The organism is Mesorhizobium sp. M4B.F.Ca.ET.214.01.1.1, assembly GCF_004791545.1.
GTDB classification, from domain to species: Bacteria; Pseudomonadota; Alphaproteobacteria; order Rhizobiales; family Rhizobiaceae; genus Mesorhizobium; species Mesorhizobium abyssinicae.
In genome coordinates this window covers 225,171-279,891 of the sequence record NZ_SRUX01000008.1, presented here as the reverse complement: position 1 = coordinate 279,891, position 54,721 = coordinate 225,171, and the positions used below count along the sequence as shown (strand labels likewise).

Sequence of the window (54,721 nt, the reverse complement as noted above, 5' to 3'; positions counted from 1 at the left end):
GTCGTCGATCTTCCTGGTCTATACGAGCGCCAGCATCTCGCAGACCTTCTTCGCCACCGCGGCCGCCTTCGGCGCGCTGTCGCTCTACGGCTATACGACCAAGCGCGACCTGACAGCGTTCGGCTCGTTCCTGGTCATGGGCGTGTTCGGCCTGATCATCGCCATGGTGATCAACATCTTCCTGGCCTCGTCGGCGCTGTCCTTCGCCATCTCGGCGATCGGCGTGCTGATCTTTTCCGGCCTCACCGCCTACGACACGCAGAAGATCAAGGAGATGTATTTCGACGGCGACGCCAGCGATGTCGCCGGCCGCAAGGCGACTATGGGCGCCTTGAGGCTCTATCTCGACTTCATCAACCTGTTCATGTTCCTGCTGCAGTTCATGGGCGACCGCCGCTGAACGGCACTGGACTACTGAGTTCACGAGGGGCGGCCCAATGGCCGCCCTTTTCTTTTGCGCCTGCCTTTGCTGTTATGGAGGGCAGGTGAAAGATTTGCATAAATTATGAGCAGCATCACGATCAGAGCCGCCGGCGCCGCGGACCTCGACCGAATCACGGAAATCTACGCCGATGCGGTGACGCACGGCACCGCCAGCTACGAGCTGGAGCCGCCGAGCCGCGCCGAGATGGGCAGCCGATTCGACGGTCTGACGGCGGGCGGCTTCCCCTATCTGGTGGCGGAAAAGGATGGCGCGGTGCTCGGCTATGCCTATGCCGGTCCGTTCCGGCCACGCCCGGCCTATCGCTTCGTCGTCGAGGATTCCGTCTATGTCGCGCCCGAGGCGAAGGGCCAGGGTGTCGGGTGGCTGCTGATGCAAGGGCTGATCGACGCGGCCGAGGCGGCCGGCTTCCGCCAGATCATCGCCGTCATCGGCGACGGCCATGCCGACAGCGCGTCGGTGCGGCTGCACGAGAAGCTCGGCTTCCGCCATTCCGGGCGCCTGGAAGGGTCCGGCTACAAGCACGGACGCTGGCTGGACACGGTCTTCATGCAGCTGTCGCTGAATGGCGGGGCAGGACGTGCGCCGGATTCGGATTCGTGGCCGGAGCGGCGGTTCCGTGATGGACTAAGGGGGAACTGAGGAACTGGAGAATTGGAGAACAAAAGGAAGGCGGCGGTTACACCAGGCGCTGAGTGCCTTCTTCCCTAATTCTTCAATTCGTCAGTTCCCCAGTTCCTCAGTTCCTCTTCGACTCCCAGCTCAAGCCTCGATAACCTTCAGCTTTGGATCGAAGACGCCGAGCACGCGGCCGAGCTCCTGGCCGCGCTTCAGGATGCGGCCGCCGGCGGCGATGACGGAGAAGGCGCCCTGGCGGCGCGCCAGCTTCGGATCCTTGACGATCTGGAACAGCGGAACCTCGCTGGCGCGGCGGAAGACGGAGAAGACGGCGCGGTCGGAGAGATGGTCGATGGCGTAGTCGCGCCATTCATTGGCGGCGACCATGCGTCCGTAGAGCCTGAGGATCTGATCGAGTTCGCGCCGGTCGAAGCGCACCGGCTGGTCGAGGCGCTCGCGTCGGGCCTCATGCAGCGGGATCAATATTGCGGATGCGTCCCCATCCTCCGTCCCACTGCCACCGCGATCGGTCATGCCTAGATCCTTCGAATGAATCTTCGCCTTCAGAAGTTGGCCCGTTCGCCATGGAATTGCAAGAGCCGGCGAAGCATGCCAGCGCAGCGCTGTTTCCGTCACGTCCAGTCACGTTTGTGAACCTCCTGTTGGAATTGGTGATGCTCTGCCACATTTCTGCCATTTTCTAACCGCGCTCATGCCCCAATGTCCGACGAGTTTACCGGCGTTGCCTGAGACGGTTCGGTCCGGCACCGGCTCGTAAACCCCAAGCCCCCCGCCCACGGGTCTGCGTCGGATCGAACCAACCTCGGTTTTCCCTCGGAAAATCGGGTGCGACGATCCCAAAACCTAAATGACCGGCGTCAGAAGCAAGCTGACGCCGGTTTTTTACTGCTTGGCTTTCGTGATCCTTGGGTCTGCGCTGCGTCGCTTCGCTCCTAGTGATGAAGAAGCTGACGCTTGGCACACGACGCGAAGGACCAATTCCAACCATCCTCGGATATTCCTTCGACGAGGCCTTGCAGTCCAAAATCTTCGGGATCCGGTTCCATCATTTCAGCTATAAAGCGGGAAACGTCGGCCCCGGAGGATCTGCGGCCCATGCCCGAGGAGAATGACAACCGCTCGCCTGTTGCTCTTGAACAGCGCGGCATGAGCCCCGACCAGCGCATGTTCTCGCCTTCAGCTGCGCGAAATTTGGCACCGATCCTCGCGGTCCTAAAGCGTGTTCTTCCGACACATGGCGTGGTGCTGGAGATTGGCTGCGGGACCGGGGAGCACGCCGTGTGTTTTGCGGAAGCGATGCCCAACCTCACCTGGCAGCCAAGCGATCCTGATGCCGACGCACGCGCCAGCACCTCTAGCTGGATCAAATTTTCTGGGCTGAATAATGTGCTCGCGCCGCTTGAAATAGATGTGTGCTCGAGATTATGGGGCGTCGAGCAAACGGCGCCGTTTGACGCCATCGTGTCGATCAATATGGTTCATATCGCGCCGTGGGCGGCAAGTTTAGGATTGTTTGCAGGCGCTGGCCGTTTGCTCCGCACTGGTGGGCTTCTTGTTCTCTACGGGCCATTCATGCGCGACGGCACACACAACGCACCATCCAACGCCGCTTTCGACGCATCTCTAAAGGAGCGCAACCCATCTTGGGGTGTGCGTGATATTGCTGATCTTGAACGCGTGGGTGAGGCCTCTCGACTTAGTCTCCGCGAGGCGATCGAGATGCCTGCTAACAATTTGTCGGTTGTCTTCTCCTGCGATAGTGCCTGAACGACAATCGTCCCATTCTATTGGCTATTCATCGTTTCAGTGGAAACGCTGAACCGCTCTATCTCTTTGTTTTGACGCAATTCCGGACGCAAACCGATACGCACTTCCTGGAATGCTCTAGGACGAGGAAGCTCTAAAGCCGGTCGGGCTTGCGGATGAAGGCGGCGCCGAGGATCGGGCCTGGCATGCCGTCCTTGCCGACGGATTGCAGCAGCACCGCGCAGCCGGCCTTCTTGGCGATTTCGGTCATCGGCAATTCGTAGCGCTGCGGCTTGCCGTGCCACATGCCGGCGATCTGGATGTCGGAGACGGCGTTCCAATAGGTCAGGCTGCGGCCGCTGTTCTCGCCCTGGCCGATCTTCACCATCTGCGGCGGATCGAAATAGACGATCACCACATGGGCGTCGTTGGGGCCGTTGCCGGCGTCGCCGGCATCGATCATGACGCGGTCGCTGGTGCGGCTGACCTTGATGCCGACGCGCATGCCTTCGCCGGTCCGGTTGAGGCGCGCCAGCGTGCCGTCGACTTCCTTGCGGCTGGCGCCGTTGACGTGGCTGCGGCCGTTGATGACGGCTTGCGGCGTGTAGACAGAGCGGCTGCCGAAGGCGCGCATGTAGTCGTACTGCCGGTCGGTGTTTTCCTTGCTGCTCAGCGTGTCCTGCCAGCCGAGATAGTCCCAGTAGTTGACGTGATAGGCGAGCGCGACGAGGTCCTCCTTGCTGGCAAGCTCGGCAAAGAACTCGTCGGCCGGCGGACAGGAGCTGCAGCCCTGGCTGGTGAAAAGCTCGACCACGCCGAGCGGCTTGTCGGTTTGCTGTTTATCGGCCCGGGCGCTCTCTGGCTCGCTTGCAAGCACCGTGCCGGCGCTTGCCGACAGGGCCAGCGCAAGAACCGCGAGCCGCAAGGGTTTTGCAAATGCCATGGCCGTTCCGATTCCCGCCGGTGACGCCGGCCTTGTTCTGATTGCTAAAATATGTGGCAGAACCGCCAGTCAACGGGAAGTCACGTTGCGGTGAAATTTTCGGCGTTGCAAGCACGCCCAGGGCCGCAATAGGAAAGACCCCTCCACTTCATGCCGCGGTTCGATTAGGAGGGCGCATCATCGTCATGTGGCAAACTCTCCCGACGCCCGTCGATCTTTATTGCGAGCGGACCGGGCCGGAACTTTGGGCAGAGCCGGCTAATGCTTTGACCAACCTTGCCTTTATTGCCGCTGGATTGTGGGGCGTGCGGGAAGTGCGGAGGGGAATAGGGGAATAGGGGAATAGGGGAATAGGGGAATAGGGGAATAGGGGAATAGGGGAATAGGGGAATAGGGGAATAGGGGAATAGGGGAATAGGGGTGTCTCTTCCCTACTTCCTACTGCCCTACTAACCTACTCCCTTATCAAGCTGCCAGATCGCGCAGCACGTACTGCAAAATGCCGCCGTTCTTGAAGTAGTCGAGCTCGTCCAGCGTATCGATGCGGCAGATGATCGGGATGTTCTTCACCGTGCCGTCGCCGTAGGTGACCTTGGCGGTCATCTTCTGGCGCGGCTTGATGGCGTCCAGGCCGTCGATCTCGACCAGCTCGTCGCCCTTGAGGTTGAGCGAGGCCCATGAGGTGCCGTCCTCGAAGACGAAGGGGATGACGCCCATGCCGACCAGGTTCGAGCGATGGATGCGCTCGAAGGACTGGGCGATGACAGCGCGGACACCCAGGAGATTTGTTCCCTTGGCCGCCCAGTCGCGCGAGGAGCCGTTGCCGTATTCGACGCCGGCGAAGATGACCAGCGGCACGCCTTCCTTCTTGTACTCCATCGCGGCGTCGTAGATCGACATCTCCTCCTTCGAGGGATAGTGGATCGTGTAGCCGCCCTCGCGGCCGTTCTCACCCAGCATGTGGTTGCGGATGCGGATGTTGGCGAAGGTGCCGCGCATCATCACCTCATGGTTGCCGCGCCGCGTGCCGTACTGGTTGAAGTCGGCGACGCCGACGCCATGCTCGGTGAGGTACTTGCCGGCCGGCGAGGCGGCCTTGATCGAGCCCGCCGGCGAGATGTGGTCGGTGGTGATCTTGTCGCCGAAGAGGCCGAGCACGCGCGCGCCCTTGATGTCGCCGATCTTGCCGAAGCCCGATGTCATGCCGGCGAAATAGGGCGGGTTCTGCACATAGGTCGAGCTGTCGTCCCAGGCATAGGTCTGGCCCTCTGGCGCCTTGACCTTCTGCCAGTACTCGTCGCCCTTGAAGACGTCTGCATATTTGCGGGCGAACAACTCGCGCGTGACGTTCTTCTCGATGAACTCCTGGATCTCGGCCGCGCTCGGCCAGATGTCCTTGAGGTAGACGGGGTTGCCGTTCCTGTCCTCGCCAAGCGGCTCGGTGGTCAGGTCCTTGGTCACCGTTCCGGCCAGCGCATGGGCGACGACCAGCGGCGGCGAGGCGAGATAGTTCGCCTGCACGTCCGGCGAGACGCGGCCCTCGAAGTTGCGGTTGCCGGACAAGACCGCGGCGGCGATCAGGCCCTTATCGTTGATGGTCTTGGAGATCGGCGCCGGCAGCGGGCCGGAATTGCCGATGCAGGTGGTGCAGCCGAAGCCGACCAGGTTGAAGCCGATCTGGTCGAGCTCCTTCTGCAGGCCGGATTTTTCCAGGTATTCGGCGACCACCTGGCTGCCTGGCGCCAGCGAGGTCTTCACCCACGGCTTCTGCTTCAGGCCCACGCGGTTGGCGTTGCGGGCGAGCAGCCCGGCGCCGATCAGCACGCTCGGGTTCGAGGTGTTGGTGCACGAGGTGATGGCGGCGATGACGACGTCGCCATGGCCGAGATCGTGGTCGGTGCCTTCGACGGCGTAGCGCTTGGAGATATCGGCGGCCTTCTTATACTCGGTCTCCATCGCCTTGGCGAAGCCGGCCGGAATGCCTTCCAGCGCGACGCGGCCCTCAGGGCGCTTCGGGCCTGCCATCGACGGCACGACGTCGCCGAGGTCGAGCTCGAGCAGGTCGGTGAAGACCGGGTCGGCGGAGCCGGCGTCGCGCCACATGCCCTGCGCCTTCGAATAGGCCTCGACCAGCGCGATGCGGTTCTCGTCGCGGCCGGACATCGTCAGGTAGCGGATGGTCTCGCTGTCGACCGGGAAGAAGCCGCAGGTGGCGCCGTATTCGGGCGCCATGTTGCCGATGGTGGCGCGGTCGGCCAGCGTCATGTTGGAGAGGCCGGGGCCGAAGAACTCGACGAACTTGCCGACGACGCCCTTCTTGCGCAGCATCTGGGTTACGGTGAGCACGAGGTCGGTGGCGGTGACACCTTCCTTGAGCTTGCCGGTGAGGCGGAAGCCGATGACCTCCGGCAAGAGCATGGAGACGGGCTGGCCGAGCATGGCCGCCTCGGCCTCGATGCCGCCGACGCCCCAGCCGAGCACGCCGAGGCCATTGATCATGGTGGTGTGCGAATCGGTGCCGACGCAGGTGTCGGGATAGGCGGTGGTTTCGCCGTCCTCGCTGTTCGTCCACACGACCTGGCCGAGATATTCGAGGTTGACCTGGTGGCAGATGCCGGTGCCGGGCGGCACGACGCGGAAGTTGCGGAACGCCTGCTGGCCCCATTTCAGGAACTTGTAGCGCTCCTCGTTGCGCTCATATTCGAGCTCGACATTGCGGGCGAAGGCCATCGGCGTGCCGAACTCGTCGACGATGACGGAGTGGTCGATGACGAGATCGACCGGCACCAGCGGGTTGATCTTTTCCGGATCGCCGCCGAGCGCCTTGATGCCGTCGCGCATGGCCGCCAGGTCGACCACCGCCGGAACGCCGGTGAAATCCTGCATCAGAACGCGGGCCGGACGGTAGGCGATCTCGACGCCGGCGGTGCCCTTGTCGGTCAGCCAGCCGGCCACCGCCTGGATGCTTTCCTTGGTGACCGAGCGGCCGTCCTCGTTGCGCAGCAGGTTCTCCAGCAGCACCTTCATCGAATAGGGCAGCCGGGCGATGCCGGCGAGGCCGTTCTTCTCGGCCTCGGTGAGGTCGAAATAGACATAGTCAGCGCCACCCGCGGTCAGGGTGCGGCGGCATTTGAAACTGTCCAGGGATTTTGACACGTGCGATCCGTCCTTGTCTGTTCAGCCTGAAAGGGAACGGACGCCGATGGCATGCGATCACGCGCAAAGGTGCGGGTACGGCCATTTCCGCTGTCCGCTCCCAAGCAACCCGAGCCGTTCAAGGCGGCGCGTGCGCTGGTTCGGCGCTAATTCTGTTCCCGAGCCGACCGCTGGCACGGATGAACCGCATATAGAGAATTTCCTGGAATAGTTCTAGACAGTCGAAAGGCAAATTTGTGCGATGCGGCGACGGCCGCGAAACGGCGCTTTCGGAACGGGCAATGATGCGGCTGATCGCCGAAAATCTGGGCGGCGAGCGCGGCGGCGAGACGGTCTTTTCCGGCATCGGCTTTGCGCTCGAGAAGGGCGAGGCGCTGGTCGTCACCGGGCCGAACGGCGCCGGCAAATCGACGCTGCTGAGGGTCATCGCCGGTCTGCTGCGCGCCGCCGAAGGGCGGGTCCAGGTCGAGGCCGGCGGCGAGGCTTTTCCCACGGTCGCTGCGGCGTCACACTATCTCGGCCATCTCAACGCGATGAAGACGGCCTTGAGCGTGGCGGAGAATCTGCGCTTCTGGCGCGACTTCTGCGGCGAGCCGGCGCTCGGCGTCGACGAGGCGCTGGAGACCGTCGGGCTCGGCGGCATCGGCCATCTGCCGTTCGGCTATCTCTCGACCGGCCAGCGGCGGCGGGCATCCATTGCAAAACTCCTGGTCAGCCACCGGCCCATCTGGCTGCTCGACGAGCCGACGGCGGGGCTGGACAAGGCGTCCGAGGAACGGTTCGCGGGGTTGATGCGCGGGCATCTGGAGGAAGGCGGGATCATCGTGGCGGCGACGCATCTGCCGCTGGGGTTGGAGGGGGCGAAGGCGTTGAGGATGGGGGAAGCCAGTTGAGGTTGTCGCTCTGTCACCCCCCTCTCTGCCCTGCCGGGCATCTCCCCCTCAAGGGGGGAGATCGGCAGTTCGCGCGCCCCGCCAGCTTCCTTATGTTGAAAATTGGCGAAAGCCGAAGTGACATCCAATCTCCCCCCTTGAGGGGGAGATGGCCGGCAGGCCAGAGAGGGGGGCCTGGGCGCAGGCATCTCAACCCATGCTAGCCCTCTTCCTGCGCGACATCCGCCTCTCGATCCGCGCCGGCGGCGGGGCGCTGACGGGCGTCATCTTCTTCCTCGCCGTCATCGCCACCATCCCGTTCGGCGTCGGCCCCGATCTCAACCTGCTTGCCCGCATCGGCCCGGCGATCCTGTGGATCGCCGCCCTGCTTGCCTGCCTGCTCGGCCTCGACCGGCTGTTCCAGGCCGACCGCGAGGACGGCTCGCTCGATCTTCTGGTGCTGGGCCACGATCGCCACATGCTGGCGCTGACGGTGCTGGTGAAATGCCTGGCGCATTGGGCGGGAAGCGTGCTGCCGCTGGTGGTCGCCGCACCCTTGCTGGGGCTGTTCATGAACATGGAGGCGGCCGGCATCGGCGCCACGGCGCTCACGCTTCTCGTCGGCACGCCGGCCATCACCTTCATCGGCGCCGCCGGCGCCGCGGTCGCGGTGGCGCTGCCGCGCGGCGGGCTGCTGATCTCTGTGCTGGTGCTGCCGCTCACCATTCCGGTGCTGATCTTCGGCGTTTCGGCCAGCTATGGCGCGGTGGCCGACCCGGCGCCGTTCCTGCAGCCTTTCCTCATTCTTGCCGCGCTGACGCTGTTTCTTGCCGTGCTCGGACCGCTGGCGGCGGCTTTGGCACTGCGCCACGGGACGGACTGAGGCTGCGGCGCGGCGGCCGATTGCGAAGCTGGAACGGCAAGGCTAAGGGAAAGCATGATCGAACAGGGCAACATGGCCGGACCGGAAAGCCGCATCCACGTGGAGCGGCTGCCATGAGCGCGCATGCGCTCTATGTCACGGCCGCCTATGCCATCACGGCGCTGGTGCTGGCCGGGCTGGTCGCATGGATCCTCATCGACCAGCGCGGCCGCAAGCGCGATCTTGCCGAGCTGGAAGCCGCCGGCGTGCGCCGGCGCTCCGACAAGGGCGCCGAGGCCGTCAAGGACAAGGGCGCGAAATCATGAGCGGCGAGAGCACGGAGACCGCAACGCCGGCGCGGTGGCGGCGCCTGTTCGTGCTTTTGCCGCTGCTGGTGTTCCTCGGGCTGGCGGGGCTGTTCCTGTCGCAGCTTCTGTCCGGCCGCGACGTGTCGGAAGTGCCGTCGGCGCTGATCGGCCTGCCGGCGCCGCAGACCAACCTGCCGCCGCTGGAAGGCAGCGCCTTGCCGGGGCTCGATTCGAAGGCCTTCGCCGGCAAGGTCACGCTGGTCAACGTCTTTGCCTCGTGGTGCGCGCCGTGCCGCGACGAGCATCCGGTGCTGCTCGCTCTGTCGAAGGACAAGCGTTTCGTGCTGGCGGCGCTGAACTACAAGGACGAGCCCGCGAACGCCCGCCGATTCCTCGGCGAGGTCGGCAATCCCTACCAGGCGATCGGTGTCGACGAGGCGGGCCGGGCGGCGATCGACTGGGGCGTCTACGGCGTGCCGGAGACCTTCGTCGTCGGCAAGGACGGCAAGATCGCCTACAAGCATGTCGGGCCGATCACGGCCGAATCTGCGGAAACTCTGCTCTTGCCGCAGATCGAGAAGGCGCTGGCGGCGCATTGATATCAGGTGATGGCGGCCTGCGAATCGCGGCTTCCTGCGCGCTTCCGGTGCTCACGTACCTAAGTACGCTCCGCTCCGGTTCTCGGAATCCACCATTCTCGACTCGGCCTGACCTGAATCTCAACGCGCCTGACGGCGCGGAGCTGGTTGGGGCGAAAAACTCAGCCGTAGATCTGCTTGTGGATCTGGTAGAGCATCTCGGAGCGGTCGGCGCGCATGTCGGCCAGATCGCGGCTGGAGAAGCTGTCGATTTCGGCGACGAGGCGGTTGTACTGCTTGCGCTTGGCGATGCTGGTGCGAGCGCGGGAAACAAAGTTGTCGAAGATCATGACGAGGGTCCTTTCGTGCCGCGTTCTGGCGGCGAATTGTTCCTCCCTTGATCGATACGGAGCATGACATAGGAATAGTGCGTTGCAAAAAGAAGATGTTGCAATGCACCATTGCGCTGAACGCATAGCCGGTTAACCGGCCGTTACCGCCGAGCAAACCTGATTGAAGGCTGCCAAGGCCTCAAGAGACGGTGAAGCCGTTATCACCGATCTTGCCATATCGCTCGCCGGCTGGCTTGATCGCGACCGACTGAATGCCGGGAGGAGATGCATGGCGGCCGCCGACTACTACGAAATTCTCGATCCGCGTTTCGCGCGGTTGTTCAACTCCAACGCGCAAGTGGAGAAGCTGTTCACCGGATGCCGCTGGGCGGAAGGCCCGGCCTGGTTCGCCGCCGGCCGTTATCTCGTCTGGTCGGATATCCCGAACAACCGCATGCTGCGCTTTGACGAGACCGACAGCGGCGTCAGCGTGTTCCGCCAGCCGTCGGGAAATTCCAACGGCAACACGGTCGACCGGCAGGGCCGGCTGGTCACCTGCGAGCATTCGGGCCGCCGTGTCAGCCGCACCGAGCATGACGGCTCGATCATCACCATCGCCGACAAATGGCGCGGCAAGCGGCTGAATTCGCCCAACGACGCGGTGGTGAAGTCCGACGGTTCGATCTGGTTCACCGATCCGAGCTACGGCATCGACACCGACTATGAAGGCGACAAGGCCGAGAGCGAGATCGGCGCCTGCAACGTCTACCGGGTCGATCCGGACAGCGGCGAGATCGATGCCGTCATCACCGACATGGTGAGGCCCAACGGGCTTGCCTTCTCGCTCGACGAAAGCAAACTCTATGTCGCCGACACCGGGCGCACCCACGGCGCCAAGAACCCTGCGCATATCCGCGTCTTCAACGTCGGCAAGGGCGGCAAGAAGGTCTCCGGCGAAAAGGTCTTCGCCGACTGCACGGCCGGCCTGTTCGACGGCTTCCGGGTCGACGAGGACGGGCGCATCTGGACGAGCGCCGCCGACGGCGTCCATTGCTACGATCCGGACGGCACATTGATCGGCAAGATCAAGGTGCCGGAGGTCGTCGCCAACTGCGTGTTCGGCGGCAACAAGCGGAACTGCCTTTACATCGCGGGCACGACGTCGCTCTACATGGTGCGGCTGATGGTGAATGGCGCCAAAACGTATTGACGGCTCGCCGGAGAGCGCCCCTCCATGCCGTGACCTTCGACGTCGGTGCAACGGCGCAGAATTCTGTAACCGTTGTAATGCCTTAGCGTAACGGCACGGGTCCTAGGGTCTGCGCTGCGTCGCTTCGCTCCAGGATGACGACCTCATATTCGACCGCGTATAGACGCCGCGAAGCCCTGCACCGCCGCGCGCATCGCCAGCCGGTTCTCGGCCGTCGTCAAGATCGCCTCCATCTCCGGCGGCTTCTTGCCGATCAGGACGATCTCCAGCGCCGTCTCCTCAAAGAGGACGAAAGACATGGTGCGCATGATCTCGCTGAGCGCGGCGCGGGCGTAGAGCGAGCGCGGCGAGGCGTGCACCAGCATGGCCGGCTTGGCGACGGCGGCGTCGCGCGACACCAGCCAGTCGAGCGCGTTCTTCATACCGCCCGGCACGCCATGGGCATATTCCGGACAGGAGACGATGACGCCGTCGGCCGCGGTGACGGCCTCGATCAGCGCTGCCGCTTCCGGTGGCGTGCGCTCGCCCTCGTCGTCCGGGTTGAAGATCGGCAGCCGGCCAAGTCCGTCATAGAGGGTCACGCGGGAGCCGGCCGGCGCGTTTTGAGCCAGCGCCGCGAGCAGCGCCGAATTCGTCGAGGCGGCGCGCAGGCTGCCGGAAATGGCAAAGATGTTGAGCAAGCGGGAACTGTCCGGGCGAATCGTGCCCGAGGCTACCACATGGTCTGCCGGTAATCCTGGTCCAGCTCGCGGTCGATGTCGCCGGCCGCCTCGGCGAGCGCCAGCTGGTCGCGGATGATCTGGCCGAGCGTCGGCAGCGTCGCGCGGTCGTACCAGGTCTCCGGCTTCCACAGATCCGAGCGCATGAAGGCCTTGGCGCAATGCATGTAGGCGGCCTTGACCGACACCACGACGACGCTCTGCGGCTCCTTGCCGTCGACGGCCAGCCGCCCGCGCAGGCCGGCATCGACGGTGATGCGGGCGTCGCCGTTGACGCGCAGCGTCTCGTTCATGCCGGGAATGAGGAACAACAGCCCGACCGAGGGATTGCGGACGATGTTCTCCAGCGTGTCCAGCCGGTTGTTGCCGGGCCGGTCGGGGATGGCGATGGTGTTGTCGTCGAGGATGGCGGCGAAGCCGGGCTTGTCGCCTTTCGGCGTCACGTCGGCATTGCCGGCGCCGTCGGAGGAGCCGATCAGCACGAAGGGGCTCTTGCCGATGAAGGAGCGGCAGTGGCCGTCGAGCGCCTTCAGCTCCTTGCGGATGGGGCCGTCGGTCGGTCGGGGCGTCTTGTAGATCGTCCTCAGCTCGTCGCGCGTGGTGAGGAATTCCATGCCCGTCCCCCTCTCAGTTCTATTTGCCGGCGTTCTCTTCCTTGGCCTTTTCCTCCAGCGAATGGCGCATGATCAGCGGCATCTGGCTGAAGGTGAAGAGAAGCGTGATGGGCATGATGCCCCAGACCTTGAACGTAACCCAGGCATCGGTCGAGAAATTGCGCCAGACGACTTCGTTGACGATGGCCAGGAAGAGGAAGAACAGCCCCCAGCGGAAGGTAAGCTTCCTCCAGCCCTCGGTGTCGAGGCTGAAGGCGGAATCGAAGACGTAGCCAAGCAGCGACTTGCCGAAGAACAGGCCGCCGAGCAGCACGCCGCCGAACAGCGTGTTGACGATAGTCGGCTTCATCTTGATGAAGATGTCGTCCTGCAGATAGAGCGTCAGTGCGCCGAAGACGAAGACCACGACACCCGACACGAGCGGCATGATCGGCAAGGTGCGGGTCAGCAGCCAGGACGCCATCAGCGCGATGGCGGTGGCGGCCATGAACAGGCCCGTGGCGACGAAAATCGGTCCGCCGAGCTCGCCCAGCGCCGGAAATTTCTGCACCAGCCATTCGCCGCGCGCATTGGCGAAGAAGAACACCAGCAGCGGGCCGAGCTCAAGCAGCAGCTTGAGCGCCGGGTTGACGCCTTCCTTCTTCTGTTTCTGCGGGTCGGACGGGTCGCGTTCGAGGATGTTCATGGAAGTCCTTGTTGTCCCGAAAGTCGGCGCTTTTGGGATCGTTCAAGCCACGCCGGCGATCGCCCTGGCGAATTCGCTGGCTGAAAAAGGTTCGAGGTCGTCGACCTGTTCGCCGACGCCGATGAAATAGACCGGCAGCCTGTGCTTGGCCGCGATCGCCACCAGAATACCGCCGCGCGCCGTGCCGTCCAGCTTGGTCATCACCAGGCCGTTGACGCCGGCGACGTTGCGGAAGATCTCGACCTGGTTGAGCGCATTCTGGCCGGTGGTGGCGTCGACCGTCTGCAGCACGGTGTGCGGCGCTTCCGGGTCGAGCTTGCCGAGCACGCGCACGATCTTCTCCAGCTCCGCCATCAGCTCGGCCTTGTTCTGCAGCCGGCCGGCGGTGTCGATGATCAGCACGTCGGAGCCGGCCTCCTTGGCCTTCTCGAAGGCGTCATAGGCGAGGCCGGCGGCATCGGCGCCGAGCTTGGAGGCGATGACCGGCGATTTCGTCCGCTCACCCCAGATCTTGAGCTGCTCGATCGCGGCGGCGCGGAAGGTGTCGCCGGCGGCGAGCATTACCGACAGGCCGCCATCGGTCAGCTTGGCGGCCAGCTTGCCGATGGTCGTGGTCTTGCCGGTGCCGTTGACGCCGACCACCAGGATGACATGCGGCTTGTGGCTGAGGTCGAGCTCCAGCGGCAGCGCGACGGGGGTCAGCACCTTCTCCACCTCGGCCGCCATGACCGAGCGCACCTCCGTGTCGGAGACGTCCTTGCCGTAGCGGCTGGAGGCCAGCGCATCGGTGACGCGGAGCGCGGTTTCCAGGCCGAGATCGGCGCGGATCAGCACGTCCTCCAGGTCCTGCAGCGTGTCCTCGTCCAGCTTGCGCTTGGTGAAGACGCCGGCGATGTTGCCCGAGAGCTCGCGCGAGGAGCGGGCAAGCCCGTCGCGCATGCGCTGGAACCAGGAACGTCTTGCCACCGGCTCCGGCGCCTTCTGCGCCTCGGCCTTCTGCTCGACCTTTTTCGCGACGGTTACCTTGCCGGCGGACGGCGCGGGCCTTGGCTGCGGCGCGGGGACGGCTTCTGGCTCGGGTGCAATCTCGGCAAGGATCCGCTCCGGTTCGACCGGCGCAGGCTGGCGAATAGGAGGAGAGATTTCCGCCGGCGGAGCAGGCTCCAGTGACGCCAAATCCTGTGGAGGTCGGCGCTGCCCCTCACCCTTACCCTCTGCCCGTGAAGGACGGGGAGAGGGGGGCGTCGGCGTTGGCACTTCTTCCTTCTCCCCGTCACTATGCGGGGAGAAGGTGCCGGCAGGCGGATGAGGGGCGGCGCCGACCTCTGAAGATGGCTCGATAGAAGGTGCCTCGGCCGGTGGAATCTCGATCGGCGACGGCGTATCGGCAGGGACTTCGCTGGGCAGGGTCGGCACCTCGATCGGCGACGGCTCAGGCTGCGGTTCCGGACGCGACGGGACAATTTCCGGCTCGGCCGGCGCGGGTGCAGGCACCTCTTGGGGCTGCGGCTCGGGCGCTGGTGCCGGTACCGTCGGCTGTGTTGGGATTTCTTCGGGTACCGGCGGCTCGGGCTGAGGCTCCTCTATGGGTTCAGGCTCCGGCAGCGGTTCCGGCTCAGCCGGAACGGTTGGCTCCGGCACGGGCGGAATGATCGGAGCCGGCTCGGGCTTCGGCTCTTCCGGCGCCGGTTGCGGCGTGGGTGCGGCCTCCACTGCGGGAGGCGGAGCCGGCATCGTGACTTCCGCCTCAGGCTGCGGCTCGTCGCGCTTCAGCAATTCCGGAACAGCCTGCTCGGCCGCCGGTTTCAGCGCGTCCAGCGCATCCCATTTGATCGGCGGCAGCGGGGCGGTCTCGTCGACGCGCTCCTCGACGACTTCCTTCTTGCCGAACGAAAATATCTTCTTGAAGAAACCGGCCATGCTTTGCGTTTTCTCAGGCAGCGCGGGCGGTCAGCGGCGCCGCGATCAGGCGGGTGCCGTCATGGCCGGTGATGATGGCCTCGACGATCTCGCCCGGCATCCCGGCGTCGATGGCGGCCAGCGTGAACCCCTCGGTGCGGCCGAGGCCGTCGCGCTCGACCAGGATCGACTGGCGCGTGCCGGCAAGGGCAGCGAGATGGCGGCGATAGGCGGCCTCGCCGGCGGCGCGCAGCCTGGCGGCGCGCTGCTTGACCACCTCGCGGCGGACCTGCGGCATGCGCGCGGCGGGCGTGCCTTCGCGTGGGCTGAACGGGAAGACGTGGAGATGCGTCAATCCGCATTCCTCGACTATTCTTTCCGAATTCTCGAACATCGCCTCGGTCTCGGTCGGGAAGCCGGCGATGATGTCGGCGCCAAAGACGATGCCGGGGCGCAGCTTGCGCACGTCCTCGCAGAAGCGGATCGACTGGTCGCGCAGATGGCGGCGCTTCATGCGCTTCAGGATCATGTCGTCGCCCGACTGCAGCGACAGATGCAGATGCGGCATCAGCCGGGGCTCGGTGGCGATGGCATCCAGCAGGTCGTCGTCGGCCTCGATGGAATCGATCGAGGACAGCCTGAGCCGCGTCACCTCTGGCACCTGGCGCAGGATCGTCTTCACCAGCTTCCCAAGCTTCGGGGCGCCCGGCAGGTCGGCGCCAAAGCTGGTCATGTCGACGCCGGTCAGCACGACCTCGGCATAGCCATTGCCGGCCAGCCGCTTGACCTGCTCGACCACGGCGCCCATCGGCACCGAGCGCGAATTGCCGCGGCCGTAAGGGATGATGCAGAAGGTGCAGCGGTGGTCGCAGCCGTTCTGCACCTGGACGAAGGCGCGCGCCCGGCCCTCGATCGCATCGACCATGTGGCCGGCCGTCTCGCGCACCGAGAAGATGTCGTTGACGCGCGCCTTCTCAGTGTCGTTGACGCCGAAATCGGGCAGCGCGCGATAGGAGTTCGCCTTCAGCTTCTCCTCATTGCCGAGCACGAGGTCGACCTCGCCCATGGCGGCGAAGTTCTGCGGCTCGGTCTGCGCCGCGCAACCGGTGACGATGATGCGGGCGTGCGGGTTCTCGCGGCGGGCCTTGCGGATCGATTGCTTGGCCTGGCGCACCGCTTCCGCGGTGACGGCGCAGGTGTTGAAGATGACGGCGCCGCCCTTCAGCGCGCCGAGGCCGGCGCTTTCCGCCTCCTTGCGCATCACCTCGGATTCATAGGTGTTCAAGCGACAGCCGAAGGTGACGACGTCTATTGCCATCAGGCCGCGCTTTCGGTGTCGCGGGCCCAGGTGCCGGTCGAGGGGTCGAAGCTGCCGGAGAATTCCCATTCGGCGGCACCGGTCAGGATGACGTGGTCGTCGTCGCGCCATTCGACATGCAGCGAGCCGCCGCCGGGCGTCATCAGCGAGACGCTGCGGCCGGTGCGCTTGGTGCGGGCGGCCGCCACCACGGCGGCGCAGGCCGCCGAGCCGCAGGCCTTGGTCAGGCCGGCGCCGCGTTCCCAGGTACGGATGACCATGGTTTCGGGCGAGGTGACCTGAGCGATGGTGATGTTGGCGCGCTCGGGGAAGATCGGATGGTTTTCCAAAAGCGGGCCGAAGCGGTCGAGCTCATAGGACCAGACGTCGCGGTCGACCCAGAAGATGGCGTGCGGGTTGCCCATCGAGACTGCCGAGGGCGAATGCAGCACCGGCGCGTCGATCGGGCCGATCTGCAGCTCGATCATGCGGGTGTCGCGGAACTCCTCGGCAAGCGGGATCTCCTGCCAGCCGAAGCGCGGCGTGCCCATGTCGACCGAGATCGTGCCGTCGGCATGTTCCACGGCGTTGAGGATGCCGGCGCGGGTCTCGAAGGTGAAAGCCTTCAGGCCGGTCTCGGCGGCCAGCGCCTGCACCACGCAGCGTGTGCCGTTGCCGCAGGCCTGCGCGCCGGAACCGTCGGAATTGAGGATGTCGATATAGTAGGCGGTGCCGGGCGTCCTGGCGTCATGGATCGCCATGATCTGGTCGAACTTGGTCGCGGCGTCGCCATTGAGCGCGATCGCCGCCGCCGCCGTCACCCGATCGGCACGGCCGCGCATATCGGCAACGATGATCTCGTTGCCGATGCCGTTCATCTTGGCGAAGGGGGCGGTGCCTGCCATCTAGCCGGTCATTCCATGTCCGTTTGGCGCTATATGGCGGAAACGGGCGGGAATTACCAGTGCGGCGCGGTTGAAGCGGCGGCGAAGACGTCGCGCCTTGGCGACGACGAAGACGCCGCCGCTGATTACGGCAAAGATGCCGAACCGGCCACGACGAAGAGGTCGGGCCTAGCCCACGACGAAGACGACGCGGCTGGTTACGGCAAAGATGCCGAACCTAAGTAACCGCGAAGACGCCGAGCACGATCAGCAGGAAGATGACGAGGACGATGCCGATCAGGACGCGCGCGCCGGTGGCGGCCGCACCTGCCAATGCCGGCATGCCGAGCAGGCTCGCTGCGGCGGCGACAATAAGAAGGATGATGATCCACTTGATCATGGGAAGGCTCCCAGCCGAATTGCGTTGTGGGATCAACGCCTCTTGTCGGCTTGGGTTCCTGTGGTCGGCTCAGGTTCCGGGCTAGGCGGCCGGCACATCCCACACCTCGCCCGGCCGCAAGGCGCGGAAACGCTCGCGCGGCAGGCGCTCGGCGTCGAGCGCCTCGGCCAATTTGCGGGCAGGCTCGTCGATCGGTTCATTGGTGAGTTGAAAAGTGCCCCAGTGGCAGCCGGCGGCGTGGGCTGCGTTGCAGAGCTTCATGCCTTGCACCGCCTCCTCCGGATTCTGGTGCTGCGGCTCCATGAACCAGCGCGGCTCATAGGCGCCGATCGGCAGGATGGCGAGGCGGAAACCGCCATGCTTCTCCGCCATCAGCCGGTAGTTGGCGCCGCCATGGAAGCCGGTATCGCCGGCGAAATAGATTTTTGCGCTTGGCGTCTCGACCACGAACCCCGCCCAGAGGGCCATGCGCCGGTCGCGGGTGCCGCGGGCCGACCAGTGGTGCACCGGTTCGACATGGACGGCGGCATCCTTGCCGAGGTCGATCCTGTCGCCCCAGTCATGCGCGCTGAGCCGCATGCCGGGCACGGCGGCGTCGATAATGGCGTCGTTGCCGAGCGGCGTGATCACCAGCGGGTCGTGCGTTGCCTTCAGCCGCTTCAGCGTGGCGAGATCGAGATGGTCGTAATGGTTATGGCTGACCAGAACGAGGTCGATCGGCGGCAGCTGCGAAAAGGCGATGCCCGGCGCGTTGACCCGTTTCGGCCCGGCGAAGGAAAGCGGCGAGACGCGCTGCGACCAGACCGGATCAGTAAGGATGTTCAGCCCCGCCGTCTGGATGAGCAGCGAGGAATGGCCGACCATGGTGAGCCGCAGCGCGCCGCTGTCGACGCGCTCGTCCGGCCTCGCCTGATGGAACGGGCTCGGATTGGCCGCCGGCCATTTCGCGCGCTCGCCGCCCAACTGCCATTTCAGGAGATCAGCGAAGCGGCCGGGCGGCTTGCCGTCGGGGTTGAAGAACAGGGTGCCGTCGAAATGGTCGCTTGGCGGGCCGCTGTAATAGCGGTTGGCGGCTCTCTTTCTTGCGGCCAAGGTTGCGGCTCCGGCATGTTTCTTCCTCTTGCAAGATAGGATCGATGCCATCTGGCGCAAGCATTTGGGGACGGGTGCATGCCCTGGCCAAAGGCCGCGCGCTGGCGCCGGCGATGATTTCCGGTATACGATCGCTCGGCGGAATGGAGGGGGCCACCATGCGTCGGCAGGCAGTTCTTGCAGTCGTGGCGGCGATCATGGGGATCGCGCCGATAGCGCCGGCTGCCGGCGCACAGGCGCAGCCCGGCGCTTGCGCTCACACGCCAGCCATCCTGGACGCGGGCGATTTCCTGCTCGCCGAACCGGCAACGTTCCCGAATTTCTGGCGCGATCGTTTTGGCGATGACGCGGCCTATCTGAAGATACGCTATGGCGGCCTTGCCTACGCCGAGGGCTCGGCGCTTCTGGCGGGTTTGGAAAAACGCAGTCACCCGCCGCTGCGCATTGTCGAACTCAGGCTTGCCTATGCAACAACGCCGGATCGGGCGGCGATGATTGCCGGTATGCAACCGCTGCCCAAGGCACAGTCCATTGTGCCACAGCTTGGCCAATCTGCCTGGCGCGCGCTGGTCACCGAAGATGGCGGCGACTGGCTGCTGGGCGAACTGGCGCGCTGGCAGGCATCCGATGCCAACAACGCATCGGTCGGCGCGGCGGGGATTGCGCAGGCACTGGCCGACCTTGATGACGAGGCGAAGTCGCGTTTTGCCAAGAGAGCGGAAGATGCAGGAATTTGGCGGCTGGCCCTCGATGTGCGGGCGTTCGAGGACAATCTTGCTGACTTCGTGCCCTCGATCGCCTTCCGGCCACGGTGCTTCCCAAAAAGGACGACCGCGCGCAGTTCATACGCAATGCGCTCCACGCGGCCGATCTTCGTCCTTCCTTCGATATTTCCAAACAGCCGGCGGAAGTCCAGGCGATCGACCGCAAGAATGATTTGGGCGCCGTTCTGCGGACGGTCGGGCGGCTTGTTGCCTATGCTCCGCAAACGGCGATTCTGCTGCAGGTGATAAATTACAGCGGCGACCTGCGCGTCGGCACAATGGTGGCCGAAGGCCTTAACGCGCGGATCGCGGCAAAACAGCTCGACCCGATCAACAATCCCGATGCCGTCACGGCGGCCATGCTCGATGGGCTCGACTATGTTCTCGGTCGCAAAGACCGGGAGAGTATCCTCGCTGGCTTTGGCATCTCCGATGTGCAGGGCGAAATGGCCGAGTCTTTCGTCGAAAGGCATTGGCGCGGTTTGCTTTGGCGCCTTTCATGCAAGGCGATGAGACCGAAGCGCCCCCTCGCCCGAAACAGCTGGCGGCGGCCTTCCCCTGGGAGCAGTGGGTCGGATTGGCCGGCAAGCTGAAGGCCGGCGAAACCATTTCACCAGACGATCGCATCGTCGCCGCAGATCTGATGATCGCGGCCGATCGCCCCGCAGACGCGGTGGGGTTTCTGAAGACAGCCGGCGACTGGAAGACGGCAGTGCGGAGAGCTCATCAGCTGGCGCTCGACCTGGACCGCCGCTGCGCCGACTTGCTGCGGCCCCCGGTGGCGCTCGCGCAACCGCTCTACCGGTTCGAGCCGCGCTGAGACCGTTCCAGCGACATCCCTGTAATTTCCGAGGGCAGCACGATGGCAATGAAGCGGACCAAGACACCGTGGATGAAGGCCGAGGATTTCGGCCGCTCGCTGCCGCGCGGGCTGGGCGTCAATCTTCTGGTCACCGACATGGCGGCGATGGAGGCCTTCTGCCGCGACGTGCTTGGCGCCCGCATCATCTATGCCGACGAGGATTTCGCCGCGATCGAGCTCTTGGGCTCGATATTCATGCTGCATGCCGACCATTCCTATCTCGACAATGAGATGAGCGGCGTCATCGCCGGCGCCGAGACGCGCGGGGCGGGCATCGAGCTGCGCCTCTATGGCGCCGATCCGGATGCGATCGAGGCGCGGGCGCGCGATCTCGGCCACATCGTGCTCGCCGGCACGATCGACAAGCCGCATGGCCTGCGCGAATGCTATGTCGTCGGTCCGGACGGCTATCTCTTCGTGCCGAGCGCGGCGCTTTCCGCATAGGGATGCGTCGGGCTTTGCCGAGCACGATGGGCTTCTTCGGGGCGCGCCACAACTAGGCCTTCGAGGGTCACACGCCTGTTGCGGTAAAATTGCAACAATTGCTCCGAAAACCCTATTTTAACCATATCGGGTTGAAATTCTGCCACCTTCTCCATCTTGGTGGAGGGAGAGATTGCGCGGACGGCGTCCCCCCAGCCGGATCCGACGGAGGTAGGAATGACTTTTTCGAAGACCGGTCTGGTGGCCGTATCGCTGGCCGCGCTGATTGCAAGCGGCTGCTCGACATCGCGATTCTCGTCGATGGATGACCAGCAGCCGGCGCCGCTGACTCCCGCGCCCGCCGGCACGGTGACCGGAAACCAGCTGCCGCCGCCGGCGGCTCCCGGCACCGCCGACGGCTCGCAGTTCCCAACCGCGCCGGCGAACAGCCAGGTCGCCTCGCTGCCGCCGGATGGAAGCGCGCCCGCAGGGGCGCCGGACCTGACCGCGGCCAGTGTCGCCGGTGTCTGGAACGCCAGCGTTTCCGGCCAGAGCTGCAAGGTGGCGACGCCGCAGACCAAGTTCGGCGCCGGCTACCGTGCCGGCCCGTTGCATTGCCCGGCGCCGATCGACGGCATCAAGTCCTGGAATGTCGCCGGCAAGCAGCTGACCCTCTATGACGAGAATGGCGGCACGCTGGCCAAGCTCTATTCCTCGGGCGGCGAGAAATTCGACGGCCAGACCTCCACCGGCCTGCCGATCTCGCTTACAAGGTAGGGCGAAACCGCCGCCCTTGAGGCGGTTCAGCGTTCGAAAGAGTCGCCTAACCGCTCCAATTGCGCGCGGAAAGCCGCTACTTTTCCTGGATGTGCTCAACAACGACGTGACCGATGCACCTGCGTGACGGCCTCCAGACCCATGCGACCGTCAGGCAGCGCTACGACCATCTGGTCGAGACGGGCGCCATCGCGCGCGATCCGGCGCAGGAGCGCATCGCCGCCGCGCTCGATCGGCTGACTGACGAGATCTCTGCAAAAAGACTGGCTCAGAAATCGAGCGCGCTGGGCTGGCTGTTCGCCCGCAAGCAGCCGCCGGCGGCGGTCAGGGGCCTTTACATCCATGGCGGCGTCGGCCGCGGCAAGACCATGCTGATGGACATGTTCTTCGAGCTGTTGCCGGTCAGGCGCAAGCGCCGCGTCCATTTCAACGACTTCATGGCCGATGTGCAGGACCGCATCCAGAAGCACCGGCAGGCGCGCAAGAACGGCGACGTCAAGGAGGACGACCCGATCCCGCCGGTGGCGCGCGCGCTGGCCGAGCAGGCCTGGGTGTTGTGCTTCGACGAGTTCTCCGTCACCGACATCGCCGATGCGATGATCCTGTCCAGGCTGTTCTCGGCGCTGTTTGCCAACGGCGTCGTGCTGGTCGCCACCTCCAATGTCGCGCCCGAGAACCTCTACCGCGACGGGCTGAACCGGCAGCTCTTCCTGCCCTTCATCGGCCTCTTGGAGCGCAACGCCGAGGTGATGACGCTGGACAGCGACAAGGACTATCGCCTCGAGAAGCTCAGCCGCATGGCGGTCTACGTCTCGCCGGCTGATGCGGCCGCCGACGCCGCCCTCGACGAGGCCTGGCAAGCAATGACGCACGGCAAGCCGACGGCCGAGACGGCGCTGACGGTGAAGGGCCGGCAGGTCGCGGTGCCGCGCGCGGCCGGCGACGCTGCGCGCTTTTCCTTCGCCGACCTTTGCGAAAAGCCGCTCGGCGCGCGCGATTTCCTGGCCATCGCCGGCCGCTTCTCGACCATTTTCATCGACCATGTGCCGGTGCTCGGCGAAGGCAGGCGTAACGAGGCCAAGCGCTTCATCCTGTTGATCGACACGCTCTACGATCATCACATCAGGCTGGTGGTGAGCGCCGATGCTCCGCCGACCGGGCTCTACACGGCCAAGCGCGGCAACGAGGTGTTCGAGTTCGAACGTACCGCCTCGCGCCTTATCGAGATGCAGGGCCACGAATGGCTGGAGGACTGGGCGGAAAGGCGGAAGGTGGAGACGGTGGCGCCGGAGGCACAGCAGGCGCGGGCTTGAAGAATCGCAACGGCTGCGACTTCGGCCAATCTCTGAAGCTCGCATCACCTTAATTGCGAGCGCCTTCGTTAGCCCATGCGGCTGTCCGCTCGCCACGGGCCTCGCCATCACAAGGGCGTCATCGCCGGCTGCCAGCCTTCAGATTTCCACCTTCATTGTATAAATTCTCCCAAGTCGGCTTAAGAATTTTGACGTTTACGTAAAACCCAAATTATCTAACCGATTGAAAATGCTCGCTCCAAAATAATCGTTTGAATTTTCCATCCACCGGAGCTATTGGGTGCGGCGAAATCTCACGGGTTCCCGGCAGCATTCGGCCTCCTTCCTCGACGCCGTCAGCAAGTCGCAAAGATTTGGCGCCGTCACAGACAAAGGGAAAAAATCCTCACATGGCACGCAACAAGATAGCGCTTATCGGCTCGGGCATGATCGGCGGCACCCTCGCCCATATGATCGGCCTCAAGGACCTCGGCGACGTGGTTCTGTTCGATATCGCCGAGGGCATTCCGCAGGGCAAGGGGCTGGATATCGCGCAGTCGTCGCCGGTCGACGGCTTCGACGCCAGGCTGACCGGCGTCAACGACTATGCCGGCATCGAGGGCGCCGACGTCTGCATCGTCACCGCCGGCGTGCCGCGCAAGCCGGGCATGAGCCGCGACGACCTGCTCGGCATCAACCTCAAGGTCATGGAGCAGGTCGGCGCCGGACTGAAGAAGTATGCGCCGAAGGCCTTCGTCATCTGCATCACCAACCCGCTCGACGCCATGGTATGGGCGCTGCAGAAGTTCTCCGGCCTGCCCAAGACCCATGTCGTCGGCATGGCCGGCGTGCTCGACAGCGCGCGCTTCCGCTATTTCCTGGCCGAAGAGTTCAAGGTCTCGGTCGAGGACGTCACCGCCTTCGTGCTCGGCGGCCATGGCGATAGCATGGTGCCGATGATCCGCTATTCGACGGTCTCCGGCATTCCGCTGCCCGACCTCGTCAAGATGGGCTGGACCTCGAAGGAAAAGCTCGACCAGATCGTGCAGCGCACCCGCGATGGCGGCGCCGAGATCGTCGGGCTGCTCAAGACCGGCTCGGCCTATTACGCGCCGGCGGCTTCGGCGATCGCGATGGCCGAATCCTTCCTCAAGGACAAGAAGCGCGTGCTGCCTTGCGCGGCCCATCTTTCCGGCCAGTACGGGGTGAAGAACACCTATGTCGGCGTTCCCGTTGTGATCGGCGCCGGCGGTGTCGAGCGCGTCATCGAGATCGACCTCAACAAGAGCGAGCAGAAGATGTTCGACAGTTCGGTGGCGACGGTGCAGGGCCTGACCGAGGCCTGCGTCAAGATCGCGCCGCACCTCGCCTCGAAGTGATCCGCCAGCAGTTGATCCGGAGATAAGCCATGAACATCCATGAATATCAGGGCAAGGCACTGCTGAAGTCGTTCGGCGCGCCGGTGGCGGATGGCGTGCCGGTGCTGAAGGCCGGCGATGCCGAAGCCGCCGCTAAGGCGCTGCCCGGCCCGCTGTATGTGGTGAAGAGCCAGATCCATGCCGGCGGCCGCGGCAAGGGCAAGTTCAAGGAGCTTTCCTCCGACGCCAAGGGCGGCGTGCGGCTGGCGAAGTCGGTGGCCGAAGTGGTCGCCAACGCCAACGAGATGCTCGGCCACACGCTGGTCACCAAGCAGACCGGCCCTGCCGGCAAGCAGGTCAACCGCCTCTATATCGAGGACGGCGCCGACATCGACCGCGAGCTCTATCTGTCGATCCTGGTCGACCGTTCGGTCGGCCGCATCGCCTTCGTCGTCTCGACCGAGGGCGGCATGGACATCGAGGCGGTGGCGCATGACACGCCGGAAAAGATCATCACCGTCGCCATCGACCCGGAAAAGGGCGTGACGGCGGATGATCTCAAGACGCTCAACGGCGCGCTGAAGCTCGACGGCGACGCCGCCAAGGACGGCGGCACGCTGTTCCCGATCCTCTACAAGGCCTTTGTCGAGAAAGACATGAGCCTGCTCGAGGTCAACCCGCTGATCGTGATGAAGAACGGCCGGCTGCGCGTGCTCGACGCAAAAGTCTCGTTCGACAACAACGCGCTGTTCCGCCACCCCGACGTGATGGAGCTGCGCGACACGACCGAAGAGGACGAGAAGGAAATCGAGGCGTCGAAATACGACCTCGCCTATGTCGCGCTCGACGGCAATATCGGCTGCATGGTCAACGGCGCAGGCCTCGCCATGGCGACGATGGACATCATCAAGCTCTACGGCGCCGAACCGGCCAACTTCCTCGATGTCGGCGGCGGCGCTTCGAAAGAGAAGGTGACGGCGGCGTTCAAGATCATCACCAAGGATCCGGCGGTCGAAGGCATTTTGATCAATATCTTCGGCGGCATCATGAAATGCGACGTGATCGCCGAAGGCGTGATCGCCGCGGTCAAGGAAGTCGGGCTGAAGGTGCCGCTGGTGGTGCGGCTGGAAGGCACCAATGCCGAACTGGGCAAGAAGATCATCAATGACAGCGGCCTGAACGTCGTCTCGGCCGACGACCTCGACGACGCGGCCAAGAAGATCGTCAAGGCGGTGAAGGGCTGAGCGGATGCCTCCGCGCAAGATAAACCTGGTCGAGGCGGCGGATGCGAAGATCGCCAAGGTCTTCGATCCGCACATCGCCGGTGACGTCAATGACAGCCAAGCGAAGGTCGCCAAGTTCGGCGCGGCCTTCGACTGGCACGCGCATGAGCATGAGGACGAAGCCTTCCTCGTGCTGCGCGGCAGGATCGCCATCGATTTCCGCGACGGGCCGGTCGAGCTCGGCGAGGGCGACTTCATCGTCGTGCCGCGCGGTGTCGAGCACCGGCCGCGCTCGCTCACCGAAGAGCCTATCGTGCTGATGTTCGAGCCGGCGACGACGCTCAACACCGGCAATGCCAAGAGCGACCTCACCGTCACCGACCTGAAGCGGCTCTGAGCGATGAACGCGGCTTCTTTCTCCTCGCTCTCGGCCGATCACCAGCGCCTGCAGGCGCTGGTCGGCGCGTGGCGCGGCGAGGAGGACGTCGCGGCGACCCAATGGGCCGATGAAGGCGCGGCAACGTCGGAAATCTTGGCGGAAGCGCAGTTCGGCGGGTTGTTCGTGGTGCAGCGCTATCGCCAGCGCCGCGACGGCACGGTCTCGTTCGGCTCGCATAATGTGTTCGGCTTCGACCAGCAGGCCAAACTCGTCACCATGCATCAGTTCGATTCCATGGGCTTCGTGCCGGCCTCGCCGGCCACGGGCACCTGGAATGGCGACGAGCTGGTGCTGGAGCGGTCGTCACCGCGCGGTGCTGCACGGGTGACCTACAGTTTCGACGGCGACGATGCCTACCGCATGCGACTGAACTTCAAACCTGCCGGCAGCGATGGCTGGCAAGACATGGTGAGCGGGCTCTACCGGCGCGTCTCGCCTTCCTCGATCAACGTTTAGAAAAGGGCTCCGATGTCCATTCTCATCGACAAGAACACCAAGGTGCTGGTTCAGGGCCTGACCGGCAAGACCGGCACGTTCCACACCGAACAGGCGCTGGCCTATCACGGCACCAAGATGGTTGGCGGCATACATCCCAAGAAGGGCGGCGAGACCTGGACCGGCGCCAAGGGCGAGAGCCTGCCGATCTTCGCTTCCGTCGCCGAAGGCAAGGAAAAGACCGGCGCCAATGCTTCGGTCGTCTATGTGCCGCCGGCGGGCGCCGCCGAAGCCATCATCGAGGCGATCGAGGCCGAGATCCCGCTGATCGTCTGCATCACCGAGGGCATCCCGGTGATGGACATGGTCAAGGTCAAGGCGCGGCTCGATCGCTCGACGTCGCGGCTGATTGGACCGAACTGCCCGGGCGTGCTGACCCCCGACGAATGCAAGATCGGCATCATGCCCGGCAACATCTTCCGCAAGGGTTCGGTCGGCGTTGTTTCGCGCTCGGGAACGCTTACCTATGAGGCAGTGTTCCAGACCACCAATGTCGGCCTCGGCCAGACTACCGCCGTCGGCATTGGCGGCGATCCGGTCAAAGGCACCGAGTTCATCGACGTGCTGGAGATGTTCCTCGCCGACGACGAGACCAAGTCGATCATCATGATCGGCGAGATCGGCGGCTCGGCCGAGGAAGACGCCGCGCAGTTCCTCAAGGACGAAGCCAGGCGTGGCCGCAAGAAGCCGATGGCCGGCTTCATCGCCGGGCGCACGGCGCCGGCCGGCCGCACCATGGGCCATGCCGGCGCGGTCATCTCCGGCGGCAAGGGCGGCGCCGAGGACAAGATCGCGGCGATGGAATCGGCCGGGATAAAAGTTTCGCCGTCGCCGGCGCGGCTGGGCACGACGCTGGTCGAGGCGATCAAGGGTTAAGTGAGTAGGCAGTAGTCAGTAGTGAAAAGGGAAGAACGGGCGAGTAGCGGTTGAGCGGAATTTCCATCTTTCTACGCACTACTGACTACTCACTATTCCCCTCGAAAGGAGACGGAGCCAGGCTCCGACAAGTGACATGGCACGACAAGATCAGGCCAACGACCAATTTTCGCTCACCTCTTTCCTCTATGGCGGCAATGCCGACTATATCGACGCGCTCTACGCCGCCTATGAGGACGATCCCGGCTCGGTCGATCCGCAGTGGCAGGACTTCTTCGCGGCGCTGAAGGACGACGCCGCGGACGTCCGCAAGAACGCCAACGGCGCTTCCTGGGCCAGGCCCTCCTGGCCGCTCTCGGCCAATGGCGAACTGGTCTCGGCGCTCGACGGCAATTGGGGCCTGGTCGAAAAGACGATCGAGAAGAAGGTCAAGGAGAAGGCGGTCACCAACGGCGTCGTCCTGTCCGATGCCGACGTGCACCAGGCGACACGCGATTCCGTGCGCGCCATCATGATGATCCGCGCCTACCGCATGCGCGGCCATCTGCATGCCAATCTCGACCCGCTCGGCATCGCCAAGCCGCTCGAGGACTACAACGAGCTGTCGCCAGAGAATTACGGCTTCACGTCAGCCGACTACGACCGGCCGATCTTCCTCGACAATGTGCTGGGGCTCGAGTTCGGCACGATCCGGCAGATGCTGGACATTCTGACCCGCACCTACTGCTCGACGCTCGGCGTCGAGTTCATGCACATCTCCGACCCCGAGGAGAAGGCATGGATCCAGGCGCGCATCGAGGGCGCCGACAAGGAGATCACCTTCACCGCGACCGGCAAGAAGGCGATCCTGCAGAAGCTGATCGAATCGGAAGGCTTCGAGCAGTTCGCCGACGTCAAGTACAAGGGCACCAAGCGCTTCGGCCTCGACGGCGGCGAGGCGCTGATCCCGGCGCTGGAGCAGATCCTCAAGCGCGGCGGCCAGCTCGGCCTGAAAGAGGTCGTGCTCGGCATGGCGCATCGCGGCCGCCTCAACGTGCTCTCCCAGGTGATGGCCAAGCCGCACCGCGCCATCTTCCATGAGTTCAAGGGCGGCTCGGCCGCACCCGACGAGGTCGAGGGCTCGGGCGACGTCAAGTACCATCTCGGCGCCTCGTCGGACCGCGAGTTCGACGGCAACAAGGTGCACCTGTCGCTGACCGCCAATCCTTCGCATCTGGAAATCGTCGACCCGGTGGTGATGGGCAAGGCGCGCGCCAAGCAGGACCAGTTCGCCGGGCGCGAGCGCGGCGAGATCGTGCCGCTGTCGGAACGCGCCAAGGTGATGCCGCTGCTGTTGCACGGCGACGCCGCCTTTGCCGGCCAGGGCGTGATCGCCGAGATCCTCGGCCTATCCGGCCTGCGCGGCCATCGCGTCGCCGGCACGCTGCATGTCATCATCAACAACCAGATCGGCTTCACCACCAATCCGCGCTTCTCGCGCTCCTCGCCCTATCCGTCGGATGTCGCCAAGATGATCGAGGCGCCGATCTTCCACGTCAACGGCGACGACCCGGAGGCGGTGGTGCACGCCGCCAAGGTGGCGACCGAGTTCCGCATGAAGTTCCACAAGCCGGTGGTGGTGGACATGTTCTGCTACCGCCGCTTCGGCCACAATGAGGGCGACGAACCGGCCTTCACCCAGCCGATCATGTACCGCGCCATCCGCACCCACAAGACGACGGTGCAGATCTATGCCGACCGGCTGATGGCCGAGGGCCACATCACCCAGGCCGAGTTCGACAAGATGAAGGCCGACTGGCGGGCGCATCTGGAAGCCGAGTGGGAAGTCGGCCAGAGCTACAAGCCGAACAAGGCCGACTGGCTGGACGGCGCCTGGTCGGGCCTGCGCACGGCCGACAACCAGGATGAGCAGCGGCGCGGCAAGACCGCCGTGCCGGTCAAGACGCTGAAGGAGATCGGCAAGAAGCTGACCGAGGTGCCGAAGGGCTTCGAGGCGCACAAGACGATCGTCCGCTTCCTCGAGAACCGCCGCCAGTCGATCGACTCCGGCGAAGGCATCGACTGGTCGACGGCCGAGGCGCTGGCCTTCGGCGCCATCCTGCTCGACGGCAACCCGATCCGGCTCTCCGGCCAGGATTCCGAGCGCGGCACCTTCTCGCAGCGCCATTCGGTGCTCTACGACCAGCGCGACGAGACGCGCTACATCCCGCTCAATAACCTGTCGGCGGCGCAGGCCGGCTACGAAGTCATCAACTCGATGCTTTCGGAAGAGGCGGTGCTCGGCTTCGAATATGGCTACAGCCTGGCCGAGCCGAAGGCGCTGACGCTGTGGGAAGCACAGTTCGGCGACTTCGCCAACGGCGCCCAGGTGGTGTTCGACCAGTTCATCTCGTCGGGCGAGCGCAAGTGGCTGAGAATGTCGGGCCTCGTCTGCCTGTTGCCGCATGGCTATGAGGGCCAGGGGCCGGAGCATTCCTCGGCCAGGCTCGAGCGCTTCCTGCAGCTCTGCGCCGAGGACAACATGCAAGTGGCCAACGTCACCACGCCGGCCAACTACTTCCACATCCTGCGCCGGCAATTGAAACGCGATTTCCGCAAGCCGCTGATCCTGATGACGCCGAAGTCGCTGCTGCGCCACAAGCGGGCGGTGTCGACGCTGTCGGAGATTTCGGGCGAAAGCTCGTTCCACCGGCTGCTGTGGGACGACGCGCAGCTGTTGCCGAACCAGGCGATCAAGCTGACCAAGGATTCCAAGATCCGTCGCGTCGTGCTGTGCTCGGGCAAGGTCTACTACGACCTCTACGAGGAGCGCGAGAAGCGCGGCATCAACGACATCTACCTGTTGCGCGTCGAGCAGCTCTATCCGTTCCCGGCCAAGGCGCTCATCACCGAGCTGTCACGCTTCCGCAATGCCGAGATGGTGTGGTGCCAGGAGGAGCCCAAGAACATGGGCGCCTGGTCGTTCATCGATCCCTATCTCGAATGGGTGCTGGCGCATATCGACGCCAAGCATCAGCGGGTGCGCTACACCGGCCGGCCGGCGTCGGCCTCGCCGGCGACCGGATTGATGTCGAAGCATCTCAGCCAGCTCGCCGCCTTGCTCGACGACGCGCTCGGCGAATAGAACTCAAGAAGAGACAGAACGGACAGGCACAATGGCTACCGAAATCCGCGTCCCCACCCTCGGCGAATCCGTCACCGAAGCGACCATCGGCAAATGGTTCAAGAAGGTCGGCGATGCGATCGCCGCCGACGAGCCGCTGGTGGAGCTCGAGACCGACAAGGTGACGGTGGAAGTGCCGTCGCCGAGCGCCGGAACGCTCGGCGAGATCGCCGCCAAGGAAGGCGAGACGGTCGGCGTCGGCGCGCTTCTCGGGTCGATCTCGGCCGGCGGCGAGGCGGCCGCTCCGGCGACCAAGCCGCAAGCCGTCTCGCAGGCCTCGAGCCCGGACGCGGCCTCCACCGTCAAGCAGGCCGCGGCCGAGACCGCCAAGATCGCCGGCGATGCCGGCGCGATCGAGCAGCGCACCATGCCGCCGGCGCCGGCGGCTGCGAAGCTCATCGCCGAGGCCAACCTCGCGGTCGACCAGATCACCGGCACCGGCAAGCGCGGCCAGGTGCTGAAGGGCGACGTGCTTGACGCCATCGCCAAGGGCGCGCCGTCGCAGCCGGCCGAGACGCCGAGATCGGCCCCGGTCGCCGTGCGCGCGCCGTCGCCGGCCGAAGACGCTCCGCGCGAGGAGCGCGTGCGCATGACCAAGCTGCGCCAGACCATCGCGCGCCGGCTCAAGGAAGCGCAGTCGACCGCCGCCATGCTGACCACCTTCAACGAGGTCGACATGAGCGCGGTGATGGCGCTGCGGGCCAAGTACAAGGACGTATTCGAGAAGAAGCACGGCGTGAAGCTCGGCTTCATGGGCTTCTTCACCAAGGCGGTGACGCATGCGCTGAAGGAGATCCCGGCGGTCAACGCCGAGATCGACGGCACCGACATCATCTACAAGAACTTCGCCCATGTCGGCGTCGCAGTCGGCACCGACAAGGGCCTGGTGGTGCCGGTGGTGCGCGACGCCGACCAGATGGGAATAGCCGAGATCGAGAAGGAGATCGGCCGGCTGGGTCTCGCCGCGCGCGACGGCAAGCTCTCCGTCGCCGACATGCAGGGCGGAACCTTCACCATCTCCAATGGCGGCGTCTACGGCTCGCTGATGTCGACGCCGATCCTGAATGCGCCGCAGTCGGGCATCCTCGGCATGCACAAGATCCAGGACCGGCCGGTCGTGGTCGGCGGCCAGATCGTGATCAGGCCGATGATGTACCTGGCGCTCAGCTACGACCACCGCATCGTCGACGGCAAGGAAGCGGTGACCTTCCTGGTGCGCGTCAAGGAAAGCCTGGAGGATCCGGAACGGCTGGTGCTCGATCTCTGAGTGATCCGGGATGGCTGAAGCAGCCGAGACCATCGACCTATTCGATCTGCTGAAGTCAGGTCGGGCCGGACCGATTGAGTTGGGCGAGAGCGGCCGCGAAGCCATTCGGGGGATAATTGATCCTGAGGATTTGCGAGCGGACAACCATTATCGCCACGGAGACACTACGTCCGCCTGGTGCATTTGCGGTTCGAACTGCGAGTTCTTTTTCAGTCCCGACTTTCGCTTGAGGTCGATCAGCGTCGAACCGATCGTTGGAATATTACAGCCAGGTGGAATGATGCCGACTTGGCGCGGTCATCTGCAGGTTGATCTTGGGCGATATCCGGTCACTTTTGCAGGCAGCGAACCGATGGCAATGCACGCATTGCCTAAAGCGTTGCGGTTCCTGAACAAAAAGGAATTTGCCTGGGCTATCGGTGGCGGTGAAGAGCGCGACGTCTATCTCGAACTGACGGAAAGCTCTCGTACATTGACCCTCAAATATGAGGTGAAAACCATTCCGGTCCAAGGCGATAAGAACATTGTCTTCGAGATAGACTATTTCTTGTCTTCGGTCATCGATCAGAGCGTTCAGGGCGGATAGACAAAAGTGGCGATCCGTACCTTCCTGTCAAAAAGTATATCGGCTGCATCGATAATGATCGGCGCGGCCGTGGCCGCAGGGAGGGCCCACGCCGCCTGCCCGCTGGAACTCGCCGTCTATGGCGATGCCGAAAGCGAGGCCGGCATCGATTTCAGGCCGACCATGGACTCGGCCACCGTCACCAACAGCTTCAAGATGGTGCTCGACAAGGGCGTGGTGCTGGACGGCATCGTCATGTGGACCGACGGCGTGGCGCGGCCTCACGGCTCGCTGATGTACAAATGCCGGACCGGCGACGTCACCGGCGATGAGCTCGCCGCCTGCACGGTGTGGGAAGGCGTCGTCTACAGCGCCGACGACAAGGGCAACATCGCGCTGCTGCCGGCCGAAGGCACGGAGGCGCCGAAAAGCCTGATCTTTCCGGATCTAGGTGCCTCGCTGCAGATGTCGGCCGCTTATGGCCCGGACGGCTTTTCCAAGGTGCCGTGGGATGTCTTCCTGCTGAAAGGCTGCCAGGAATGAGCGCGGACAAGAAGACGCTGCTGGTCACCGGCGGCAGCCGCGGCATCGGCGCCGCCATCTGCCGGCAGTCCAGCCAGGCCGGCTATCGTGTCGCTGTCAATTTTGTCTCCAACCAGGCAGTCGCCGAGGCGCTGGTCGCCGAACTCAAGGCCGCGGGCGGCGAGGCCATTGCCGTCAAGGGCGATGTCGGCAACGAGGCCGATGTGCTGGCAATGTTCGAGGCGGTGGACAAGGGTTTCGGCCGGCTCGATGCTTTCGTCAACAATGCCGGCATCGTCGACGCCAAGGCGCGCGTCGACGAGATGAGCGCCGCGCGGGTAGAGCGCATGATGCGCGTCAATGTCGTCGGCTCCTTCCTCTGCGCGCGCGAGGCGGTCAAGCGCATGTCGACCCGGCATGGCGGCAAGGGCGGCGGCATCGTCAACATCTCTTCCGCCGCGGCGAGGCTGGGTTCGCCCGGCGAATATGTCGACTACGCCGCCTCCAAGGGCGCGATCGACACGCTGACCATCGGCCTGGCACGCGAGGTGGTGCTCGAAGGCATCCGCGTCAACGCGGTCAGCCCCGGCATCACCGAGACCGAGATCCATGCCTCCGGCGGCCAGCCGGACCGCGTGGCGCGAATGCGGGACATGCTGCCGATGAAAAGGCCGGGCACCGCGGATGAAGTCGCGAGCGCGGTTCTCTATCTTCTGTCGGACGCGGCCTCCTATATAACGGGCGCGATCCTGAATGTGAGCGGCGGCCGCTAGGCGCCAGAGCAAAGGACAAGACCATGGCCTATGACGTCGTAATCATCGGATCGGGACCGGGCGGCTATGTCTGCGCCATCAAGGCGGCGCAGCTCGGGCTGAAGACGGCGGTGGTCGAGAAGAACGCCACCTTCGGCGGCACCTGCCTCAACATCGGCTGCATTCCGTCGAAGGCGCTGCTCCACGCCTCCGAGATGTTCGCCGAGGCCGGCCATTCCTTCGACACGCTCGGCGTCGAAATCGGCGCGCCGAAGCTCAACCTGAAGAAGATGCTGGCGCACAAGGACGCGACGGTTTCGGCCAACGTCAACGGCGTCGCCTTCCTGTTCAAGAAGAACAAGATCGACAGCTTCCGCGGCACCGGCAAGGTGGTTGGTGCCGGCAAGGTGTCGGTCACCGGCGAGGACGGCAAGGTCGAGGAGATCGAGACCAGGAACATCGTGATTGCCACCGGCTCGGATGTCGCGGGCATTCCCGGCGTCAAGGTCGATTTCGACGAGAAGGTGATCGTGTCCTCGACCGGCGCGTTGTCGCTGGACAAGGTGCCGGGCCATCTGGTGGTGGTCGGCGGCGGCGTCATCGGGCTGGAGCTCGGCTCGGTGTGGGCCAGGCTCGGCGCCAAGGTGACGGTGGTCGAATTCCTCGACACCATCCTCGGCGGCATGGACGGCGAGGTCTCGAAACAGTTCCAGCGCCTGCTCTCCAAGCAAGGCTTCGAGTTCAAGCTCGGCGCCAAGGTCACCGGCGTCGCCAAGGCCAAGAAGGGCGCCAGCGTCACCTTCGAGCCGGTGAAGGGCGGCACCGCCGAAACGATCGATGCGGACGTGGTGCTGGTCGCGACGGGGCGCCGCCCCTATGCCGACAGCCTCGGGCTGAAGGATGCGGGCGTCGAGATGGACGAGCGCGGCCGCGTCAAGACCGACGGGCATCTCAGGACCAACCTTCCCGGCATCTATGCCATCGGCGACGTCATCGCCGGCCCGATGCTGGCGCATAAGGCGGAAGACGAAGGCGTGGCGGTGGCCGAGATCATTGCCGGCCAGGCCGGCCATGTGAACTACGACGTGATCCCTAGCGTCGTCTACACCAGCCCGGAAATCGCCTCGGTCGGCAAGACCGAGGAAGAATTGAAGAAGGCCGGCGTCGACTACAAGGTCGGAAAATTCCCGTTCACGGCCAATGGCCGGGCGCGCGCCATGCTGCACACCGATGGCTTCGTCAAGATCCTGGCCGACAAGCAAAGCGACCGCGTGCTTGGCGTCCATATCGTCGGCTTCGGCGCCGGCGAGATGATCCACGAGGCGGCGGTGTTGATGGAATTCGGCGGCTCGTCGGAAGACCTCGCCCGCACCTGCCACGCGCACCCGACCATGTCGGAGGCGGTGAAGGAAGCGGCGCTGGCCACCTTCTTCAAGCCGATCCACATCTGAAAGGCTCGTATAAACTCTACTCCGGCGGCCATCTGGAGCGGTTCTCTGCGCTTCCGGTGCTCACGTACTTTAGTACGCTCCGCTCCGGTTCTCGAAAACCACTCCAGCTGACTCACCGGAGCGAGTTTCTAAGGGCCTTTCTCGCGCCTGCCACCAAACAAAACGGCCCGCCTTTCGGCGGGCCGTTCGTCGTTCAGGTAAGCCTGATTACGGAGACGGCGCAGGTGCCGGAGCGGGCGCCGGGGCCGGTGCTGGCGCGGGAGCCGGCTCTGGTGCCGGAGCGGGCGCTGGCGCAGGTGCCGGGGCAGGTTCGGCAGGCTTCATCGGCTCCGGAGCGGGCGCCGGTGTGCTCGCGGCCGGCGGCTCGGCGGGCGCCGGAGCTTCGCCGCTTCTTCCGAAAACATAGTAGGCAACAATGGCCAGGATAATGACCACCAGGGCAATCAGCCAGCCACTGCCGCCGCCGCCCGATCTGGGAGTGTCGTTAGGGTTCGCCATAAAAGTGTCCTCCGTGGATGAAAAGTATCAAATAACACCCGTCAACGCGCGACCGTTGAACGGGTTTCATACTAGGCCCGGAAAATGCTGAAAGCAGGGCAATTCTGACCTGGAATCCCCTGCCGGCATGCATTTCCACCACAAAATGGGTCGGGATCGAGCCGAACCCGGTCTTTCGAGACCATTCGGCACGAAACCGGAGGAGGTTTGCGCCGCCAAGTCACGAATCAGCCCGGCGCCGGCGCTCCCGCCCTATCGAGGCGCAACCCGGCCGTGCGGATCAGTCGACGGCGGTCACCGTGTAGCCGGCCTTGCGCAAATCCTCGACCAGGCCCTGCGGGCCCGGAAGATGCATGGCGCCGACCGCCATGAAGGCATTGCCTCGGGCCAGGAGCGGTCCGGCATGATCGGCCATCACCTTGTTGCGGCTGGTGATCATGGTCTCCTCGAACGCGGCATAGCCGGCCGGATCATCCTCGTCGCCGGGCAGGACGACGCGAAACAGCGGCCAGAACATGCCGGTCTCGCCGCTCTGGTAGAGAACGATCATGGTTTCGTTGACGTCGTTCACCTTGTCGCCGAGCTTGAGCGTGTCGACCAGACCCTTCATGTGGAAGGCCAGCGGAAGCGAGGCCATCGCATGAAGCTGATCGGCGACAGTCTCCAGCCCCTCGACGGATTTGCCTGAAGCCTTGGCGTCCTCGGCGAGCTTGACGTCAAGCACCGGCGCGCCGCCGGCCTTGCGCGCCAGCTCGCAGGCCGGCAGCGCAACCATGGCCGACAGCAGCCAGGGCTTCATCTTGGCGACGGTGGCCGGCGGAATGCCGCGCGCGTCGAGCGCCTTGTTCATGGCGGCAGCGTCGTCGGGCGACAAAAGCGAGGACAGCGTGGTGCTGTCGGTGAACATCATCAGGTCCGGCTCCTTGAGCAGGGCGGCCATCATCTTCTGCTGGTCGAGCACTTCCGTGGTCTCGATGACGACCGTATCGGCGGCGTCGAAAGCCTTCTGCGCAGCCGGCGGCAGCGTGGTGACGCGCGGATCGGTCATGTGCATGGTGCCAAACAGGAAGGAGGGCTTTTCGCCGGGCTTTTCCAGTTTCCACAGCAGGCCCTTGCCGTTGGGCGTGGCCGCCGCCTCGGCTTCGATCTTGCTGTAGACGGTCGGATTGTCCTTGCGCAGCGCGCTCAGCATGTCGGTGCCGCCGCAGGCCGGGGTCTCGGCGTGCGCCCGACCGGCAAGCAGCGCGACGATCAGGAAAGACAGGAAAAACAGGACGTTGAGCGCGACAAGCAGCTTCAGCGACACGAGGGCCGCGCGGTCAGCGATGGCTATGACGCGTTTCATAAGTCGCTTCTTACGATCAAAAAGCGGCAAAACGGTTAATCGGCGCAGCCAATTTGAAGGGTTCACGCCCTTGGGTGAGCAGATTCGTAAATCTCGAGCAGCCTTGCGGTGTCGACGCCGGTATAGACCTGGGTGGTCGACAGGCTGGCGTGGCCGAGCAGTTCCTGGATGGTGCGCAGGTCACCGCCGCGGCCGAGCAGATGCGTGGCGAAGGAGTGGCGCAAGGCGTGCGGAGTCGCGGTGTCGGGCAGGTTGAGCGCCGAGCGCAGCCTCGCCATGTCGCGCTGGACGATCGCCGGATTAAGCGGACCGCCGCGCGCGCCGCGAAACAGCAGGCCCTTCGGATCGATATGGAAGGGGCAGAGGCGGCGGTATTCGGCGACCGCGCGCAAGGCCACCGGCAGCACCGGCACCAGCCTGGTCTTGCCGCCCTTGCCGGTGACGCGCAGCACGGTGTCCGTTTCCGACGACAGCTCGGCGCCGGCGAGGCCAAGCGCCTCGGAAATGCGCAGGCCCGAGCCGTAGAGCAGCGTCAGCACGGCGGCGTTGCGGGCGGCGATCCAGGGTTCTTCCGCCAGCTGGCCCTGGACGGAAACGACCTCTTTTGCATCGCTCGCCGTCAGCGGCTTGGGCAGCGACTTCGGCTGGCGCGGCGCGCGCAACGCCGCCGCACCTGCGGCATTTGCGAGGCCGCGCCGTTCGAGGAAGCGCAGCAGTGAGCGGATGCCGGCCAGCCCGCGCCCGAGCGTGCGGGCGCCGGCGCCGGCGTTGCGGCGGGCGGCGAGGAAGCCGCGCAAATCGGCCGGGCGCAGGTCGGCGATGTCGGAGATGCCGGGCGGACCGCCGCAATGGCCGGTCAGGAAATGCAGGAACTGGCGGGTGTCGCGCTCATAGGCTTCCACCGTCTCCGGCGACAGCCGGCGCTCGCGTGCCAGCATCTTCAGCCAGTTCTCGCGCGCCGCCTGGAGGTCGGGCTTTGCCGGGATGAGGAATTCCTGCATGCGCCGCATTTTCGGGCAGCCAGGTTAGGAAGCGGTGAAGAGCGCGTCATTGAAATGACGGCTGGGGAGGGTTAGAGCAGGGCAAAGGATGTCGCGCCATGACCAAGCCCCAGAACCCCGTCCAGTTGGCCGTGATCGGCGCCGCGCATGGCATCAAAGGCGAGCTACGGGTGAAGACCTTCACCGGCGATCCGCTGGCGCTGGCCGACTACGGGCCGCTCTACGCCAAGGATGGCCGCGCCTTCCAGATCATAGACATCCGGCCCGCCAATACCGTCGTGGTGGTGCGCTTCAAGGGTGTCAGCGACCGCAACGCCGCCGAGGCGCTTTCCGGCACCGAGCTGTTCGTCGACCGCTCGATGCTGCCCGACGACGGCGAGGAGGACGAGTTCTACCACGCCGACCTGATCGGGCTGGAGGTCCGGGACGAGACAGGTGCTGCCATCGGCAAGGTGGTCGCCGTGCATAATTTCGGCGGCGGCGACATCCTCGACATCACGTTTGCCGGCCGCAAGGGCGTGCTGATTCCGTTCACGCAGGCCGCCGTTCCGCAGGTTTCGGTCGTCGAAGGGTTCGTCCGCGTCGATCCGCTGGCCGCCGGCCTGGTCGAGGACGAGGACGGCGAGGCCGCGCCCGGCCGCGACGGCTTCGATCCGAAGGGCCGGCCGCGCGGGCCGAAGGATGCCGGGGGCAACCGGTGAGTTTTGCCGCCTCGGTGCTGACGCTCTATCCAGAGATGTTTCCCGGCCCGCTCGGCCTGTCGCTGGCCGGCCGGGCGCTGGAAGCCGGCACATGGTCGCTTGAGGCGATCCAGATCCGCGATTTCGCCACCGACAGGCATCGCAACGTCGACGACACGCCGGCCGGCGGCGGCGCCGGCATGGTGATGCGCGCCGACGTGCTGGCAAAAGCCATCGACCATGCTTCGCCTCCCGGCGATGCGCGGCCAAGGCTGCTGATGAGCCCGCGCGGCAAGCCGCTGACGCAGGCCCGGGTGCGCGAACTTGCCGCCGGACCGGGCGCGGTCATCCTGTGCGGCCGCTTCGAAGGCGTCGACCAGCGGCTGATCGACGCGCGGGGATTAGAGGAGGTCTCAGTCGGCGACTTCATCCTGTCGGGCGGCGAGCCGGCGGCCCTGGTCCTGCTCGACGCGGTGGTGCGGCTGTTGCCGGGCGTCATGGGCAATGCCGTCTCGGGCGAGGAGGAGAGTTTCGAGAACGGATTGCTCGAGCATCCGCACTATACGCGGCCGCAGGAGTTCGAGGGCCGGCCGATCCCGGATGTGCTGATCTCGGGCAACCACAGGAAGATCGCCGAATGGCGGCGGGCCGAGGCGGAGAAGCTCACCAGGGAGCGGCGGCCGGATTTGCTGGCGGACGATCCGCCCCGATAGCTCGGGGCGGATCGTCCTTCTCTTTATCTGACCATGATCTTTTCCGAAAACCGGGTCCCGCTTTTCGCTTACGCGGTCCTGCGGTTCGGGATCATGGTTCTCAGCCCTTGGCGAAATAGTAGAAGGCCAGGAACAGGCCGACGGCGACGACGAAGCCGCGCACGACGTTCTGCGGCACGCGCTTGGCGATCCAGACGCCGGCATAGCCACCGAGGGCGCCGCCGGGGATCATGACGATCGCCTGCGGCCAGGCGACGACGCCGCCGGAGACGAAGACCAGGATGGCGATGGCGGCGATGACCACCGCCAGCATGTTCTTCATCGCGTTCAGCCGGTGGTAGTCGCCGGCCTGGGTGAGGCCCAGCGTGGCCAGCATCATGACGCCCATGCCGGCGCCGAAGAAGCCGCCATAGATCGAGGTCAGGAACTGGACGAGCGAACCGGCGAACGAGCCGACGGCCGGCTGGTGTCCGGGCTTCGGCGCCGGCTTCAGCCAGGGGCCGGCGGCGAAAAGGGCGGTCGCCGCCAGAAGCAGCCAGGGCACCAGCGCGCGAAAAGAGGGATTGTCGAGCGCCAGCAGGATAAGCGCGCCGGCCAGCGCGCCGAGGGCCGAGATCAAGCAGAGCAGCAATGCCTCGCGCCAGAAATGCCGGATGTCGGACGCGTAGGCGAGCGTCGAGGTTATGTAGCCCGGAAACTGCGTCACCGAGGAGGTGGCATTGGCGACGATCGGCGGCACGCCGACCAGCGTCATGGCGCCGAAGGTGATGAAGGTTCCGCCACCGGCCACCGCATTGGCGGCGCCGGAGACAAAACCCGCCAGAAAGAGCAGGATCGCGTCGAATGGAGACATCAGCACGTCGTCGGAGTAGGTTGTCCAGCCCGGATTAGGAAGCTTGACGGGCGCGCGCAACCCCGCGGCTGGCAATTGCGTGATGGCATGCGGCCAAAAAAGACAGGGCCAAGGCGTGACAAAGCGTCAAAATAGCTGTATGTGCCCGCCCGAACCGGAAGAACAATCTTTCGGAACCCGTCAACAATGACGGTGTAGCCGTCCCTGCCCGATGTCCTATGTTGGACAAAGGGCATAGCCGAGCGGTCATTGGAACTGCAAGGCGAGTCGAGGACGCTCTGACTGTCGGAAGAACAAGAAGTGGATATTTGAGATGGATCTCATCCGCCAGCTCGAGGCCGAACAGGCCGCCAAGATCGAAGCCAAGCGCAAGCTTCCCGAATTCCAGCCCGGCGACACCGTGCGCGTCCAGGTCCGCGTGACCGAAGGCAGCCGCACCCGCGTCCAGGCCTATGAGGGCGTCGTCATTGCCCGTTCCGGCTCGGGCTTCCAGGAGAATTTCACCGTCCGCAAGATTTCCTACGGCGAAGGCGTGGAGCGCGTGTTCCCGGTCTACTCGCCGATGGTCGAGGGCGTCGAGATCGTGCGCCGCGGCAAGGTGCGCCGCGCCAAGCTCTATTACCTTCGCGACCGTCGCGGCAAGTCGGCCCGCATCTCGGAGAACACCGGCGTGCGCGCCCGCAAGCTCAACGACGAGGAGCGTGATGCGCTGAACGCCGAGAAGGCGCGCATCGAGGCCGAGAAGGTCGCCGCCGCCGAGGCGCTGGCCGTCGAGAAGGCCGCGCAGGACGCCGCCGAGAAGAAGGCCGCCGCCGAGGCTGCCAAGGCCGCGGAAGCCGCCGCCGAATAAGCTTCTCGACAATTCGTTTATGGAAAAGGCGGCTTCGGCCGCCTTTTTTCGTTTGGTGGTGTCGAAAGCGTTTGGATTTGGCCGAGGCTCCGCCCGTGGATGACGACGTCGGGGTTGACATTCAAATATCTTGTACACTAGGTAATCGTGCACAAGATAACAGGAGACCACCTATGTCAGCACTCTACACCACCCAGGCCCGCGTCAGCGGCGGCCGCGCCGGCCACGCCGAGACCAGCGACGGGCTGCTCAAGGTCGATCTGGCAATGCCGAAGGAACTGGGCGGGCAGGGCGGCGCCACCAATCCCGAGCAGCTTTTCGCCGCCGGCTACGCGGCCTGCTTCGAAAGCGCGATCCGCTTCGTCGCGCGCAAGGAGAAGCTGCCGCTCGAAGACGCCGCGGTGACCGCCAGCGTCAGCCTCCACCCCAACGGCCAGGGCGGGTTCCGGCTCGGTGTGTCGCTGGCGGCGGAAACGAAAGGCCTTGATCACACGGCGGCGGAAGCGCTTGTATCGGCGGCGCACCAGATTTGCCCCTATTCCAACGCCATCAGGGGCAACATAGATGTTGCGCTTTCGACCGTGGCGCTTCCGGCAAAGGCAGCATGACAACAAGAACCACAGAGACCGTCAGCGACGTCCCGGCGGATAGCGCCGGGGCGATTGCCGTTCCGCGGCTGGACCAGCAGCTCTGCTTTGCGCTCTATTCGGCGAGCGGGCTGATGACCAAGCTCTACCGGCCGCTGCTCGATCCGCTGGGCCTCACCTATCCGCAATATCTGGCCATGCTGGTGTTGTGGGAGCGCGCGCCGAGCACGGTCGGCGCGCTTGGCGAAGCGCTGGGCCTGGATTCGGCGACGCTGACGCCGTTGATCAAGCGGATGGAAGCGGGTGGTCTCGTTACGCGCAGGCGCGACAGCGCCGACGAGCGCAGGGTGCTGGTCGAGCCGACGGCCAAGGGGCAGGCGCTGCGCGCCCGCGTGAAGGGTGTGCAGGCGGGCCTCGACTGCGCCATGCCGATGGAGCGCGCCGAGCTCAAGGCCCTGCATGGAACGCTCACCCGTCTCGTCGCCGGCTTGCGCGAGGCAACGGAATAGGCACCCGCCGAAGATGCTGCAAATCCGCTTCGTCGTGAGCATGGGATCAGCTTCCGCCACGTGGCGTTGCGGATCGACTTGCAAGGCGCTTGCGGAAAGCTAAAGTCGGCGCCGGATTTTCCTGCAAGCCCCGCGCCTTCGCGGGGCGTTTCAAGTTCTGGAGCGTGTCATGACAAAATCGAAACTGCTGCTGGCGACTGTGCTGGCCTGCCTTCTCGCGCCTGTCGCCGCGTTGGCCGAGACGCTGCCCGACCTCGGCGGCAAGAAAGTGGTGGTGGTGACGGAGAACGCCTATCCGCCGCTGCAGTTCATCGATTCCAAAACCGGCAAGCAGATCGGCTGGGAATATGACGCGATGGACGAGATCGCCAAGCGGCTGAACTTCAAGGTCGAGTACCAGAACACCTCCTGGGACGCGATGATTCAGGCGGTTTCCGACAACCAGTACAACATCGGCATGACCGGCATCACCATCAAGGACGACCGCAAGGAGAAGGTCGACTTCTCCGACCCCTATATGCGTTCGGAGCAGTTCATGCTGGTGCGCGGCGATGAAAGCCGCTTCACCGACGCCAAGACCTTCGGCGCCTTCAAGGACGGGCTGATCGGCGCGCAGGCCGGCACCACGCCCTTCTACACCGCCGTCTACAGCGTGCTCGACGGCAACGAGCAGAACCCGCGCATAAAGCTGTTCGAGACGTTCGGCGCCACGGTGCAGGCGCTGAAGTCGGGCGACGTCGACGTGGTGCTGACCGACGGCACCGCCGGCAAGGGCTATGTCGACGCTTCGGAAGGCAAGCTGAAGCTGATCGGCGGGCCGCTCGGCACCGAGGATTTCGGCTTCATCTTCCCCAAGGGATCGGACTTGGTGAAGCCGGTCAACGCCGCGATCGCCTCGCTCAAGGCCGACGGCACGCTCGATGCGCTGAACAAGAAGTGGTTCCTTGATTACAAGATGGGGCAGTAGGGCTTCTTGTTGACAGCGGTGTCCTACGGCCGCGGACGAAAGACCGCGAAAGCCTCGTTTCTTCCCACCCCCCTCTGTCCTGCCGGACATCTCCCCCGCAAGGGGGGAGATCAGATGTCGCCTCGGCTTTCGCTAATCTCCAACGCTGTAGGATGGGCAGTGAGGCCGAAGCTGCTAATCTCCCCCCTTGCGGGGGAGATGCCCGGCAGGGCAGAGGGGGGTGTGCCGGAACGCAGCCTCCGTAGATCTGGCTCCGCTTGGCTCGCCTGATGGCAACGCCCGCAACCTCCTCCGCCAAAGCCGAATTCCCCTGGTGGCTGGCCGCCGCCCTGGCGCTGGCGCTGGCGGCGGCGCTGTTCATTGCGTCGAGCGACCTCTACGCCCAGGTCTTCGCCACCGTCGCCAAGGGCATCGGCATCACCGTCTTCGTCACCGTGGTCGCCTTCGCGCTGGCCTCGGCGATCGGGCTGGGCATCGCCCTGATGGGGCTGTCGAGCTCGCGGGTGCTTCGCCAGATCGCCCGCTTCTATGTCGAGATCATCCGCGGAGTGCCGATCCTGGTGCTCTTGTTCTGGATCGCGTTCGCCGGCGCGCCGGCCGTCGTCGCTGCGTGGAACGCCCTGACCGCGCCGCTGCAAAGCGCCGGCTATCTCGGCGAACTGCTGGTGCGCGACGTCTCGCTTTTGTGGCGCGCCATCATGGCGCTGACCATCGGCTATTCCGCCTTCATCTCGGAAGTGTTCCGCGCCGGCATCCAGTCGGTCGAGAAGGGCCAGATCGAGGCGGCCAAGGCGCTCGGACTGACGCGCGCGCAGCGCTTCCGGCTGATCGTGTTCCCGCAGGCGATCCGCACCATCCTGCCGCCGCTCGGCAATGACTTCGTCGCCATGGTCAAGGATTCCTCGCTGGTCTCGGTGCTCGGCGTCGCTGACATCACCCAGATGGGCAAGGTCTATGCCGCCGGTTCGTTCCGCTTCTTCGAGACCTATTCGATCGTCGCCTATATCTACCTGATCCTCACCGTCGGCCTGTCGCTGGCGCTCAGGGCGCTGGAGCAGCGGCTGCGCCGCCAGCACCAGGAATAGAAGTCCAACAAAGACCGCGCTACGATCCGTCCCGCGCGCCAGCGGAGGAGGACAATTTGGTGGATTTCGACAAGGCCAATGCGGCGCTGGATTCCGTCTATACGGCCGACACGCCGGAGGCGCTCGCCAAGGCCTATGCCGAATGGGCCGCGACCTATGACAGCGAGACCGCGTCGCTCGGCTATCTGCTGCCGTTCCTGATCACCGCCTGGGTGGCGCGCCATGTGCCTGTCGGCGCAGGCCGCTGCTCGACGCCGGCTGCGGCACCGGGCTCTCCGGCCCGTCGCTGAAGGCGCTTGGCTATGCCGACATTGCCGGGCTCGATCTCTCCGACGACATGCTGAAGATCGCCGGCAGCCGCAACGCCTACAGCGAGCTGAAGAAGGCGATGCTCGGCGGGCCGCTGCCTTGGCCGGACGGCCATTTCCGCGCCTTCTTCTCGACCGGCGTGTTCACCATCGGCCATGCGCCGGCATCTGGCCTGCATGAGCTGGTGCGCATCACGAAGAGCGGCGGCCACGCCATCTTCACGGTGCGAGACCAGGTGTTCGAGAGCGGCGGATTTCAAGATGTCTTCGACAGCCTTGAGCGGGAGGAGAAATGGCGGCTGGTAGAGCAAAGTCCCTGGTTCCGCTGCTATGCGATCGGCGATCCCGAGGCGCTGGTGAAGACGTTTGTGTTTGAGGTGGTGTGAGCGCCAATCACCGATGTCGGCGCCGCCCCTCATCGCCCTGCCGGGCACTTCTCCCCGTATAGTGACGGGGAGAAGTGGCTGGCCGCAACGCCGGCTCTCTTCGTCCAAACTTAGCAATTGGCGAAATCGCCGATGAGAGCGTTCCTCTCCCCGTCACTATACGGGGAGAGGGTGCCGGCAGGCAGGTGAGGGGCAGCGCTGACGTTCGGTGTCTAAGCCGCAAATGCCAGCCGATTGCCGAAATCGGCAAACATTGATATGAGCAGCGCCATGGAAGAGCTTTTCGGCGATCCGGCCTACAAGGGTTTCGTGCTGCAGGACAGAAAGCGCCTGCCGTCGCGATTTGCCGCGCGCGTTTGCGGCGCGCTCACCAGCCGACTTAGCTAGGCCGTCTTCGCCTCGTCGCCCTTGCCGGGCTTGCATGGCCCGGCACCGGCTTCTTCCCTTTTTCATATCGACGGATTTACGCACATGAGCGCACCGCGCACCCTCTACGACAAGATCTTCGACGACCATCTGGTCGACCGCCAGGACGACGGCACCTGCCTGCTCTACATCGACCGCCATCTCGTTCACGAGGTGACCAGCCCGCAGGCCTTCGAGGGCCTGCGCATGAGCGGCAGAAAAGTCCGGCATCCGGAAAAGACGCTGGCCGTGGTCGACCACAATGTGCCGACCTCGCCCGAGCGCAAGTTCGGCATCAAGAACGAGGAAAGCCGCATCCAGGTCGAGGCGCTGGCCAGGAACGCCAAGGACTTCGGCATCGAGTACTATTCCGAGAACGACATCCGCCAGGGCATCGTCCACATCATCGGCCCGGAGCAGGGTTTCACCCTGCCCGGCATGACCATCGTCTGCGGCGACAGCCACACTTCCACGCACGGCGCCTTCGGCGCGCTGGCGCACGGCATCGGCACGTCGGAAGTCGAGCATGTGCTGGCGACGCAGACGCTGATCCAGCGCAAGGCCAAGAACATGCTGGTGCGCGTCGACGGCACGCTGCCGGAAGGCGTCACCGCCAAGGACATCATCCTCGCCATCATCGGCGAGATCGGCACCGCCGGCGGCACCGGCTACGTCATCGAATATGCCGGCGAGGCGATCCGCGCGCTGTCGATGGAAGGCCGCATGACGATCTGCAACATGTCGATCGAGGGCGGCGCGCGCGCCGGCCTGATCGCGCCGGACGAGACGACTTTCGCCTATGTCAAGGACAAGCCGCGCGCGCCCAAGGGCGCGGCCTGGGATGCCGCACTTGCCTATTGGAAGACGCTGCATTCGGATGAAGGCGCGCATTTTGACAAGGTGGTCGTGCTCGACGCGCAGAAGCTGCCGCCGATCGTCTCCTGGGGCTCCTCGCCCGAGGATGTCGTCTCGGTGCAGGGCTTCGTGCCCAATCCGGAAGAGATCACCGACGAGAACAAGCGCTCGTCGAAGCTGCGCGCGCTCGACTATATGGGGCTGACCCCCGGCACAAAGATCACCGACATCGAACTCGATCGCGTCTTCATCGGTTCCTGCACCAATGGCCGCATCGAGGATCTGCGCGCCGCCGCCAAGGTGGTCGAGGGCAGAAAGGTCAATCCGCGCGTCAACGCCATGATCGTGCCGGGCTCCGGCCTGGTCAAGGAACAGGCGGAGGCCGAAGGGCTGGACAAGATCTTCCTCGCCGCCGGCTTCGACTGGCGCGAGCCGGGCTGTTCGATGTGTCTCGCCATGAACGACGACCGGCTGAAGCCGCATGAGCGCTGCGCCTCGACCTCGAACCGCAATTTCGAGGGCCGGCAAGGCTTCAAGGGCCGCACCCATCTGGTGTCGCCGGCCATGGCCGCGGCGGCCGCGATCGCCGGCCATTTCGTCGACATCCGCGACTGGAAATAGCAGCCGCGGCATTCGCATACGGACGAGGTCAAAACCCCGAACCATCCAGGTGGCTTGGGGTTTTTCTTTGCCGCGCCTCCGGTTTCTTCGGCAAAGCGGCCTTCGCTTAACCGCTTGTTTGGGCTTGCGCTTTAGCATCTTCCCTCACGTAAGCGGGGAAATCACAGTCGTTTGGACACGGGTCTGCTCATAGCGCTGCTCAACCCGACGATCGCGCTGGCGCTTGGCGCCGCGTTCCTCGTCCTGTGGTTCCATCAGCGCCATCGCCCCTACCTGGCGGTGCTGGCCACGAGCTACTGCCTCTCGGCCCCCGGCTTCCTGTTCCAGTATTTCACCCTTCCTGTCGGGATGGTGCTGACCAAGCTTGTCTCCAACATATGCTTCACGGCGGCCGGCTGTTGCCTCTCCAGCGCGATCGTTGCGCGCTACGGGCGGCGCGTCCCCTATGTCGGCATCGCGCTCACCACCGGCGGCGGGCTCGCCGCCTTTTCATGGTTCATGTTCGTGCAGCCGGATCTCACCTGGCGCATCCTGTCGATGAATTTCGGTTTCGGCGCCCTCAGCCTGCTGGTCGCCGCGGAACTGCGCACGGTGCGCGGCAACGGCCCGACCGAGAAGATCCTGTTCGTGCTGTCGCTGCTTTCGGGGTTGAACTTCGTCGTCCGAACCCTGATCGTCGTCATCGCGCACGGGCCGTTCCCGAGCTATGACGGATTCTACGGCTCGTCCTACTGGACGACGGCGCTGCTCTCGCATGCGCTGCTGTCGCTGCTGATCGCGCTTTCCCTGTTCTCGGCGGCCGCGCTCGACGTCTTGAAGGCGCTGAAGGCCGAGACCCATACCGATCCGCTGTCCGGCCTGCTCAACCGCCGCGGCTTCGAGGAGCGGGCGGCGCTGCTGCTCGACCAGTGCGCCAAGGCGAAATTCCCCGTCGCCATGGTGCTTGCCGACCTCGACCACTTCAAGGCGCTCAACGACCAGCACGGGCACGCGGTCGGCGACAGGGTGATCGCCGACTTCGCCGCCAAGCTGAGCTTCGCCACCGGCACGCGCGGCGCTGCCGGCCGCATCGGCGGCGAGGAGTTCGCCGTGCTCCTGCCGCTGTGCGACCTGGCCTCGGCCCGCCTGTTCGCCGAGGCGATCCGCTCGCTCTATTCGTCCGGCGGCGTCGCCAGCCTGCCGCGAGGCGTCAGGGTGACGGCGAGCTTCGGCGTCGCCGCCCGCACCGGCGACGAAGGCCTGGCGCCGCTGATGCGCCGCGCCGACGACGCGCTCTACAAGGCCAAGAAGAACGGCCGCGACAGCGTGCGCCTGTCCTATGAGCGCCCCGAAACGGTCTTCGTGCCGGAGCCCGCCAGCGTCGGGTGAGGCCAAGCAGCCCGATCATGACCCGACGTTAACGTCTTTTTCGCCCGTCGATGCTTTGCTGTCGGCGGGGGTTTTTGGACCATGGGCAGCGCGGACGTCATCCTCGTGATCAACCTGTTCGTCGCCGGACTGCTGGCGGCGGCGTTCATGACGATCGCCATCTACGACAAAAGCCGGGTGTCGGCGCGCTGGCTGGCCCTCGGCTATGTGCTGGGCATGGCCTATTTCGCGCTCGAATTCGTCATTCCCGCCTTCGACAATGCCCGGCTCCCGGTGGTCGCGGCCTTTGCCGTCTTCCTCGGCGCCACCATCGTCTTCAATGGCGGACTTGCGCATAAATACGGCGTGGCGCCGCCCTGGTGGCCGATGCTGTTCTTCCTGGCCATCGCCTCCGTCGCCGTCTATCTGGTGCAGGAATTGCCGCGCCAGTCGCTGACGGCGATGATGGCCTATCAGCTTCCCTACGCCGTCATGCAGTTCACCGCGCTCGGCATCGTCTGGTCGTCCAGGCAAAGGCGCGAGCGGCTCGACACCATACTGATGGCGGTGCTGACGGCCAGCGCGCTGCAGTTCGCCTCCAAGCCCTTCATCGCGCATGCGCTGGGCGGCCGCGGCGCCGACCCGCAATCCTATGTGCAGACGAGCTACGCGCTGGTGTCGCAATCGCTCGGCACCGTTTTCGGCCTGGCGCTGGCGCTGCTTGCGCTGGCCATACTGGTGCGCGATGTGCTGGCCGAGGCGACGTCGAAATCGGAAACCGACGCGCTGTCCAGGCTGCTCAACCGCGGCGGCTTCGAACGTCATGCCGAAATCACCCTGAGGGATGCCGCGCGCCGTGGCGTTCCGGTGGCGCTCGTGATCGCCGACCTCGACCATTTCAAGGGCATCAACGACAATTTCGGCCACGCCTGCGGCGACCGGGTGATCGAGACCTTCGCCGGCTTCCTGCGCGAGGCGGCGGCCGACCATCACGTCGCCGGGCGCATCGGCGGCGAGGAGTTTGCGATCATCCTGCCGGGCACCAATCTCGCGGCCGCGCGGCTGTTCGCCGAAGGCGCGCGCAGCGCTTTCGGCGCCCTGCCGATCGACAGCCTGCCGGCCGAGCATCGCTGCAGCGCCAGCTTCGGCGTCGCCGAGCTTGGCGCGGGTGAGGGTTTTTCCGATCTGTTGCGGCGCGCCGACGAGGCGCTCTATCAGGCCAAGGGCGGCGGCCGCGATTGCGTGCGCGTCTCGGCCGGGCCGGCCGGACGGCAGGCGTCCCCCGTCTTCAACGGCAGGGGCTGAGGTTCGGCATCTCGCCGTCGGACAGGCCGTACATATAGGAGCGGCCCTTGATGAAGACCGGCGGCTGGTAGCAGCCGCGGCCAACGGTCTCGTCGGATTCATTCTCGTAGACCACGTCGGGCTCGCCGGCACTGGTAAAGTTCGAGAGTTCCTTGGCGTGCCTGCCTTCGCCGACGATGATGCGCTTGTAGCCGGCGGCGCTGTCGATGACGAGATTGCCGAAGGAATCGGCATAGACGCGGTCGTGGTGGCGCAGCCCGGCCTCGGCCGGCGCCGTGAAGCCGACGGCGAGTGCCGCCAGCGCAAGCGCCGCAAGGCGCAGTCTGCTCGAATTCGAACGCATGGCACCCTCCGTTTGCTTCGACCGTTTCGGTCTGGAGCCTGTTCGAATCGGAAATTAACCTTTTCTTAACCTTTGTTAAGAGCCGGGACGTTTTCTCAGCCGGACTTTAACAAACATGGTTAATTTCGGCAGACGGGGTGGCCATCTTTCGGCCATGCTTGCCCGCACCATCGCGCCATCTCGACCAGCCGCTTGAGCCGGGTGAGCTTGATCAGGAACGACATCGTGGCTAGCGTGCCGCGCACAGGAGGGGCAGCACATGGCGTCACGCCGCTTGGTTCGGGGATTGCTCCTTGCTCCGTTGCTCGCTGCGGCCGCAGCCTGTGTGCCGCAGGACGGCGCGCCCAAGGCGGCATCGGCTGCGGTCTCTCCTGCTCCGGTCCTGCAGTCCACCGCACCCGCGGCGCCTCCAGCACCTGCTCCGGCATCCGCAGCCAAGATCACCACCGACCTGACTGCGCCGCGATCGGCTATCGGCATGGCCACCTACAGATGCAATGGCTCCGTGATCTCGATCCAAAATCTCGGCACGTCGCTGCGTGTCGCGGGGCCGGATGGCTGGACCGAGGAGTTTGCGGCATCGCCCGCCAACCAGAGCAGCCGCTACCAGGCGGCGGCGACGCATGACGCGGTTGTGATCGACGGACGCGAGGCCCTGCTGATGAAGAAAGGATCGACGCCGCTCACCTGCAGAAGGTAGCAATCTTCATCGGCATACCGCACTGCAGCGAAACATTGCGCCGGCTTTCGGCCGCGCCCTAATCGATTGAAGCAAAAGCCGGCCTTTTTGTCAGACTAAATGACGTTTCCAAAACGATTTTCCGGCTTTGACGCGGTGCAAAAAGAGCATTAGAAACCGGCTGTCCGAAGTCGCAACCGAAGGCGGCAATGCCGCCTTTCCGCTGGGGCTCCAGGAGACGCCGAACTGGGGGAGCCATGAGCAAATCACCAGCCACCCGCGAATTTGCCAGACGTGAACGGCCGCTTTCGCCGCACCTCACCGTGTATCGGCCGCCGATCACCATGACGATGTCGATCATCCATCGCATCACCGGCGGCGCGCTCTATTTCGGCACGCTGCTGGTGGCGTTCTGGCTGATGGCGGCGGCGAGCTCCGAGGCCACCTTCGATTGGGTCAATTGGGCCTTCGGCTCGTGGCTGGGGCGGCTGGTGCTGTTCGGCTACACCTGGGCGCTGATGCACCACATGCTGGGCGGCATAAGGCACCTGGTCTGGGACACGGGCGCCGGGCTCGAGAAGCACACGGCCTCGAAGATCGCCTGGGCGACTCTGGCCGGCTCGATCCTGCTCACGCTGCTGATCTGGATCGCCGGCTACATGGCGCGGGGAGCCTGACCATGAGCGGCAAGAACACCGACATGCGCACGCCGCTGGCCAAGGTGCGCGGCCTCGGCTCCGCCCGCGAGGGCACCGGCCATTTCTGGCGCCAGCGGCTGACGGCGATCGCCAACATCCCGCTCATCCTGTTCTTCGTCGGCTTCCTGATCGCGCTCAACGGCCACGGCTACACGGAAGTGCGGGCGGCGCTCGCCAATCCGTTCGTGGCGCTGGTGCTGGCGCTGGTGCTGATTTCCGGCCTCTACCACATGCGGCTCGGCATGCAGGTGATCATCGAGGATTACGTGCATGGCGAAGGCATGAAGCTGGCGCTGATCGCGCTCAACACATTCTTTTCCGTAGCGGTCGGCGTCGCCTCGCTCTTCGCCCTGCTCAAACTGGCATTCGGAGGCTGACATTTTGGCCAAGGACGCGAAATCAGCCAATTCCGCCTACACTTTCGTCGACCACAAGTTCGACGTGGTGATCGTCGGCGCCGGCGGCGCCGGCCTGCGCGCCACGCTCGGCATGGCCGAGCAGGGCCTGCGCACCGCCTGCATCACCAAGGTGTTCCCGACGCGCTCGCATACGGTGGCGGCGCAAGGCGGCATCGCCGCCTCGCTCTCCAACATGGGCCCGGATTCCTGGCAGTGGCACATGTACGACACCGTCAAGGGCTCGGACTGGCTGGGCGATGTCGACGCCATGGAATACATGGTGCGCGAGGCGCCGGCCGCCGTCTACGAGCTCGAGCATTACGGCGTGCCGTTCTCGCGCACCGAGGAAGGCAAGATCTACCAGCGGCCGTTCGGCGGCCACATGATGAACTACGGCGACGGCCCGCCGGTGCAGCGCACCTGCGCCGCCGCCGACCGCACCGGCCACGCCATCCTGCACACGCTCTACGGCCAGTCGTTGAAGAACAACGCTCAGTTCTTCATCGAGTATTTCGCGCTCGACCTGATCATGGAGCCGAACGGCACCTGCACCGGCGTCGTCGCGTGGAACCTCGACGACGGCACCATCCACCGCTTCTCGGCCAAGATGGTGGTGCTGGCGACCGGCGGCTACGGTCGCGCCTATTTCTCGGCGACGTCGGCGCATACCTGCACCGGTGACGGCGGCGGCATGGCGGCCCGCGCCGGGCTGCCGCTGCAGGACATGGAGTTCGTGCAGTTCCACCCGACCGGCATCTATGGCGCCGGCTGCCTGATTACCGAGGGTGCGCGCGGCGAAGGCGGCTACCTCGTCAATTCCGAGGGTGAGCGCTTCATGGAGCGTTACGCGCCGTCGGCCAAGGACCTCGCCTCGCGCGACGTCGTCTCGCGCTGCATGACGCTGGAGATCCGCGAGGGGCGCGGCGTCGGCAAGAACAAGGACCACATCTTCCTGCATCTCGACCATCTCGATCCGGCGGTGCTGCACGAGCGGCTGCCCGGCATCTCGGAGTCGGCGAAGATCTTCGCCGGCGTCGACCTCACCAAGGATCCGATCCCGGTGCTGCCGACGGTGCACTACAATATGGGCGGCGTGCCGACCAACTACTGGGGCGAGGTGTTGAACCCGACAGCCGCGAGTCCGGACAAGGTGTCGCCAGGGCTGATGGCGGTCGGCGAGGCCGGCTGCGCCTCGGTGCACGGCGCCAACCGGCTGGGTTCCAACTCGCTGATCGATCTCGTCGTGTTCGGCCGCGCCGCGGCGATCCGCGCCGGCCAGGTGATCGACCGCAAGTCGGCGATCCCGTCGCCGAACGAAGCCTCGGTCGAGAAGATCATGGACCGCTTCGACCGGCTTCGCCACGCCAACGGCTCGACGCCGACGGCGGTGCTTCGCGAAAAGATGCAGAAGGCGATGCAGGAAGACGCGGCGGTGTTCCGCACGCAGGAATCGTTGGAGAACGGCTGCAAGCGGATTTCGCAGATCTGGGGCGAGCTCAAGGACATAAAAGTGTTCGACCGCTCGATGATCTGGAATTCGGACCTGGTCGAGACGCTGGAGCTGGAAAACCTGATGGCAAACGCCATCACCACGGTCTACGGCGCCGAGGCGCGCAAGGAGAGCCGCGGCGCGCACGCCCGGGAGGACTTCTCGACCCGCGACGACGCCACCTGGCGCAAGCACACGCTGGCCCATCTCGGCGAGGACGGCAAGGTGACGCTGACCTATCGTCCGGTGCACACCGAGCCGCTGCTGGCCGAAAAGGACGGCGGCATCAGCCTCGCCAAGATTGCGCCGAAAGCCAGGGTGTACTGACGATGGCGCTGGCGGCAACGGGATATTCCGGCACCCCGCTTCCGGCCAAGCTCGGCCTGAAGGACGGCATGGTCGCCGCCTTCATCGCGCTGCCGCCGGAGCTGGATGATCTTGCCGGAGCCGTGGACTTTGCTGCGATCGACCGGCTGGCCGACTGGTCGGAAATTTCTGGTCGCCAGAAATACGATGCCGTGCATGCCTTCACCCGGCAGCGCGCCGAGATCGAGGACGGCTTGGCCCTCATCGAGACGGCGATCAAGCGCGATGGCATGGTCTGGGTTTCATGGCCGAAGAAGGCGTCGAAAGTGGCGACCGACGTCACCGAGGACGTCATCCGCGCCGAGGCGCTGAAGCGCGACCTGGTCGACGTCAAGGTCGCGGCCGTGAATGAAATCTGGTCCGGGCTGAAGCTCGTCATCCGAAAGGACCGCAGGTAATGGTCGAACTCACGCTTCCCAAGAATTCGAAAGTTCAGCAGGGCAAGACCTGGCCGAAGCCGGAGGGCGCCACCAATCTTCGCGAATACCGCATCTACCGCTGGTCGCCGGACGATGACGAGAACCCGCGCATGGACACCTATTTCGTCGACATGGACGATTGCGGCCCGATGGTGCTCGACGCGCTGCTCTACATCAAGAACAAGATCGACCCGACGCTGACGCTGCGCCGCTCCTGCCGCGAAGGCATTTGCGGCTCCTGCGCCATGAACATCGACGGCTCCAACACGCTCGCCTGCACCAAGGGCTGCGACGACATTTCCGGCGCGGTGAAAGTCTATCCGCTGCCGCATATGCCGGTGATCAAGGACCTGGTTCCCGACCTCACCAATTTCTATGCCCAGCACGCCTCGATCGAGCCGTGGCTGAAGACGGTGTCGCCGGAGCCGGCCAAGGAATGGCTGCAGAGCCATGAGGACCGCGAGAAGCTCGACGGGCTCTACGAATGCATCCTGTGCGCCTGCTGCTCGACGTCCTGCCCGAGCTACTGGTGGAACGGCGACCGCTATCTCGGCCCGGCGGTGCTCTTGCAGGCCTATCGCTGGCTGATCGACAGCCGCGACGAGGCCAAGGGCGAGCGGCTCGACAATCTCGAGGACCCGTTCCGGCTCTATCGCTGCCACACCATCATGAACTGCGCGCAGACCTGCCCCAAGGGGCTCAATCCCGCCAAGGCGATCGCCGAGATCAAGAAGATGATGGTGGAGCGGCGGGTTTAGCCTTGGCGGGATAACCCACGAGAACCTCAAACGCGGCGATCCTTCGCGCCCCCCTCTGTCCTGCCGGACATCACCCCCACGGGTGGGGAGATTGGCTGTCATGAGGGCTTTCGCCTATCTCCAAGGTTGAAGGATGAAGCGCGGTCGGCGAAGCTGCTGATCTCCCCCCAGGTGGGGGAGATGTCCGGCAGGACAGGGGGGCGTTGTCCCGCCAGCGTCAGAAAGGATAGCATGCAATGAGCGAAGACCTTCCCATCCTCTCTCCCGCCGAAGCGCGCGTGCTCGGCTGCCTGATCGAGAAGAAGGAGTTAACGCCGGATGTCTATCCGCTGACGCTCAATGCCGCGCT

General features: G+C 65.0%; 58 protein-coding genes and 1 pseudogene (2 of these 59 only partly in view). 43 read left to right on the top strand and 16 right to left on the bottom strand.

All coding sequences use genetic code 11. The features are described from left to right. Together EN857_RS18170 and EN857_RS18165 are read left to right on the top strand one after the other, a co-directional pair. Positions 1 to 400: the 3' portion of a Bax inhibitor-1/YccA family protein gene (locus tag EN857_RS18170; RefSeq protein WP_127286705.1), read on the top strand. Its footprint begins 380 nt before the window's first position; the window shows 400 of its 780 coding nt (coding positions 381-780); its start codon lies off the left edge, out of view; it ends in the stop codon at positions 398 to 400. A gap of 105 nt (positions 401 to 505) precedes the next feature. Continuing rightward, entirely contained in the window at positions 506 to 1,084 is a 579-nt protein-coding gene (locus tag EN857_RS18165; protein ID WP_127286706.1) for a GNAT family N-acetyltransferase, read from the top strand. A 120-nt stretch (positions 1,085 to 1,204) separates the two neighbouring features. On the opposite strand, the gene EN857_RS18160 is transcribed toward EN857_RS18165, so the two are convergent. Next, positions 1,205 to 1,594 carry a DUF2794 domain-containing protein gene (locus EN857_RS18160; protein WP_126057429.1) on the bottom strand — a complete coding sequence of 130 codons (390 nt, stop codon included), beginning with the start codon at positions 1,592 to 1,594 and terminating at the stop codon, positions 1,205 to 1,207. 582 nt (positions 1,595 to 2,176) lie between these two features. Between EN857_RS18160 and EN857_RS18155 the strand changes: the two genes are divergently transcribed. After that, on the top strand, positions 2,177 to 2,848 hold the full coding sequence (locus tag EN857_RS18155; protein WP_127311028.1) for a DUF938 domain-containing protein: 672 nt from the start codon (positions 2,177 to 2,179) through the stop codon (positions 2,846 to 2,848). A 133-nt stretch (positions 2,849 to 2,981) separates the two neighbouring features. On the opposite strand, the gene EN857_RS18150 is transcribed toward EN857_RS18155, so the two are convergent. Together EN857_RS18150 and acnA are read right to left on the bottom strand one after the other, a co-directional pair. Further along, a complete protein-coding gene (locus EN857_RS18150; RefSeq protein WP_127311029.1) occupies positions 2,982 to 3,770 on the bottom strand; it encodes a thioredoxin family protein in 789 nt (262 codons plus the stop codon). Positions 3,771 to 4,235: 465 nt separating this feature from the next. Further along, the gene (acnA, locus tag EN857_RS18145; RefSeq protein WP_127285881.1) at positions 4,236 to 6,926 is read right to left on the bottom strand and encodes an aconitate hydratase AcnA; all 2,691 of its coding nucleotides are present in this window, start codon (positions 6,924 to 6,926) and stop codon (positions 4,236 to 4,238) included. Between the two features lie 284 nt (positions 6,927 to 7,210). On the opposite strand from acnA, the gene ccmA reads away from it, so the two are divergent. From ccmA to EN857_RS18120, 4 genes are all read left to right on the top strand, one after another. Beyond that, complete coding sequence (gene ccmA, locus EN857_RS18140; RefSeq protein WP_127285882.1) at positions 7,211 to 7,819, top strand: heme ABC exporter ATP-binding protein CcmA; 609 nt, start codon at positions 7,211 to 7,213, stop codon at positions 7,817 to 7,819. A gap of 196 nt (positions 7,820 to 8,015) precedes the next feature. Next, positions 8,016 to 8,681: a heme exporter protein CcmB gene (gene ccmB / locus EN857_RS18130; protein ID WP_135858955.1), complete on the top strand. Its 666-nt coding sequence runs from the start codon at positions 8,016 to 8,018 to the stop codon at positions 8,679 to 8,681. A gap of 113 nt (positions 8,682 to 8,794) precedes the next feature. Continuing rightward, a complete protein-coding gene (gene ccmD, locus EN857_RS18125) occupies positions 8,795 to 8,986 on the top strand; it encodes a heme exporter protein CcmD (protein ID WP_127285879.1) in 192 nt (63 codons plus the stop codon). Next, positions 8,983 to 9,567, top strand: a complete 585-nt coding sequence (locus EN857_RS18120) for a DsbE family thiol:disulfide interchange protein (protein WP_127285878.1) — start codon at positions 8,983 to 8,985, stop codon at positions 9,565 to 9,567. Before ccmD ends, EN857_RS18120 begins: the two co-directional genes overlap by 4 nt. Before the next feature lie 161 nt (positions 9,568 to 9,728). Here the strand turns inward: EN857_RS18120 and EN857_RS18115 are convergent, their stop codons facing one another. Beyond that, on the bottom strand, positions 9,729 to 9,896 hold the full coding sequence (locus tag EN857_RS18115) for a hypothetical protein (RefSeq protein ID WP_127393095.1): 168 nt from the start codon (positions 9,894 to 9,896) through the stop codon (positions 9,729 to 9,731). A 271-nt stretch (positions 9,897 to 10,167) separates the two neighbouring features. Here EN857_RS18115 and EN857_RS18110 point away from each other — a divergent pair, with 271 nt between their 5' ends. Further along, the gene (locus tag EN857_RS18110; RefSeq protein ID WP_127393096.1) at positions 10,168 to 11,088 is read left to right on the top strand and encodes an SMP-30/gluconolactonase/LRE family protein; all 921 of its coding nucleotides are present in this window, start codon (positions 10,168 to 10,170) and stop codon (positions 11,086 to 11,088) included. Between the two features lie 143 nt (positions 11,089 to 11,231). Here the strand turns inward: EN857_RS18110 and EN857_RS18105 are convergent, their stop codons facing one another. Genes EN857_RS18105 through dapF form a run of 6 tightly spaced genes read right to left on the bottom strand, consistent with a single transcriptional unit; the run spans position 11,232 to position 17,207 of the window. Next, a complete protein-coding gene (locus EN857_RS18105; RefSeq protein ID WP_127393097.1) occupies positions 11,232 to 11,768 on the bottom strand; it encodes an NADPH-dependent FMN reductase in 537 nt (178 codons plus the stop codon). Between the two features lie 32 nt (positions 11,769 to 11,800). Then, positions 11,801 to 12,421 (bottom strand): pyridoxamine 5'-phosphate oxidase family protein, encoded by a 621-nt coding sequence (locus EN857_RS18100; RefSeq protein WP_127285873.1) that lies wholly within the window; start codon positions 12,419 to 12,421, stop codon positions 11,801 to 11,803. 19 nt (positions 12,422 to 12,440) lie between these two features. Next, complete coding sequence (locus EN857_RS18095) at positions 12,441 to 13,106, bottom strand: septation protein A (protein ID WP_127394137.1); 666 nt, start codon at positions 13,104 to 13,106, stop codon at positions 12,441 to 12,443. A 42-nt stretch (positions 13,107 to 13,148) separates the two neighbouring features. Beyond that, entirely contained in the window at positions 13,149 to 15,026 is a 1,878-nt protein-coding gene (gene ftsY / locus EN857_RS18090; protein WP_135858953.1) for a signal recognition particle-docking protein FtsY, read from the bottom strand. A 13-nt stretch (positions 15,027 to 15,039) separates the two neighbouring features. Continuing rightward, positions 15,040 to 16,323, bottom strand: a complete 1,284-nt coding sequence (gene mtaB, locus EN857_RS18085; RefSeq protein ID WP_127394176.1) for a tRNA (N(6)-L-threonylcarbamoyladenosine(37)-C(2))-methylthiotransferase MtaB — start codon at positions 16,321 to 16,323, stop codon at positions 15,040 to 15,042. Continuing rightward, positions 16,323 to 17,207 carry a diaminopimelate epimerase gene (gene dapF, locus EN857_RS18080; RefSeq protein ID WP_127394177.1) on the bottom strand — a complete coding sequence of 295 codons (885 nt, stop codon included), beginning with the start codon at positions 17,205 to 17,207 and terminating at the stop codon, positions 16,323 to 16,325. Before dapF ends, mtaB begins: the two co-directional genes overlap by 1 nt. A gap of 15 nt (positions 17,208 to 17,222) precedes the next feature. On the opposite strand from dapF, the gene EN857_RS18075 reads away from it, so the two are divergent. Next, the gene (locus EN857_RS18075; protein WP_127282103.1) at positions 17,223 to 17,432 is read left to right on the top strand and encodes a hypothetical protein; all 210 of its coding nucleotides are present in this window, start codon (positions 17,223 to 17,225) and stop codon (positions 17,430 to 17,432) included. Here the strand turns inward: EN857_RS18075 and EN857_RS18070 are convergent. After that, positions 17,425 to 17,586 carry a DUF1328 family protein gene (locus EN857_RS18070; protein WP_023683859.1) on the bottom strand — a complete coding sequence of 54 codons (162 nt, stop codon included), beginning with the start codon at positions 17,584 to 17,586 and terminating at the stop codon, positions 17,425 to 17,427. The genes EN857_RS18075 and EN857_RS18070 overlap by 8 nt on opposite strands. An 81-nt stretch (positions 17,587 to 17,667) precedes the next feature. Beyond that, positions 17,668 to 18,678, bottom strand: coding sequence for an MBL fold metallo-hydrolase (locus tag EN857_RS18065; protein ID WP_135858951.1), 1,011 nt, complete (start codon positions 18,676 to 18,678; stop codon positions 17,668 to 17,670). A gap of 44 nt (positions 18,679 to 18,722) precedes the next feature. Here EN857_RS18065 and EN857_RS18060 point away from each other — a divergent pair, with 44 nt between their 5' ends. The 16 genes from EN857_RS18060 to lpdA all read left to right on the top strand — a co-directional run bounded on the left by EN857_RS18060 (position 18,723) and on the right by lpdA (position 34,907). Continuing rightward, entirely contained in the window at positions 18,723 to 19,688 is a 966-nt protein-coding gene (locus EN857_RS18060) for a hypothetical protein (protein ID WP_127392897.1), read from the top strand. 253 nt (positions 19,689 to 19,941) lie between these two features. Further along, on the top strand, positions 19,942 to 20,262 hold the full coding sequence (locus EN857_RS18050) for a hypothetical protein (RefSeq protein WP_135913915.1): 321 nt from the start codon (positions 19,942 to 19,944) through the stop codon (positions 20,260 to 20,262). A 42-nt stretch (positions 20,263 to 20,304) separates the two neighbouring features. Further along, positions 20,305 to 20,748, top strand: a complete 444-nt coding sequence (locus EN857_RS18045; RefSeq protein ID WP_127392894.1) for a VOC family protein — start codon at positions 20,305 to 20,307, stop codon at positions 20,746 to 20,748. 216 nt (positions 20,749 to 20,964) lie between these two features. After that, positions 20,965 to 21,504, top strand: coding sequence for an AprI/Inh family metalloprotease inhibitor (locus EN857_RS18040; RefSeq protein ID WP_127282099.1), 540 nt, complete (start codon positions 20,965 to 20,967; stop codon positions 21,502 to 21,504). 113 nt (positions 21,505 to 21,617) lie between these two features. Beyond that, complete coding sequence (zapE, locus tag EN857_RS18035) at positions 21,618 to 22,817, top strand: cell division protein ZapE (protein ID WP_127392893.1); 1,200 nt, start codon at positions 21,618 to 21,620, stop codon at positions 22,815 to 22,817. 389 nt (positions 22,818 to 23,206) lie between these two features. Beyond that, a complete protein-coding gene (gene mdh / locus EN857_RS18030) occupies positions 23,207 to 24,175 on the top strand; it encodes a malate dehydrogenase (RefSeq protein WP_126057450.1) in 969 nt (322 codons plus the stop codon). 29 nt (positions 24,176 to 24,204) lie between these two features. Next, positions 24,205 to 25,398 carry an ADP-forming succinate--CoA ligase subunit beta gene (sucC, locus tag EN857_RS18025; RefSeq protein ID WP_127392892.1) on the top strand — a complete coding sequence of 398 codons (1,194 nt, stop codon included), beginning with the start codon at positions 24,205 to 24,207 and terminating at the stop codon, positions 25,396 to 25,398. 4 nt (positions 25,399 to 25,402) lie between these two features. After that, complete coding sequence (locus EN857_RS18020) at positions 25,403 to 25,774, top strand: cupin domain-containing protein (RefSeq protein ID WP_127392891.1); 372 nt, start codon at positions 25,403 to 25,405, stop codon at positions 25,772 to 25,774. A 3-nt stretch (positions 25,775 to 25,777) separates the two neighbouring features. Next, positions 25,778 to 26,272: a DUF1579 family protein gene (locus EN857_RS18015; protein WP_128272915.1), complete on the top strand. Its 495-nt coding sequence runs from the start codon at positions 25,778 to 25,780 to the stop codon at positions 26,270 to 26,272. A gap of 12 nt (positions 26,273 to 26,284) precedes the next feature. Continuing rightward, a complete protein-coding gene (gene sucD, locus EN857_RS18010) occupies positions 26,285 to 27,187 on the top strand; it encodes a succinate--CoA ligase subunit alpha (RefSeq protein ID WP_127392491.1) in 903 nt (300 codons plus the stop codon). A 136-nt stretch (positions 27,188 to 27,323) separates the two neighbouring features. Then, a complete protein-coding gene (locus EN857_RS18005) occupies positions 27,324 to 30,311 on the top strand; it encodes a 2-oxoglutarate dehydrogenase E1 component (protein ID WP_127282093.1) in 2,988 nt (995 codons plus the stop codon). Between the two features lie 31 nt (positions 30,312 to 30,342). Then, positions 30,343 to 31,617, top strand: a complete 1,275-nt coding sequence (gene odhB / locus EN857_RS18000; protein WP_127392492.1) for a 2-oxoglutarate dehydrogenase complex dihydrolipoyllysine-residue succinyltransferase — start codon at positions 30,343 to 30,345, stop codon at positions 31,615 to 31,617. A 10-nt stretch (positions 31,618 to 31,627) separates the two neighbouring features. Continuing rightward, entirely contained in the window at positions 31,628 to 32,203 is a 576-nt protein-coding gene (locus tag EN857_RS17995; protein ID WP_127392493.1) for a hypothetical protein, read from the top strand. 54 nt (positions 32,204 to 32,257) lie between these two features. Then, positions 32,258 to 32,725: a hypothetical protein gene (locus EN857_RS17990; protein WP_187331384.1), complete on the top strand. Its 468-nt coding sequence runs from the start codon at positions 32,258 to 32,260 to the stop codon at positions 32,723 to 32,725. Then, positions 32,722 to 33,477, top strand: coding sequence for an SDR family oxidoreductase (locus EN857_RS17985; RefSeq protein WP_127392494.1), 756 nt, complete (start codon positions 32,722 to 32,724; stop codon positions 33,475 to 33,477). Before EN857_RS17990 ends, EN857_RS17985 begins: the two co-directional genes overlap by 4 nt. Positions 33,478 to 33,500: 23 nt before the next feature. Next, positions 33,501 to 34,907, top strand: coding sequence for a dihydrolipoyl dehydrogenase (gene lpdA / locus EN857_RS17980; RefSeq protein WP_127392495.1), 1,407 nt, complete (start codon positions 33,501 to 33,503; stop codon positions 34,905 to 34,907). A gap of 778 nt (positions 34,908 to 35,685) precedes the next feature. On the opposite strand, the gene EN857_RS17975 is transcribed toward lpdA, so the two are convergent. Next, a complete protein-coding gene (locus tag EN857_RS17975) occupies positions 35,686 to 36,750 on the bottom strand; it encodes a TraB/GumN family protein (protein ID WP_127392496.1) in 1,065 nt (354 codons plus the stop codon). 62 nt (positions 36,751 to 36,812) lie between these two features. Next, entirely contained in the window at positions 36,813 to 37,751 is a 939-nt protein-coding gene (locus EN857_RS17970) for a tyrosine recombinase XerC (protein WP_128345960.1), read from the bottom strand. A 98-nt stretch (positions 37,752 to 37,849) separates the two neighbouring features. On the opposite strand from EN857_RS17970, the gene rimM reads away from it, so the two are divergent. Both rimM and trmD read left to right on the top strand, forming a co-directional pair. Further along, entirely contained in the window at positions 37,850 to 38,452 is a 603-nt protein-coding gene (gene rimM, locus EN857_RS17965) for a ribosome maturation factor RimM (protein WP_127394037.1), read from the top strand. Continuing rightward, complete coding sequence (trmD, locus tag EN857_RS17960; RefSeq protein WP_127394038.1) at positions 38,449 to 39,144, top strand: tRNA (guanosine(37)-N1)-methyltransferase TrmD; 696 nt, start codon at positions 38,449 to 38,451, stop codon at positions 39,142 to 39,144. Before rimM ends, trmD begins: the two co-directional genes overlap by 4 nt. 100 nt (positions 39,145 to 39,244) lie before the next feature. On the opposite strand, the gene EN857_RS17955 is transcribed toward trmD, so the two are convergent. Beyond that, a complete protein-coding gene (locus EN857_RS17955; protein WP_127309321.1) occupies positions 39,245 to 39,997 on the bottom strand; it encodes a sulfite exporter TauE/SafE family protein in 753 nt (250 codons plus the stop codon). A 313-nt stretch (positions 39,998 to 40,310) separates the two neighbouring features. Between EN857_RS17955 and rplS the strand changes: the two genes are divergently transcribed. The 9 genes and pseudogenes from rplS (at position 40,311) to EN857_RS17900 (ending at position 49,222) form a co-directional block, all read left to right on the top strand. Beyond that, positions 40,311 to 40,847 (top strand): 50S ribosomal protein L19, encoded by a 537-nt coding sequence (gene rplS, locus EN857_RS17950; RefSeq protein ID WP_127282082.1) that lies wholly within the window; start codon positions 40,311 to 40,313, stop codon positions 40,845 to 40,847. Positions 40,848 to 41,020: 173 nt separating this feature from the next. After that, on the top strand, positions 41,021 to 41,455 hold the full coding sequence (locus tag EN857_RS17945) for an organic hydroperoxide resistance protein (RefSeq protein ID WP_127309322.1): 435 nt from the start codon (positions 41,021 to 41,023) through the stop codon (positions 41,453 to 41,455). Beyond that, positions 41,452 to 41,943, top strand: coding sequence for a MarR family transcriptional regulator (locus EN857_RS17940; protein WP_127394183.1), 492 nt, complete (start codon positions 41,452 to 41,454; stop codon positions 41,941 to 41,943). The genes EN857_RS17945 and EN857_RS17940 overlap by 4 nt, the downstream gene beginning before the upstream one ends. A gap of 169 nt (positions 41,944 to 42,112) precedes the next feature. Further along, on the top strand, positions 42,113 to 42,910 hold the full coding sequence (locus tag EN857_RS17935) for a transporter substrate-binding domain-containing protein (RefSeq protein WP_127394182.1): 798 nt from the start codon (positions 42,113 to 42,115) through the stop codon (positions 42,908 to 42,910). A gap of 269 nt (positions 42,911 to 43,179) precedes the next feature. Continuing rightward, complete coding sequence (locus EN857_RS17925) at positions 43,180 to 43,995, top strand: amino acid ABC transporter permease (protein WP_128345961.1); 816 nt, start codon at positions 43,180 to 43,182, stop codon at positions 43,993 to 43,995. 59 nt (positions 43,996 to 44,054) lie between these two features. After that, positions 44,055 to 44,689, top strand: a pseudogene (locus EN857_RS17920) (class I SAM-dependent methyltransferase). A 471-nt stretch (positions 44,690 to 45,160) separates the two neighbouring features. Further along, positions 45,161 to 46,570, top strand: a complete 1,410-nt coding sequence (leuC, locus tag EN857_RS17910) for a 3-isopropylmalate dehydratase large subunit (RefSeq protein ID WP_127392715.1) — start codon at positions 45,161 to 45,163, stop codon at positions 46,568 to 46,570. A 171-nt stretch (positions 46,571 to 46,741) separates the two neighbouring features. Continuing rightward, positions 46,742 to 47,938 (top strand): GGDEF domain-containing protein, encoded by a 1,197-nt coding sequence (locus EN857_RS17905; RefSeq protein ID WP_127392716.1) that lies wholly within the window; start codon positions 46,742 to 46,744, stop codon positions 47,936 to 47,938. Between the two features lie 81 nt (positions 47,939 to 48,019). After that, a complete protein-coding gene (locus EN857_RS17900) occupies positions 48,020 to 49,222 on the top strand; it encodes a GGDEF domain-containing protein (RefSeq protein WP_127392717.1) in 1,203 nt (400 codons plus the stop codon). On the opposite strand, the gene EN857_RS17895 is transcribed toward EN857_RS17900, so the two are convergent. Beyond that, the gene (locus EN857_RS17895) at positions 49,206 to 49,565 is read right to left on the bottom strand and encodes a hypothetical protein (RefSeq protein ID WP_127392718.1); all 360 of its coding nucleotides are present in this window, start codon (positions 49,563 to 49,565) and stop codon (positions 49,206 to 49,208) included. The genes EN857_RS17900 and EN857_RS17895 overlap by 17 nt on opposite strands. A gap of 259 nt (positions 49,566 to 49,824) precedes the next feature. On the opposite strand from EN857_RS17895, the gene EN857_RS17890 reads away from it, so the two are divergent. The 7 genes from EN857_RS17890 to EN857_RS17855 form a co-directional block, all read left to right on the top strand. Beyond that, positions 49,825 to 50,265: a hypothetical protein gene (locus EN857_RS17890; protein WP_127392719.1), complete on the top strand. Its 441-nt coding sequence runs from the start codon at positions 49,825 to 49,827 to the stop codon at positions 50,263 to 50,265. A 236-nt stretch (positions 50,266 to 50,501) separates the two neighbouring features. Next, positions 50,502 to 50,921, top strand: coding sequence for a succinate dehydrogenase, cytochrome b556 subunit (sdhC, locus tag EN857_RS17885; RefSeq protein ID WP_127282071.1), 420 nt, complete (start codon positions 50,502 to 50,504; stop codon positions 50,919 to 50,921). 2 nt (positions 50,922 to 50,923) lie between these two features. Then, positions 50,924 to 51,319 (top strand): succinate dehydrogenase, hydrophobic membrane anchor protein, encoded by a 396-nt coding sequence (gene sdhD, locus EN857_RS17880; RefSeq protein ID WP_127282070.1) that lies wholly within the window; start codon positions 50,924 to 50,926, stop codon positions 51,317 to 51,319. A 4-nt stretch (positions 51,320 to 51,323) separates the two neighbouring features. After that, positions 51,324 to 53,156, top strand: coding sequence for a succinate dehydrogenase flavoprotein subunit (sdhA, locus tag EN857_RS17875; RefSeq protein WP_127392720.1), 1,833 nt, complete (start codon positions 51,324 to 51,326; stop codon positions 53,154 to 53,156). A 2-nt stretch (positions 53,157 to 53,158) separates the two neighbouring features. After that, complete coding sequence (locus EN857_RS17870) at positions 53,159 to 53,593, top strand: DUF3052 family protein (RefSeq protein WP_128345962.1); 435 nt, start codon at positions 53,159 to 53,161, stop codon at positions 53,591 to 53,593. Continuing rightward, entirely contained in the window at positions 53,593 to 54,372 is a 780-nt protein-coding gene (locus EN857_RS17865) for a succinate dehydrogenase iron-sulfur subunit (protein ID WP_127282067.1), read from the top strand. Before EN857_RS17870 ends, EN857_RS17865 begins: the two co-directional genes overlap by 1 nt. A gap of 236 nt (positions 54,373 to 54,608) precedes the next feature. Further along, positions 54,609 to 54,721 carry the beginning of a DUF480 domain-containing protein gene (locus EN857_RS17855; protein ID WP_127393053.1) on the top strand. Its footprint extends 523 nt past the window's final position, so only the first 113 of its 636 coding nucleotides appear in the window; its start codon is at positions 54,609 to 54,611; its stop codon lies beyond the right edge, outside the window.

Excerpts from the sequence above, each read along its gene's own strand:
- EN857_RS18165 (WP_127286706.1), top strand. The coding sequence starts at position 506 with ATGAGCAGCATCACGATCAGAGCCGCCGGCGCCGCGGACCTCGACCGA.
- EN857_RS18160 (WP_126057429.1), bottom strand. The coding sequence starts at position 1,594 with ATGACCGATCGCGGTGGCAGTGGGACGGAGGATGGGGACGCATCCGCA.
- EN857_RS18155 (WP_127311028.1), top strand. The coding sequence starts at position 2,177 with ATGCCCGAGGAGAATGACAACCGCTCGCCTGTTGCTCTTGAACAGCGC.
- EN857_RS18150 (WP_127311029.1), bottom strand. The coding sequence starts at position 3,770 with ATGGCATTTGCAAAACCCTTGCGGCTCGCGGTTCTTGCGCTGGCCCTG.
- ccmA (WP_127285882.1), top strand. The coding sequence starts at position 7,211 with ATGCGGCTGATCGCCGAAAATCTGGGCGGCGAGCGCGGCGGCGAGACG.
- ccmB (WP_135858955.1), top strand. The coding sequence starts at position 8,016 with ATGCTAGCCCTCTTCCTGCGCGACATCCGCCTCTCGATCCGCGCCGGC.
- ccmD (WP_127285879.1), top strand. The coding sequence starts at position 8,795 with ATGAGCGCGCATGCGCTCTATGTCACGGCCGCCTATGCCATCACGGCG.
- EN857_RS18120 (WP_127285878.1), top strand. The coding sequence starts at position 8,983 with ATGAGCGGCGAGAGCACGGAGACCGCAACGCCGGCGCGGTGGCGGCGC.
- EN857_RS18115 (WP_127393095.1), bottom strand. The coding sequence starts at position 9,896 with ATGATCTTCGACAACTTTGTTTCCCGCGCTCGCACCAGCATCGCCAAG.
- EN857_RS18110 (WP_127393096.1), top strand. The coding sequence starts at position 10,168 with ATGGCGGCCGCCGACTACTACGAAATTCTCGATCCGCGTTTCGCGCGG.
- EN857_RS18100 (WP_127285873.1), bottom strand. The coding sequence starts at position 12,421 with ATGGAATTCCTCACCACGCGCGACGAGCTGAGGACGATCTACAAGACG.
- EN857_RS18095 (WP_127394137.1), bottom strand. The coding sequence starts at position 13,106 with ATGAACATCCTCGAACGCGACCCGTCCGACCCGCAGAAACAGAAGAAG.
- ftsY (WP_135858953.1), bottom strand. The coding sequence starts at position 15,026 with ATGGCCGGTTTCTTCAAGAAGATATTTTCGTTCGGCAAGAAGGAAGTC.
- mtaB (WP_127394176.1), bottom strand. The coding sequence starts at position 16,323 with ATGGCAATAGACGTCGTCACCTTCGGCTGTCGCTTGAACACCTATGAA.
- dapF (WP_127394177.1), bottom strand. The coding sequence starts at position 17,207 with ATGGCAGGCACCGCCCCCTTCGCCAAGATGAACGGCATCGGCAACGAG.
- EN857_RS18075 (WP_127282103.1), top strand. The coding sequence starts at position 17,223 with ATGTCCGTTTGGCGCTATATGGCGGAAACGGGCGGGAATTACCAGTGC.
- EN857_RS18070 (WP_023683859.1), bottom strand. The coding sequence starts at position 17,586 with ATGATCAAGTGGATCATCATCCTTCTTATTGTCGCCGCCGCAGCGAGC.
- EN857_RS18060 (WP_127392897.1), top strand. The coding sequence starts at position 18,723 with ATGCCATCTGGCGCAAGCATTTGGGGACGGGTGCATGCCCTGGCCAAA.
- EN857_RS18050 (WP_135913915.1), top strand. The coding sequence starts at position 19,942 with ATGCAAGGCGATGAGACCGAAGCGCCCCCTCGCCCGAAACAGCTGGCG.
- EN857_RS18045 (WP_127392894.1), top strand. The coding sequence starts at position 20,305 with ATGGCAATGAAGCGGACCAAGACACCGTGGATGAAGGCCGAGGATTTC.
- EN857_RS18040 (WP_127282099.1), top strand. The coding sequence starts at position 20,965 with ATGACTTTTTCGAAGACCGGTCTGGTGGCCGTATCGCTGGCCGCGCTG.
- zapE (WP_127392893.1), top strand. The coding sequence starts at position 21,618 with ATGCACCTGCGTGACGGCCTCCAGACCCATGCGACCGTCAGGCAGCGC.
- mdh (WP_126057450.1), top strand. The coding sequence starts at position 23,207 with ATGGCACGCAACAAGATAGCGCTTATCGGCTCGGGCATGATCGGCGGC.
- sucC (WP_127392892.1), top strand. The coding sequence starts at position 24,205 with ATGAACATCCATGAATATCAGGGCAAGGCACTGCTGAAGTCGTTCGGC.
- EN857_RS18020 (WP_127392891.1), top strand. The coding sequence starts at position 25,403 with ATGCCTCCGCGCAAGATAAACCTGGTCGAGGCGGCGGATGCGAAGATC.
- EN857_RS18015 (WP_128272915.1), top strand. The coding sequence starts at position 25,778 with ATGAACGCGGCTTCTTTCTCCTCGCTCTCGGCCGATCACCAGCGCCTG.
- sucD (WP_127392491.1), top strand. The coding sequence starts at position 26,285 with ATGTCCATTCTCATCGACAAGAACACCAAGGTGCTGGTTCAGGGCCTG.
- EN857_RS18005 (WP_127282093.1), top strand. The coding sequence starts at position 27,324 with ATGGCACGACAAGATCAGGCCAACGACCAATTTTCGCTCACCTCTTTC.
- odhB (WP_127392492.1), top strand. The coding sequence starts at position 30,343 with ATGGCTACCGAAATCCGCGTCCCCACCCTCGGCGAATCCGTCACCGAA.
- EN857_RS17995 (WP_127392493.1), top strand. The coding sequence starts at position 31,628 with ATGGCTGAAGCAGCCGAGACCATCGACCTATTCGATCTGCTGAAGTCA.
- EN857_RS17990 (WP_187331384.1), top strand. The coding sequence starts at position 32,258 with ATGATCGGCGCGGCCGTGGCCGCAGGGAGGGCCCACGCCGCCTGCCCG.
- EN857_RS17985 (WP_127392494.1), top strand. The coding sequence starts at position 32,722 with ATGAGCGCGGACAAGAAGACGCTGCTGGTCACCGGCGGCAGCCGCGGC.
- lpdA (WP_127392495.1), top strand. The coding sequence starts at position 33,501 with ATGGCCTATGACGTCGTAATCATCGGATCGGGACCGGGCGGCTATGTC.
- EN857_RS17975 (WP_127392496.1), bottom strand. The coding sequence starts at position 36,750 with ATGAAACGCGTCATAGCCATCGCTGACCGCGCGGCCCTCGTGTCGCTG.
- EN857_RS17970 (WP_128345960.1), bottom strand. The coding sequence starts at position 37,751 with ATGCAGGAATTCCTCATCCCGGCAAAGCCCGACCTCCAGGCGGCGCGC.
- rimM (WP_127394037.1), top strand. The coding sequence starts at position 37,850 with ATGACCAAGCCCCAGAACCCCGTCCAGTTGGCCGTGATCGGCGCCGCG.
- EN857_RS17955 (WP_127309321.1), bottom strand. The coding sequence starts at position 39,997 with ATGTCTCCATTCGACGCGATCCTGCTCTTTCTGGCGGGTTTTGTCTCC.
- rplS (WP_127282082.1), top strand. The coding sequence starts at position 40,311 with ATGGATCTCATCCGCCAGCTCGAGGCCGAACAGGCCGCCAAGATCGAA.
- EN857_RS17945 (WP_127309322.1), top strand. The coding sequence starts at position 41,021 with ATGTCAGCACTCTACACCACCCAGGCCCGCGTCAGCGGCGGCCGCGCC.
- EN857_RS17940 (WP_127394183.1), top strand. The coding sequence starts at position 41,452 with ATGACAACAAGAACCACAGAGACCGTCAGCGACGTCCCGGCGGATAGC.
- EN857_RS17935 (WP_127394182.1), top strand. The coding sequence starts at position 42,113 with ATGACAAAATCGAAACTGCTGCTGGCGACTGTGCTGGCCTGCCTTCTC.
- EN857_RS17925 (WP_128345961.1), top strand. The coding sequence starts at position 43,180 with ATGGCAACGCCCGCAACCTCCTCCGCCAAAGCCGAATTCCCCTGGTGG.
- leuC (WP_127392715.1), top strand. The coding sequence starts at position 45,161 with ATGAGCGCACCGCGCACCCTCTACGACAAGATCTTCGACGACCATCTG.
- EN857_RS17900 (WP_127392717.1), top strand. The coding sequence starts at position 48,020 with ATGGGCAGCGCGGACGTCATCCTCGTGATCAACCTGTTCGTCGCCGGA.
- EN857_RS17895 (WP_127392718.1), bottom strand. The coding sequence starts at position 49,565 with ATGCGTTCGAATTCGAGCAGACTGCGCCTTGCGGCGCTTGCGCTGGCG.
- EN857_RS17890 (WP_127392719.1), top strand. The coding sequence starts at position 49,825 with ATGGCGTCACGCCGCTTGGTTCGGGGATTGCTCCTTGCTCCGTTGCTC.
- sdhC (WP_127282071.1), top strand. The coding sequence starts at position 50,502 with ATGAGCAAATCACCAGCCACCCGCGAATTTGCCAGACGTGAACGGCCG.
- sdhD (WP_127282070.1), top strand. The coding sequence starts at position 50,924 with ATGAGCGGCAAGAACACCGACATGCGCACGCCGCTGGCCAAGGTGCGC.
- EN857_RS17870 (WP_128345962.1), top strand. The coding sequence starts at position 53,159 with ATGGCGCTGGCGGCAACGGGATATTCCGGCACCCCGCTTCCGGCCAAG.
- EN857_RS17865 (WP_127282067.1), top strand. The coding sequence starts at position 53,593 with ATGGTCGAACTCACGCTTCCCAAGAATTCGAAAGTTCAGCAGGGCAAG.